The 57,671-nt window shown below is 56.9% G+C and carries 44 protein-coding genes; 26 read left to right on the forward strand and 18 right to left on the reverse strand.

Annotated features, from left to right (window positions below):
• Nucleotides 1-221: 221 nt before the first annotated feature.
• The 7 genes from lepA to pdxJ are packed head-to-tail and all read left to right on the forward strand — an operon-like array spanning nucleotide 222 to nucleotide 6,262.
• The gene (gene lepA / locus A3OW_RS0119190; RefSeq protein WP_020565082.1) at nucleotides 222-2,021 is read left to right on the forward strand and encodes a translation elongation factor 4; all 1,800 of its coding nucleotides are present in this window, start codon (nucleotides 222-224) and stop codon (nucleotides 2,019-2,021) included.
• Between the two features lie 44 nt (nucleotides 2,022-2,065).
• The gene (gene lepB / locus A3OW_RS0119195) at nucleotides 2,066-2,842 is read left to right on the forward strand and encodes a signal peptidase I (RefSeq protein ID WP_020565083.1); all 777 of its coding nucleotides are present in this window, start codon (nucleotides 2,066-2,068) and stop codon (nucleotides 2,840-2,842) included.
• 44 nt (nucleotides 2,843-2,886) lie between these two features.
• The gene (locus A3OW_RS0119200; protein ID WP_020565084.1) at nucleotides 2,887-3,264 is read left to right on the forward strand and encodes a DUF4845 domain-containing protein; all 378 of its coding nucleotides are present in this window, start codon (nucleotides 2,887-2,889) and stop codon (nucleotides 3,262-3,264) included.
• Nucleotides 3,261-3,941: a ribonuclease III gene (rnc, locus tag A3OW_RS0119205; RefSeq protein WP_020565085.1), complete on the forward strand. Its 681-nt coding sequence runs from the start codon at nucleotides 3,261-3,263 to the stop codon at nucleotides 3,939-3,941. Before A3OW_RS0119200 ends, rnc begins: the two co-directional genes overlap by 4 nt.
• Entirely contained in the window at nucleotides 3,942-4,823 is an 882-nt protein-coding gene (gene era / locus A3OW_RS0119210; protein ID WP_020565086.1) for a GTPase Era, read from the forward strand.
• A complete protein-coding gene (recO, locus tag A3OW_RS0119215) occupies nucleotides 4,816-5,532 on the forward strand; it encodes a DNA repair protein RecO (RefSeq protein WP_020565087.1) in 717 nt (238 codons plus the stop codon). The genes era and recO overlap by 8 nt, the downstream gene beginning before the upstream one ends.
• Nucleotides 5,525-6,262: a pyridoxine 5'-phosphate synthase gene (gene pdxJ, locus A3OW_RS0119220; RefSeq protein ID WP_020565088.1), complete on the forward strand. Its 738-nt coding sequence runs from the start codon at nucleotides 5,525-5,527 to the stop codon at nucleotides 6,260-6,262. Before recO ends, pdxJ begins: the two co-directional genes overlap by 8 nt.
• Before the next feature lie 167 nt (nucleotides 6,263-6,429).
• Here the strand turns inward: pdxJ and A3OW_RS0119225 are convergent, their stop codons facing one another.
• The 3 genes from A3OW_RS0119225 to pyrF form a co-directional block, all read right to left on the reverse strand.
• On the reverse strand, nucleotides 6,430-7,386 hold the full coding sequence (locus tag A3OW_RS0119225) for a sigma-54 interaction domain-containing protein (protein WP_020565089.1): 957 nt from the start codon (nucleotides 7,384-7,386) through the stop codon (nucleotides 6,430-6,432).
• Entirely contained in the window at nucleotides 7,383-8,126 is a 744-nt protein-coding gene (locus A3OW_RS0119230; RefSeq protein ID WP_020565090.1) for a sulfite exporter TauE/SafE family protein, read from the reverse strand. The genes A3OW_RS0119225 and A3OW_RS0119230 overlap by 4 nt, the downstream gene beginning before the upstream one ends.
• Before the next feature lie 81 nt (nucleotides 8,127-8,207).
• On the reverse strand, nucleotides 8,208-8,939 hold the full coding sequence (gene pyrF / locus A3OW_RS0119235) for an orotidine-5'-phosphate decarboxylase (protein ID WP_020565091.1): 732 nt from the start codon (nucleotides 8,937-8,939) through the stop codon (nucleotides 8,208-8,210).
• 358 nt (nucleotides 8,940-9,297) lie between these two features.
• Here pyrF and secA point away from each other — a divergent pair, with 358 nt between their 5' ends.
• On the forward strand, nucleotides 9,298-12,018 hold the full coding sequence (secA, locus tag A3OW_RS0119245; RefSeq protein ID WP_026223741.1) for a preprotein translocase subunit SecA: 2,721 nt from the start codon (nucleotides 9,298-9,300) through the stop codon (nucleotides 12,016-12,018).
• 219 nt (nucleotides 12,019-12,237) lie between these two features.
• Here the strand turns inward: secA and A3OW_RS0119255 are convergent, their stop codons facing one another.
• Both A3OW_RS0119255 and A3OW_RS0119260 read right to left on the reverse strand, forming a co-directional pair.
• Complete coding sequence (locus A3OW_RS0119255) at nucleotides 12,238-13,845, reverse strand: DHA2 family efflux MFS transporter permease subunit (protein WP_020565095.1); 1,608 nt, start codon at nucleotides 13,843-13,845, stop codon at nucleotides 12,238-12,240.
• 6 nt (nucleotides 13,846-13,851) lie between these two features.
• A complete protein-coding gene (locus tag A3OW_RS0119260; RefSeq protein WP_020565096.1) occupies nucleotides 13,852-14,877 on the reverse strand; it encodes an HlyD family secretion protein in 1,026 nt (341 codons plus the stop codon).
• A gap of 83 nt (nucleotides 14,878-14,960) precedes the next feature.
• On the opposite strand from A3OW_RS0119260, the gene A3OW_RS0119265 reads away from it, so the two are divergent.
• From A3OW_RS0119265 to A3OW_RS0119295, 7 genes are all read left to right on the forward strand, one after another.
• Nucleotides 14,961-15,569 carry a TetR/AcrR family transcriptional regulator gene (locus A3OW_RS0119265; protein WP_020565097.1) on the forward strand — a complete coding sequence of 203 codons (609 nt, stop codon included), beginning with the start codon at nucleotides 14,961-14,963 and terminating at the stop codon, nucleotides 15,567-15,569.
• Nucleotides 15,559-17,001, forward strand: a complete 1,443-nt coding sequence (locus tag A3OW_RS0119270) for an efflux transporter outer membrane subunit (RefSeq protein ID WP_033411801.1) — start codon at nucleotides 15,559-15,561, stop codon at nucleotides 16,999-17,001. Before A3OW_RS0119265 ends, A3OW_RS0119270 begins: the two co-directional genes overlap by 11 nt.
• A 23-nt stretch (nucleotides 17,002-17,024) precedes the next feature.
• Nucleotides 17,025-18,092, forward strand: a complete 1,068-nt coding sequence (locus tag A3OW_RS0119275) for an HlyD family secretion protein (protein WP_020565099.1) — start codon at nucleotides 17,025-17,027, stop codon at nucleotides 18,090-18,092.
• The gene (gene rbbA / locus A3OW_RS0119280) at nucleotides 18,089-20,848 is read left to right on the forward strand and encodes a ribosome-associated ATPase/putative transporter RbbA (RefSeq protein WP_020565100.1); all 2,760 of its coding nucleotides are present in this window, start codon (nucleotides 18,089-18,091) and stop codon (nucleotides 20,846-20,848) included. The genes A3OW_RS0119275 and rbbA overlap by 4 nt, the downstream gene beginning before the upstream one ends.
• 2 nt (nucleotides 20,849-20,850) lie before the next feature.
• A complete protein-coding gene (locus A3OW_RS0119285) occupies nucleotides 20,851-21,975 on the forward strand; it encodes an ABC transporter permease (protein WP_020565101.1) in 1,125 nt (374 codons plus the stop codon).
• A gap of 40 nt (nucleotides 21,976-22,015) precedes the next feature.
• Nucleotides 22,016-22,525: an SRPBCC family protein gene (locus A3OW_RS25445; RefSeq protein WP_020565102.1), complete on the forward strand. Its 510-nt coding sequence runs from the start codon at nucleotides 22,016-22,018 to the stop codon at nucleotides 22,523-22,525.
• Between the two features lie 327 nt (nucleotides 22,526-22,852).
• Nucleotides 22,853-25,597, forward strand: coding sequence for a cation-transporting P-type ATPase (locus A3OW_RS0119295; RefSeq protein WP_020565103.1), 2,745 nt, complete (start codon nucleotides 22,853-22,855; stop codon nucleotides 25,595-25,597).
• Nucleotides 25,598-25,645: 48 nt separating this feature from the next.
• Here A3OW_RS0119295 and ald read toward each other — a convergent pair whose 3' ends face one another.
• Nucleotides 25,646-26,758: an alanine dehydrogenase gene (gene ald, locus A3OW_RS0119300; protein ID WP_020565104.1), complete on the reverse strand. Its 1,113-nt coding sequence runs from the start codon at nucleotides 26,756-26,758 to the stop codon at nucleotides 25,646-25,648.
• Between the two features lie 409 nt (nucleotides 26,759-27,167).
• Between ald and A3OW_RS0119310 the strand changes: the two genes are divergently transcribed.
• The gene (locus tag A3OW_RS0119310) at nucleotides 27,168-29,075 is read left to right on the forward strand and encodes a multicopper oxidase family protein (RefSeq protein WP_020565105.1); all 1,908 of its coding nucleotides are present in this window, start codon (nucleotides 27,168-27,170) and stop codon (nucleotides 29,073-29,075) included.
• A 330-nt stretch (nucleotides 29,076-29,405) separates the two neighbouring features.
• Here the strand turns inward: A3OW_RS0119310 and A3OW_RS0119315 are convergent, their stop codons facing one another.
• Together A3OW_RS0119315 and gshA are read right to left on the reverse strand one after the other, a co-directional pair.
• Complete coding sequence (locus tag A3OW_RS0119315) at nucleotides 29,406-30,137, reverse strand: phosphoadenylyl-sulfate reductase (protein WP_020565106.1); 732 nt, start codon at nucleotides 30,135-30,137, stop codon at nucleotides 29,406-29,408.
• A 2-nt stretch (nucleotides 30,138-30,139) separates the two neighbouring features.
• The gene (gshA, locus tag A3OW_RS0119320) at nucleotides 30,140-31,726 is read right to left on the reverse strand and encodes a glutamate--cysteine ligase (RefSeq protein WP_020565107.1); all 1,587 of its coding nucleotides are present in this window, start codon (nucleotides 31,724-31,726) and stop codon (nucleotides 30,140-30,142) included.
• Between the two features lie 67 nt (nucleotides 31,727-31,793).
• On the opposite strand from gshA, the gene recQ reads away from it, so the two are divergent.
• The 3 genes from recQ (at nucleotide 31,794) to A3OW_RS0119335 (ending at nucleotide 38,765) form a co-directional block, all read left to right on the forward strand.
• Nucleotides 31,794-33,956, forward strand: a complete 2,163-nt coding sequence (recQ, locus tag A3OW_RS0119325; protein ID WP_020565108.1) for a DNA helicase RecQ — start codon at nucleotides 31,794-31,796, stop codon at nucleotides 33,954-33,956.
• Between the two features lie 194 nt (nucleotides 33,957-34,150).
• Nucleotides 34,151-37,360, forward strand: a complete 3,210-nt coding sequence (locus A3OW_RS0119330) for a BTAD domain-containing putative transcriptional regulator (protein ID WP_020565109.1) — start codon at nucleotides 34,151-34,153, stop codon at nucleotides 37,358-37,360.
• Between the two features lie 268 nt (nucleotides 37,361-37,628).
• Entirely contained in the window at nucleotides 37,629-38,765 is a 1,137-nt protein-coding gene (locus A3OW_RS0119335; protein ID WP_020565110.1) for a hypothetical protein, read from the forward strand.
• 412 nt (nucleotides 38,766-39,177) lie between these two features.
• Here A3OW_RS0119335 and A3OW_RS0119345 read toward each other — a convergent pair whose 3' ends face one another.
• The gene (locus A3OW_RS0119345; protein WP_020565112.1) at nucleotides 39,178-40,353 is read right to left on the reverse strand and encodes an NnrS family protein; all 1,176 of its coding nucleotides are present in this window, start codon (nucleotides 40,351-40,353) and stop codon (nucleotides 39,178-39,180) included.
• Entirely contained in the window at nucleotides 40,350-41,153 is an 804-nt protein-coding gene (locus A3OW_RS0119350; RefSeq protein WP_020565113.1) for a ferritin-like domain-containing protein, read from the reverse strand. Before A3OW_RS0119350 ends, A3OW_RS0119345 begins: the two co-directional genes overlap by 4 nt.
• A gap of 510 nt (nucleotides 41,154-41,663) precedes the next feature.
• On the opposite strand from A3OW_RS0119350, the gene A3OW_RS0119355 reads away from it, so the two are divergent.
• Nucleotides 41,664-42,770 carry a Do family serine endopeptidase gene (locus tag A3OW_RS0119355; protein WP_020565114.1) on the forward strand — a complete coding sequence of 369 codons (1,107 nt, stop codon included), beginning with the start codon at nucleotides 41,664-41,666 and terminating at the stop codon, nucleotides 42,768-42,770.
• 22 nt (nucleotides 42,771-42,792) lie between these two features.
• Here the strand turns inward: A3OW_RS0119355 and A3OW_RS0119360 are convergent, their stop codons facing one another.
• Entirely contained in the window at nucleotides 42,793-44,298 is a 1,506-nt protein-coding gene (locus A3OW_RS0119360) for a sensor domain-containing diguanylate cyclase (RefSeq protein ID WP_020565115.1), read from the reverse strand.
• A 451-nt stretch (nucleotides 44,299-44,749) separates the two neighbouring features.
• Here A3OW_RS0119360 and A3OW_RS0119370 point away from each other — a divergent pair, with 451 nt between their 5' ends.
• Nucleotides 44,750-45,349 (forward strand): GNAT family N-acetyltransferase, encoded by a 600-nt coding sequence (locus tag A3OW_RS0119370; protein WP_026223743.1) that lies wholly within the window; start codon nucleotides 44,750-44,752, stop codon nucleotides 45,347-45,349.
• On the forward strand, nucleotides 45,339-46,205 hold the full coding sequence (locus A3OW_RS0119375; protein ID WP_020565118.1) for a carbon-nitrogen hydrolase family protein: 867 nt from the start codon (nucleotides 45,339-45,341) through the stop codon (nucleotides 46,203-46,205). Before A3OW_RS0119370 ends, A3OW_RS0119375 begins: the two co-directional genes overlap by 11 nt.
• On the opposite strand, the gene rpoS is transcribed toward A3OW_RS0119375, so the two are convergent.
• From rpoS to A3OW_RS0119390, 3 genes are read right to left on the reverse strand one after another with little or no spacing between them, the layout of a single operon-like run.
• The gene (gene rpoS, locus A3OW_RS0119380; protein WP_020565119.1) at nucleotides 46,198-47,181 is read right to left on the reverse strand and encodes an RNA polymerase sigma factor RpoS; all 984 of its coding nucleotides are present in this window, start codon (nucleotides 47,179-47,181) and stop codon (nucleotides 46,198-46,200) included. The two genes, A3OW_RS0119375 and rpoS, sit on opposite strands and share 8 nt — an antisense overlap.
• 40 nt (nucleotides 47,182-47,221) lie before the next feature.
• A complete protein-coding gene (locus A3OW_RS28725; protein ID WP_020565120.1) occupies nucleotides 47,222-48,220 on the reverse strand; it encodes a peptidoglycan DD-metalloendopeptidase family protein in 999 nt (332 codons plus the stop codon).
• A gap of 6 nt (nucleotides 48,221-48,226) precedes the next feature.
• The gene (locus A3OW_RS0119390) at nucleotides 48,227-48,721 is read right to left on the reverse strand and encodes a DnaJ domain-containing protein (protein ID WP_020565121.1); all 495 of its coding nucleotides are present in this window, start codon (nucleotides 48,719-48,721) and stop codon (nucleotides 48,227-48,229) included.
• A gap of 108 nt (nucleotides 48,722-48,829) precedes the next feature.
• Between A3OW_RS0119390 and mobB the strand changes: the two genes are divergently transcribed.
• The 3 genes from mobB to A3OW_RS0119405 all read left to right on the forward strand — a co-directional run bounded on the left by mobB (nucleotide 48,830) and on the right by A3OW_RS0119405 (nucleotide 51,446).
• A complete protein-coding gene (gene mobB, locus A3OW_RS0119395) occupies nucleotides 48,830-49,354 on the forward strand; it encodes a molybdopterin-guanine dinucleotide biosynthesis protein B (protein ID WP_020565122.1) in 525 nt (174 codons plus the stop codon).
• Nucleotides 49,351-50,595 carry a molybdopterin molybdotransferase MoeA gene (gene moeA / locus A3OW_RS0119400; protein WP_020565123.1) on the forward strand — a complete coding sequence of 415 codons (1,245 nt, stop codon included), beginning with the start codon at nucleotides 49,351-49,353 and terminating at the stop codon, nucleotides 50,593-50,595. The genes mobB and moeA overlap by 4 nt, the downstream gene beginning before the upstream one ends.
• Before the next feature lie 350 nt (nucleotides 50,596-50,945).
• Nucleotides 50,946-51,446 carry a hypothetical protein gene (locus A3OW_RS0119405; protein WP_020565124.1) on the forward strand — a complete coding sequence of 167 codons (501 nt, stop codon included), beginning with the start codon at nucleotides 50,946-50,948 and terminating at the stop codon, nucleotides 51,444-51,446.
• A gap of 133 nt (nucleotides 51,447-51,579) precedes the next feature.
• On the opposite strand, the gene A3OW_RS25460 is transcribed toward A3OW_RS0119405, so the two are convergent.
• The 4 genes from A3OW_RS25460 to A3OW_RS25470 all read right to left on the reverse strand — a co-directional run bounded on the left by A3OW_RS25460 (nucleotide 51,580) and on the right by A3OW_RS25470 (nucleotide 57,211).
• The gene (locus A3OW_RS25460; RefSeq protein WP_020565125.1) at nucleotides 51,580-52,845 is read right to left on the reverse strand and encodes a D-alanyl-D-alanine carboxypeptidase family protein; all 1,266 of its coding nucleotides are present in this window, start codon (nucleotides 52,843-52,845) and stop codon (nucleotides 51,580-51,582) included.
• Nucleotides 52,846-53,174: 329 nt separating this feature from the next.
• A complete protein-coding gene (locus A3OW_RS0119415) occupies nucleotides 53,175-54,206 on the reverse strand; it encodes a glycoside hydrolase family 17 protein (protein WP_020565126.1) in 1,032 nt (343 codons plus the stop codon).
• A gap of 177 nt (nucleotides 54,207-54,383) precedes the next feature.
• Nucleotides 54,384-56,054, reverse strand: a complete 1,671-nt coding sequence (locus tag A3OW_RS26620; RefSeq protein ID WP_020565127.1) for an FAD-binding oxidoreductase — start codon at nucleotides 56,052-56,054, stop codon at nucleotides 54,384-54,386.
• 119 nt (nucleotides 56,055-56,173) lie between these two features.
• Nucleotides 56,174-57,211, reverse strand: a complete 1,038-nt coding sequence (locus tag A3OW_RS25470; protein ID WP_198291338.1) for a globin domain-containing protein — start codon at nucleotides 57,209-57,211, stop codon at nucleotides 56,174-56,176.
• Between the two features lie 43 nt (nucleotides 57,212-57,254).
• Between A3OW_RS25470 and A3OW_RS28355 the strand changes: the two genes are divergently transcribed.
• Nucleotides 57,255-57,470, forward strand: coding sequence for a hypothetical protein (locus A3OW_RS28355; RefSeq protein ID WP_198291339.1), 216 nt, complete (start codon nucleotides 57,255-57,257; stop codon nucleotides 57,468-57,470).
• Nucleotides 57,471-57,671: the final 201 nt, after the last annotated feature.

The raw sequence follows: 57,671 nt of genomic DNA on the forward strand, positions 1-57,671 counted from the left end.
GTCGGGCGCGAACCGGAAAATTTCCTTGAATTATTCCGGACGCGCCCTCTCAGCCGCCCGGATCGGCTGAAAGTAAAGGCCGAGACGAACAAAACCTGTTACAATATCGAATTTTATACGGGCATGACCTGGCGTGTCCGTTTATCCCGGCTTTTACTCCTAAGGCCCAATGCTTCGGGTCGTCTCGTAACCGAAGCTCATTGACACAACTTGAAGACACTGTGGATTTAAAACATATCAGAAATTTCTCCATCATCGCGCATATCGATCACGGCAAATCGACGCTGGCGGACCGTTTCATTCAAATCTGCGGCGGCCTGAGCGACCGCGAGATGTCCGCACAGGTGCTGGACTCGATGGACATCGAGAGGGAACGCGGCATTACCATCAAGGCCCAGAGCGTGACGCTGGATTACCAGGCGAAGGACGGCGAAGTCTATCAGCTCAATTTTATCGATACGCCCGGCCACGTCGATTTTTCCTACGAGGTGTCGAGGTCGCTGGCGGCCTGCGAGGGCGCGCTGCTAGTGGTCGATGCGGCCCAGGGCGTCGAGGCGCAAAGCGTCGCCAACTGCTATACCGCGATCGAGCAGGGTCTGGAAGTGGTGCCGGTGCTCAACAAGATCGATCTGCCGTCGGCGGAGCCCGAGCGGGTGCAGGACGAAATCGAGGACGTGATCGGCATTCCGGCGGACGATGCGCTCAGAATCAGCGCGAAAACCGGCTTGGGCGTCGCCGACGTGCTGGAGCAACTGGTGACCAAGGTGCCGCCGCCCGAAGGCAACGTCGACGGGCCTTTGCAGGCCTTGATCATCGACTCCTGGTTCGACAGCTATCTCGGCGTGGTGTCGCTGGTCCGGATCGTGCACGGCAGCATCCGCAGAAAACAGAAGATCACGATCATGTCCACCGGCAAGTCGTTCCTGGTCGAAAAAGTCGGCGTGTTCACGCCCAAGCGTCTCGACAAAGAAATATTGAATACCGGCGAAGTGGGTTACGTGGTCGCCGGCATCAAGGATATTTTCGGCGCGCCGGTCGGCGACACCATTACGGCGACCGACAAGCCCGCCGCCGAACAACTGGCCGGTTTCCAACGGGTGCAGCCGCGCGTATTCGCCGGCCTGTACCCGGTCAGTTCCGACAATTACGAGGAACTGCGCGATGCCCTGAACAAGCTGAACCTGAACGACGCCGCCCTGCAGTTCGAGCCGGAAACGTCCCAGGCCCTGGGTTTTGGTTTCCGCTGCGGCTTTCTCGGCATGCTGCACATGGAAATCGTGCAGGAACGTCTGGAGCGGGAATACAATGTCGACCTGATCACCACCGCGCCGACGGTGGTTTACGAGGTAGTGACCCACAACGGCCAGATCGTCATGGTCGATAATCCGGCGAAGCTGCCCGACGTCGGCACCATCGAGGAAATCCGGGAGCCTATTATCCGGGCCAACATTCTGGTGCCGCAGGATTACCTCGGCGCGGTCATCACCCTGTGCATCGAGAAGCGGGGCGTGCAGAAGGACATGCAGTACGCCGGCCGCCAGGTGTCGATCCATTACGAAATGCCTTTGAGCGAAGTGGTGCTGGATTTCTTCGATCGGCTGAAATCGGTGAGCCGCGGTTTCGCGTCGTTCGATTACGAATTCCTGCGCTTTCAGGAAGCCTCCCTGGTCAAACTCGACGTCCTGATCAACGGCGACAAGGTCGACGCCCTGTCGGTGATCGTGCACAAGGATCAGAGCCAGTCGCGCGGCCGCGATCTGGTCGAAAAAATGAAGGACCTGATTCCGAAGCAAATGTACGAAGTGGCGATCCAGGCGGCCATCGGCTCCAAAATCATCGCCCGGTCGACCGTCAAAGCCTTGAGAAAGAACGTGACCGCGAAATGTTACGGCGGCGATATTACCCGCAAGAAAAAATTACTGGAAAAACAAAAAGCCGGCAAGAAGCGGATGAAGCAGGTCGGCAACATCGAGATTCCGCAGGAAGCCTTTTTGGCCGTGCTGCAACTCAATAAAGAATAACCGGCCCGAATTTTCGAAATTTTACTTAATCAATCACTTCTCCCATGGACTTTGACTTTTCCTTTTTTCTTTTCGCCGCGTCGGTGGTGACCGGCATGATCTGGGGCGGATACGTTCTTTGGCTCCGAGTTAAAAAAATTCCGTACGAGGCCGCCAAGGAGCCTTTGCTGGTCGAGTATGCGCACTCCTTTTTTCCGATTGTGCTTCTTGTGTTCATTTTGCGCTCGTTTATCGCGGAGCCTTTCCGGATTCCTTCGGCTTCGATGATGCCGACCTTATTGATCGGCGATTTCATTCTGGTCAATAAATTCACTTACGGCATCCGGCTGCCGGTGATCAATAAAAAAGTGATCGAGCTGAACGAACCCAAGCGCGGCGATATCGTGGTTTTCCGGTTTCCGAAGGAACCGTCGGTCGATTACATCAAGCGGGTGATCGGTCTGCCCGGAGATAAAATCGCTTATTACGACAAAAAACTCTACGTCAACGATACGCCGGTCAATCAGGTGTCCCTGGGCAGTTACATCGGCCGGGGACAGGGGAACGACATGACCGGTGCGGAGCAGTTGGAAGAGAATCTGTTCGGCGTCGAGCACAGCATTCTGATCCGGAACGGAGCGCCTTCCGTGGAAGGAACCTATATCGTGCCGCCGGAGACTTATTTCGTGATGGGCGACAACCGGGACAACAGCAACGACAGCCGCTATTGGGGCACGGTGCCGGAAGAAAATCTGGTGGGCAAGGCGTTTTTTATCTGGATGAACTGGGACTGGCAGTACAAAGGGGTGGGATTCGACCGTATTGGTACCTCTTTAAAATAAACTAAACTTAAGCGGCTAATCACTTATTTTCACCGGAGAAAATCATGAATTCGTCGCTTAAATCCCAGCAGGGCCTGACCTTGCTGTCCATTGCTTTCATACTTGCGCTTATTGGATTTTTCGTGCTGCTGGCCTTGAATATCGTGCCGATTTACCTGGATCACAGCAAAGTCAAAAATGCGCTGAATGCGCTGAAGGAGGATCCGGGCTTTGCGGACATGTCCGAATTCGAGATCAGGCGAAGTCTGGATAAACGTTTTAATTTGAATTATGTCTACGATGTAACGCAGGACGACATCAAAGTGCTCAAGACCGGCAGTTACACAAAGGTGGACATTGAATATGAAACCGTCAAGAAACTGGCTTTCAATCTCAGTGTGCTGGCCGAATTTCATGACGTGATCGAGGCTGGGGTGGAGTGACGAAACAACTCGACGTATTGTGCAGAAAATTGGGATTATCGTTCAATGATCCGGAATTGCTTGGGGTGGCCCTGACGCATCGCAGCGCGGGCGCCAGAAACAACGAGCGCCTGGAATTTTTGGGGGATGCCATCCTGGGTTTCGTCATCGCGCAACGACTGTTCGAGTTGTTTCCCGAAGCCAGCGAAGGCGTGTTGAGCCGGCTCCGGGCGAGTCTGGTCAATCAAGGCTCGTTGGCCGAATTGGCCCGCCATCTTCAACTGGGCGATTATCTGCATCTGGGCTCGGGCGAGCTCAAAAGCGGCGGATTTCGCCGAGACTCCATCCTGTCGGACGCTCTGGAAGCCATTATCGGAGCCTTGTTTCAGGACCAGGGCATCGACGCTTGCCAGCGCTGGATACTGCAACTGTTCGCCGAAAAACTGCAAAGCGTTTCGCTGGACAACTGGAGAAAGGATCCGAAGACGCAATTGCAGGAACTGATGCAATCGAAAAAGATCGAACTGCCGGAATACACTCTCATTACCATGTCGGGACTTCCTCACGAACAAACGTTCAAAGTCAAATGCACCATTCCGCTATTGAAGGATGCCTGCATCGGCGTCGGGGCGACCCGAAAAAGAGCGGAACAGGCCGCAGCCGAGCAGATGCTTAATTTGCTGAATAAGGAACAATAGATGAAGTGCGGTTTCGTTGCCCTGATCGGGCGTCCCAACGTCGGCAAGTCGACTCTGATGAACCACATGCTGAAGCAGAAAATCAGCATTACTTCCAGAAAGCCGCAAACGACTCGGCATCGAATTTTAGGCATCAACACGACCGAGGCCGGGCAGGTGATCTATATGGATACGCCCGGCATGCACAGCAGCGAGAAGCGGGCGCTGAACCGCTATTTGAACAGGACGGCGGACACTTCCCTGCTCGGCGTCGATGTGGTCGTCTGGCTGATCGACGGGCTATCCTGGCACGAGTACGACGAAGTCATCTTCAAAAAGCTGGAACAGGCCGGCTTGCCGGTCATCCTGGCGGTCAACAAGGTCGACAAGGTGAAAGAGAAGGACGAGATCCTGGCTTTCTTTGCCGAAGCGCAGCACCGGTTTCCGTTTCAGCACATGGTGCCGATTTCGGCCCTGAAAGGCATCAATCTGGAGCAACTGGAGCGGTGCATCATGGAGCTTTTGCCGGAAGGCGGCCTGATCTACCCGGAAGATCAAATCACCGACCGCCCCGAACGGTTTTTATGCGCCGAGATTATCCGGGAAAAACTGACCCGGCGATTGGGCGATGAGCTGCCGTACGCGTTGACGGTGGAAGTGGAGCGGTACGAAGAACATCCGGAAATCAGCAAGATTTACGCCATCATCTGGGTGGAACGCCTGACCCAGAAAAGCATCGTCATCGGCCGGCAGGGCGAATTATTGAAAAAAATCGGCATCGACGCCCGTCACGACATTGAAAATTTGATCGGCCAGAAAGTGTATCTACAGCTCTGGGTAAAGGTCAAAAAGGGTTGGTCGGACAATGAACGCGCTTTGCAGAACCTGGGCTTTCATGAGTGAAACCGCGGTTTATCTGCAACCGGCCTTTATTCTGCAAGAGCGGAAATATCGGGAAACCAGCTTAATTCTTGAGGTATTGACCCGGGATTTCGGCAGGCTGTCTTTGCTGGCCAAAGGCATTCGCAAAGCGAAATCCCGGTTTCTCGGCTTATTGCGGCCCTTCGTTCCCTTGAACGTGTCCTTTACCGGCAAGTCGGAATTAAAACTTCTGACCGACGTCGAAATGGCGCGCCCGTATCTTGAATTAACGGGACTTGCGCTTTATTCCGGCTTTTACGTGAATGAACTGGTGATGCATTTTCTGCACAAGCACGATCCCCATCCGGACGTTTTCGGCCATTACCGCGACTGTCTGTTTCGTCTGTCGGCAGGCGCGGGACTGGAAGCCGCTCTGCGCGATTTCGAGTTCCGTTTGCTGGAATGCGCCGGCTACGGCTTTCAACTGGACAAGGATTATCTCGACGACCGGCCGATCGATCCGGCGAAACGGTACCGGATCGATGCCGAGCTGGGGCCCACGGAAGCGGTCGACGGGCCGTATTCCGGAAAAACCTTGCGCGCGGTTCCGGCCGGAGACTTCGGCGATCCTGAGGTCCTGGCCGAAGCCAAAAACCTGATGCGCGCGCTGATCGATGCCCATTCACAGGGCAAACCGCTGAAAAGCCGCACCATTATCAACACGCTGATCAAACAAACCAAAAATGAGTAAATCCCCGATTTTGTTAGGAGTGAATATCGACCACGTCGCGACCTTGCGCCAGGCCCGAGGCACGCGCTATCCGGAGCCGGTCCAGGCGGCGCTGGCGGCGGAGCAGGCGGGCGCCGACGGCATTACCGCCCACCTGCGGGAAGACCGGCGGCACATCCAGGACCGGGATCTGTATCTGCTGAAAGACATGATCCACACGAAACTCAATATGGAAATGGCCGTGACCGAGGAAATGGTCGGCATCGCCGAAAAACTGAAGCCCCAGGCCTGCTGCCTAGTGCCGGAAAAACGCGAAGAGTTGACCACCGAGGGCGGGCTCGACGTCGCCGGCAATCTGCCCCGCCTGCAATGGGCTTGCGAAAGGCTCGGCGCGGCCGGCGTCGAGGTATCGCTGTTCATCGATCCGGATGAGGAACAGATCGAAGCGTCGGTCAAGGCCGGCGCCCCGGTGGTCGAGCTGCATACCGGGCGCTATGCGGACGCGGGCTCTGCGCTCGAACAGGCGGAAGAGCTGGGCCGCATCCGGCACGCCGCGCAGATCGCCAGGGCCGCCGGATTGCAGGTGAATGCCGGCCACGGTTTAAATTATCATAATGTGGAAGCGATTTCGGCGATTCCCGAACTGGTCGAGCTCAATATCGGCCATGCCATCGTGGCTCGGGCCTTGTTTTCCGGCTTGGCGCAAGCGGTAGCCGACCTCAAGCGGATCATGACGGCGGCCCGATTGTAAAAGCGCATCCACCACCCGGTGCCGGATGCGCTTTGCTTATCCGGCCTACCAAGTCCCGTCCTCCCTGGCATCCGGGCTCAGGCAACCCCTGCCGGAACGACGGATTGGAAAAACTGACAGGCGTTAAGCAAGAACAGACTTTCGAGACGTTTCCTGGGCGTGGGGAGTTAATGAGTTGAAAAACCGTGCTTTTGCATGCGGTAGAGCAGGGTGTCCCTGGACAGCCCCAACAGCCGCGCCGATTTGCTGCGATTGCCGTTGGTGCGGTTCAGCGCCTGATGGATCAAATCGGCTTCGAGCGAATCCAGTTGCAAACCGGTTTCCGGCAACGTGAATCCGGTAGGTTTCTGGCTGCTGCGGATCTGGCTGATTTCCAGCGGCAGATTTTCCGGCTCGATGGTCCTGCCGGCCAGCAAAATGCAGAGTCTTTCGCACAGATTCCTGAGTTCCCGCACATTGCCGGGCCAGTGGTAGGCTTTCAGGGCTCTGATGGCGAGCTTGCTGAACTGGGGCGGTGTAATGTCGTAGGTCTTTTCGAACAGACCCAAGAAATGTTTGATCAGATGCTCGATGTCTTCGGTTCGTTGCGACAGAGGCGGCAACTCCAACGGCACGACGTTCAAACGGAAGTAAAGGTCCTGTCTGAAACCGCCGGCGGCAATCTGTTCGGTCAGATCGGCGTTGGTGGCCGCAATAATCCGGACGTTGACTTTATAAGGCTTGGTGTCGCCTACGGCAAGGCATTCTCCGGAGTCCAGAAAGCGCAGCAATTTCGCCTGAATGGACACCGGCAGGGAGTTGATTTCGTCCAGAAACAGAGTGCCGCCGTCGGCTGCCTGAAGAAGCCCCTGGGCATTGGCGCTGGCGCCGGTAAACGCGCCTTTCCTATGCCCGAATAATTCAGATTCGATCAGGCTTTCGGGCAGGGCGGCGCAATTCAGGGTAATGTAGGGTTGAGACGCCCTCGGGCTGGCTTGCTGAATGGCGGAAGCAAGAACTTCCTTTCCGGTTCCGGTTTCGCCTTTCAGTAATATTGTCACATCCGTAGCCGCTGCAATTTTGGCGCTACGAATTAAGGAATCCAATGCAGGAGATTGACCGATGATCGAATTGAAATGATTCATAGTGTGCTCTCTTTATGAATTGCTGTGTGATTAGTGAAAGCCAACGGGTTAAGCCACGGCAACGCGGAAAACAGCGCAAGTACGATCATGAACAAACCGATGGCTTGTTTGAACCGTTGCAGCCGCGATAACCTGGTCAATATTCCGGTCATTATACCTACGCCCATGACCGCCGGTAAAGTTCCCAGCCCAAAAAAAAGCATCGTGGAAGCGCTCCGGGCAGGGTTTCCGGTGACGGCGGCTAGCGCCAAGGCTGCGTAGACCAGGCCGCACGGCAGCCAGCCCCAAACCATGCCGAACAGAAAGGCCTGGGTCCGGCTTTGTACCGGAATAAGCTTGCGGCCGTACGGCTCCAGCAATTTCCAGAAATGCCTGCCGGCTTTTTCGATGTAGGCAAAACGTGGAAACCAGCCGGCGATATAGAGGCCGGCGCCCGCCATAATGGCCGAGGACAGGATTTGCAGCACCCGGTAGCCGTCGATTTTTCCCATCGGCATCGAGACCAGGGAACCGACGAGTCCGGCCAGCGCGCCGGCCAGGGTATAACTGACGATGCGCCCGAAATTGTAATTGAATACGTAAGACAACAAACGACATTTGCTGCCGCGTATCTCCGGGCTTAGGCTTAGCGTCAGCGTGCCGATGATAGAGCCGCACATGCCGATGCAGTGAACGCTGCTGAACAGCCCCATCAGAAAGGAAACCAGATAAGAAGTGGTAAATGCGGGATCAAATGCCATAGCCGGCCAACATTAACACAGTGAAGGATGATGGCCCACCGGTTGAAGGCAGCGTTCGGCTTGCCGTTTCTGTCGAGCGGATCATCGGGATGGAAATTGAGCCTGGATTTGCTCCTGCATGATTTCGGCCATCCGTTTGGGATCGGCGGCGTCGCGTATCGGCCGTCCGACTACGATGTAATCGGCGCCGTTTTGAAAGGCCGTTTCCACGGTGGCGACCCGTTTTTGGTCGTCCTCTTCCCGGTTGTCGACCGGCCGGATGCCGGGAGTAATGATCAGCAGGCGCTGTCCGAGTTCGGCGCGTATCATCGGCGCTTCCAGTCCCGACGAGACGATCCCGTCGCAGCCGATCTGCAGGGCCCGCCGGGCCCGGGACAAAACCAGATCCCGGACGTCGCACTGAAAACCCAGATCGTTGAGGTCGCCCCGGTCCAGGCTGGTCAGCGCGGTGACCGCCAGGACTTTCAGCGATCCTTTGCTGGCCGCGGCCGCTTCCATAATGGCGTCGTTGCCGTGAATGGTGGCGAAATCCACCCCTTTGTTGCTCAAGGCCTTGATCGCGCGCCCGACGGTGGCGGGCACGTCGAAAAACTTGAGGTCGACGAAGACTTTTTTACGGCGCTCCTTGAGCCATTCGATAAAGCCGAAATAATCGCCGGACATGAACAGCTCCATGCCTACTTTATAAAACGTCACCGAGTCGTCCAGCTCCCGGACCAGATCCTGCGCCTCGGCAATGCTCGGCAGATCCAGCGCCATGATGAGCCGTTCGCGAACGGGGATGGGTTTGTCGGATAGCAGTGAGGTCGGCATGTCGATGCAGTGTGGGTTGAAGTTAATGAAACAGGTCCGGCATTAAATTTTGTAACTATTCAGCGGTATTCGTAGGAGCGACGCCAGTCGCGATTTGGGCGGTGATTATCGCGACTGGCGTCGCTCCTACAGTTGGTTTTCCTTACTTTGAAACCACTTATAAACAAGCCAGTGATTTCCGCTGAATAGTTACTAAATTTTTTAAACAGGCATGATAGCCACCTCCCCGCCGATTGTCCAATCCTGCATCAGGAAAAGAGCGGCACGGGCGGACAGCCTATGCCGTTTTATCTGTAACAAAAAATTTAGAAAGTATATAATTGCAATTTTTGTCACTTTTTATTACCGGAAGAAACGAATGCTGGGTAAGCTGGTTAGATTTGTTGTAGGGAGTCGGAACGACAGACTCATAAAGAAGAAAAGGAAGGTGGTCAAAAAGATCAACGCCTTGGCTTCTCAATATGAAAAATTATCGGATGACGCCTTAAAAGCAAAAACTCGGGAGTTTCGCGAGCGTCTGGCGCAGGGTGAAAAACTCGACAACCTTCTGCCGGAAGCTTTCGCAACGGTCCGGGAAGCCTCGACCCGAGTTTTCGGCATGCGCCATTTCGACGTCCAGTTGATCGGCGGCATGATCCTGCACGAAGGCAAGATCGCCGAAATGAAAACCGGCGAAGGCAAAACCCTGATGGCGACCCTGGCGGCCTATCTGAACGCCCTGCCGGGCCGCGGCGTGCACGTGGTGACGGTCAACGATTATCTGGCCAAACGCGATTCCGAATGGATGGGCCGATTGTATTCCTTTCTGGGCATGACCACCGGCGTCATTATCAGCCAGTTGGACCAGGAGGCGAGGCGTGAGGCTTATGCGGCGGACATCACCTACGGCACCAACAACGAGTTCGGTTTCGACTACCTGCGCGACAACATGGCGTTCAGCCTCGATCAGAAAGTCCAGCGAGAGCTGAGCTTCGCCATCGTCGACGAGGTGGACTCGATCCTGATCGACGAAGCGAGAACGCCGCTGATCATTTCGGGGCCGACCGAAGAAAATTCCGAAATCTACGTCAAGGCCAACGCGATCATTCCTTTCCTGACCCGGCAGGAAAAAGAGGAAGAGCCCGGCGACTACACGGTCGATGAAAAAACCCGCCAGGTCTATCTGACCGAGGAAGGCCATGAACGGGTTGAGCGGCTGATGGTCGAGCACGGGCTGATGGTCGAAGGCACCAGCCTTTACGATGCTTCCAATATCCGGCTGATGCACTACCTGAGCGCATCCCTCAGAGCGCACGCCCTGTTCAAGCGCGACGTCGATTATATCGTCGCCAACAATCAGGTCGTCATCGTCGACGAGTTCACCGGACGCGTGATGCCCGGCCGCCGCTGGTCCGAAGGCTTGCATCAGGCGATCGAAGCGAAAGAGCGCGTTACCATTCAGAACGAAAACCAGACCCTGGCGTCGATTACCTTTCAGAATTATTTCCGCCTGTACCACAAGCTGTCCGGCATGACCGGCACGGCCGACACCGAAGCGTTCGAGTTGAACAAAATCTACGGCCTCGAAGTCGTCGTGATTCCGACCCATCGGCCGATGATCCGGAAAGATCTGGGCGATGTGGTGTTTCTGACGACGGACGAGAAATACAATGCCGTCGCCAACGACATCAAGGAGTGCGTCCAGAGAAATCAGCCGGTCCTGGTGGGAACGACGTCGATCGAAAATTCGGAGCGGCTCTCCGCCCTGCTGAAAAAACTGGGCATCCGGCACGAAGTGCTGAACGCCAAGCAGCACGAGCGCGAAGCCCACATCGTCGAGCAGGCCGGCCAGCCCGGCGCGGTCACGATCGCGACGAACATGGCCGGCCGGGGGACCGACATCGTTCTCGGGGGAAACCTGGAAGCCGAACTGAAGGCGTTGGGGCCCGACGCCACCGACGAGGAAAAAGAAAAAGTGCGCGGCGCCTGGCTGGACCGGCACAACCAGGTCATCGCCAGCGGCGGTTTGCATGTGATCGGCTCGGAGCGGCACGAATCCCGCCGTATCGACAACCAGCTCAGAGGCCGCTCCGGCCGTCAGGGCGATCCGGGCTCTTCCCGCTTTTATCTGTCGCTGCAGGACGATCTGATGCGGATTTTCGCATCGGACCGCGTCGCCGGCCTGATGCAGAAGCTGGGCATGGGCAACGGCGAAGCGATCGAACATCCCTGGGTGACGCGCGCCATCGAAAACGCCCAGCGCAAGGTCGAGGCCCGCAACTTCGATATCCGTAAAGAAATCCTCGCGTACGACGACGTCGCCAACGATCAGCGCAAGGTGATCTATGCCCAGCGCAACGAACTGATGGCGGCGAGGGAAATTTCCGACATCATCACCGCGATACGCAAGGACGTGGTCAACAACGTCATTACCCAGTACATTCCGCCCAAAACGATGGAGGAGCAGTGGGATATCAAAGGGCTTGAAGAGCATATTCAGCAGGAATTCAATGTCGAAATCCCTATCCGGAAAATGCTCGACGAAGACCATGCCCTGCAGGAAGAGGCGCTGCGCCAGCGTATAGTCGATATTCTGGAACAAAACCACAAGGACAAGGAAAAACAGATTACCAAGGAAGTCCTGCAACACTTCGAGAAATCGGTCATGCTGCAGGTGCTCGACAACAGTTGGAAAGAGCATCTGGCGGCGATGGATTATCTGCGCCAGGGCATCCACTTCAGAGGCTACGCGCAAAAGGATCCGAAGCAGGAATACAAGCGCGAATCCTTCGAAATGTTTACCCAGTTGCTCGAGCACATCAAATACGAAGTCGTCGGCATCCTGTTCAAGGTTCAGGTCCGGCAGGAGGAGGATGTGCAGGCGATCGATGCGCAAAGACAGGCGCAGGCGCCCAAGGAACTGCATTTCGAACACGCCGAGGCGCCGGGGTTGGAAGAAGAACCGATGCCGCCGGGACCTGCCCGGGAAGAGCCGGCAGCGCAGCCTTTTGTCCGCTACGGCAATAAAATCGGCCGCAACGATCCCTGCCCGTGCGGCTCGGGAAAGAAATACAAACAGTGCCACGGCAAATTGAGTTAAGGCCGGCACGGCGGCCGGGGTCTGGATGTCGGGGTTCGACATCGGGCCGGTCAAGGCCAAGGCTGCCGATACCCGGGCAATCGCAGGTAGGGGCGAATTTATTCGCCCGGATCATGCACCGGAGGTGCATCGGGCTTCCATGCACTCGCCGATTGAGAGCGTTCCGGCAAGTGTACTGCCGTCAGCGATTCCGGAATAGCCCGCTCTGCCGCCTCGATCTCAATGCCCGCCGCCCGGATCCTCTCCGGCCGATACTTTTCTTACCCACGGCATCAGCAGCAGGGCGGCGAAAAACACCAGGCCGAGAATATGAAACAGCGTATTGAGCGTTAGGACTTCGGCTTCGCGCATGGCCAGTCCGTAAAGCTGCTTCAGCGCCGCCAGCTCAGGGTCCGGGGACGACGACGCGATCAGGTGCTGTTTCATGCCCGACAGAAAAGCCTGGGCTTCGGCCGATCCTCCCGTCACTTTCTCGCGCAGTACCGCGTAATTGCCTTTGTTGAGTTGTATCATCAGGGTATTGGCGACCGCCAGGCCGATCGCGCCGCCCAGATTACGCATCAGATTGTAGAGCCCGCTGGCGTTTTTGACTTCCTCCGCAGGCAAAGTGCCTAGCGCCAGCGAATTGATCGGCAGGAAGCAGAACATCAGGGCAAACCCGCGCACCGCCTGCGGCCAGAAAAACTCCCAGTAGCCGGCTTCGTAAGTCAAGTTGCCGTTCATCCAGGTGCCCAGGCCGTAGAGCAGTAAACCCAGGGCCAGCATCCAGCGGGAGTCCAGGATTTTGGCCATGGGGCCCGCGACAAAGGCCGAGACGAATTGGAACAGTCCGGTCACCATCACGTACTGCCCGATTTGCAGGCTGCTCAGGCCCTTGACGTTGGCCAGGTACACCGGCATCAGATAAATGATGGTGTAAAGCCCAATGCCCAGAATGAAGCTGAAGATACAGCCTACGGCAAAATTCCGGTTCCGGAACGCCCACAGATCGACGATGGGATGCTCGATGGTCAGTTCGCGGTAGAGCATCGCCGTTCCCGAGACCACGGCGATCAAGGCGAAGAAGCCGATCTCGCGGCTTTCGAACCATTGCTCCTTGACGCCTTCCTCCAGCACGAACTGCATGCTGCCCAGAAAAAGCACGATGTACAGGATGCCCCGGAAATCGATTTTGTCCAGGAGATCCCACTCCGGCTCGTCGACCCGGACGAACAGCCAGGTCGACAGGGACACCAGAAGCCCCGGCGCCAGATTGACCAGAAACAGCGCCTTCCAGGAGACCGCGTCGGTCAGATAGCCGCCCAGCACCGGTCCTGCGGTCGGCGCGACCGTGACCACGAGGCCCACGACGATGACCATGGCCGGTTGAAGCCGCGGCGGAAACAGCGTGTAGATCACCGCGAACACCGTCGGAATCATCGCGCCGCCGAACAGCCCCTGCAAAGCCCGGAAAATCACCATCGACGGCAGATTCCAGGCCAGCGCGCAGAACAGGCTCATCAACGTGAATCCGCCGCAGGCCAGAGCAAACAGGTAGCGGGTCGAAAGTGCCCGGGCCAGCCAGCCGGACAGCGGAATAATCACGACTTCCGCGACCAGATAGGCGGTTTGCACCCAGGTGATTTCTTCCCGGGTCGCCGACAGGCCGGCCTGTATCTGTTCCAGCGAGCTGGCCACGATCTGGATGTCCAGAACCGCCATGAAGATGCCGAACACCATGCCGATGAAGCCGATCCATTGCGGAAGACCGAGATGGGAGCCGTTATTTTTCTCAAGGGCAGGCGTTTCCAGAATCAGGTTCGGGGAAGAGGTCTCAAGGGTCTTCATAAAAATTTACCGCACTTTGACCCTGACCGTGGTGGACAGGCCCGGGCGCAGACGGCTTAAGCTGGTGCCGGCCCGGAAGCGAATCTTTACCGGCACGCGCCGAACAATCTTGGTGAAATTGCCGGTCGCGTTTTCCGGCGGCAACAGGCTGAATTCTGAGCCTGAAGCCGGGGCGAAGCTGTCGACCATGCCCGTGAATTGCTGGTCCGGAAGCGCATCGACGCCGATTTCGACGGTCTGCCCCGGTTGCATCCGGGCAATCTGGGTTTCCTTGAAATTAGCTTCGACAAAAATGCCGTCGCTCGGAATCAGATAGGCGAGCACGGTGCCCGGTTGCACCAGTTGCCCGACCTGGACGCTGCGATTGCCGATGACGCCCTCGAACGGCGCGAAAATGCGGGTATTGGCCAGATCGATCCGGGCCAGTTCCAGAGCGGCCAGCGCCGCCTTCAGCCGGGCTTGGGTCTCGGTGATTCTGGCATCCAGCGACGACAGCCGGCTTATTGCTTCCTGTGTTGTGGAAAGATATTTGTCCCGCTCGGCCTTGGCCTGTTTGTAGGCCGATTCCGCCGTGTCCCGGGTTTGAGCCGAGATGGCGCCCTCGGCGGCCAGGTTGCGAAAACGCTGCAAGTCCTTGCCGGATTTTTCGACATTGGCTTCCGAAGCCGCCATATTGGCCTGCTCCTGGCGGATCATCGCACTTTGTGCCTGCTTGTCGGTTTCCAGAGTCGCCATGGTGGCTTTTTCCAGCATGACTTGCGCTTCGGCCTGGGCCACCTTCGCTTGATAATCGTGGTCGTCGATGACCACCAGCAGATCGCCCGGCATGACCTTCCGGTTGTCTTCGAACAGGACTTCCCTGACGTAACCCGATTCCTTGGGGCTGATCAGACTGATGTGAGCCTTCAGGTAGGCATTGTCGGTCGTCTCGAACGGACGGATGGTTTTGAACCAGTACAACAGGCCGCCTGCCGAGGCGGCCAAGACCAGCGCGATAATAAAAAAAGGGCTTTTGAAAAACGGAGAGTGCATGAAAAGAGGTTGCCTTACTAAACGGTGTGGTTTATTCTAATCAGTAACCCACTCTAAAAGCAACGAATTTTCCTGACTCTGTCATGACCCGATCTCCCAAATCCAAACAGCAGGCCATTCTCGAGGCGGCCAAACGAGCCTTCCTCGCGCACGGTTACAGCGGCGCCAGCATGGAATCCATCGCCGAAGCCGCGCCGGTATCGAAACCGACCCTTTACAGCCATTTCAAGGGCAAACAGGAGCTGTTTTCCGCGGTGATTGCCGGCGAATGCGAGACTTTATTGAATACGCTTGCCCGTTCCCAGGCGGAAATCAGGAACCCTGCCGCCGCGCTCAAGACCATCGCCCACGCCTTCGTCGATCTGATTTATGCCGAAGACGCCCTGAATCTGTACCGGTTGATTATTTCCGAACAGCAAAATTTTCCCGAGCTGGGGACGCAAGTCTACCGGACCGGCCCTGAGCCGATACTGAAGCAATTGTCGGCTTATCTGGCCGAACTGTCCGCGTCGGGAGCCTTGACGATGCCGGACGTGGCGACCTCCAGCCGGTTGTTTCTGAGCATGTTGAAGGGCGACGAACACTTGCGCTGCCTGCTCGGCATGCAGTCCGGATTGAACGAGGCGGAAAAGGAAGCGCTGATCGATGCCGCCGTTTCACTGTTTCTGAAAGGGCATGGCCATGACGCATAAGATAGCGTTTCTGCTGTTGAGCGCCGGTCTGGCAGGGTGTGCCGTAGGCCCCGATTACAAGGAAACGACACCCGGCGTTCCGGACCGATGGCAGGCGGGAAAACTGCTCGGGGAACGGAGCGGCGCCGAGGTTGGGCGTGCGCAAGCGGTGTTGAAACCCGTGGATAAAAACGCATTGGCGCGATGGTGGCAAAGTTTCGGCGACATTCAACTGGACCTCTTGATGAAACAGGCGCTTGCCGGCAACCTGGACGTCAGGATCGCATTGACCCGGATCGATCAGGCCCGAGCTGAACGCAAAAGCACCCGCGCGGAACTGTTGCCCACGGTCAATATCGCCGCCGGCGCCCAGCGCAATGAGAATCCGTTTCCCGGTTTCGCCCCCGGCATCAAGTACAATCTGTTCGAGCTGGGTTTCGATGCGCTGTGGGAAGTGGATCTGTTCGGGCGTCAGCGAAGACGCCTTGAGGCCGCTTCCGCCGATCTCGAAGGAGCCGGGGAACTGTATCGCCAGTCTTTGGTGACGTTGACCTCCGAACTGGCGCGAACCTACGTCGACTATCGAAATCTTCAGAACCAGCTCAGAATAACCCGTACGAATCTCGAATCGCAGCGGCATACGCTGAAGCTGACCGAACGGCTCGACGCCGAAGGCGTCGGCACCCGGCACGACGTGGTGCGCGCCAGGGCTCAGGTGTCCGCAACCGAATCCCGGATCCCGGCGCTGGAAGCCCGGCTGGTTTCCGCGTTGCGCCGGCTGGAAGTATTGTCGGGACGCCAGCCGGGTTCACTGGACGGGCGATTGAATTCGGAAGAAGCGGTGCCGGCGGCGCCGGCCATCGGCATTCTCGCTTCGCCGGCGGAAACGATCCGGCACCGCCCCGATCTCCGCGCCGCCGAACGGAGGCTGGCGGCGGCCACGGCGATGCAGGGCGCGGCGATCGCGGAACTGTTTCCGAAAATCTCGTTGTCGGCCTTCGTCGGTCTGCGCAATACCGATCTTGAGCAATTGTTCAAATCGGCCGCCTTTTCCTACGGCACCGCCGCCAATCTGTTGCAGCCTCTGCTCAATTTCGGCCGCATCCGCGCCGGCATCGATCTGGCCGATGCAAAACAGAAGGAAGCCTATCTCGCCTATGAAAAGGCCGTGCTCGAGGCGCTCCAGGAAACTGAAACGTCGATGACGCGCTATCTGAAAGAAGAAATCCGCCGGCAGACGCTGGCCCGTTCGGTGGCGGACTTGAAAGAATCGGTGCGGTTATCGAATTTGCGCTATCAGGAAGGCGTCATCTCTTTTCTCGACGTGCTCGATGCGCAGCGGGCTCTTTATGTCGCCGAAATCGATCTGGCCGGTTCCGAAGCGGAGACTGCGACCAGCCTGATTGCCTTGTTCAAGGCGCTGGGCGGCGGCGCGAACGCTCAATGGTCATGACTGAATGCTTGTCGGAGTAATTGATGAGAGCATCGCTGAAAAAAACGCTGACTCTGATTCTGACCGGAGCGGCCATTGCCGCGGCCGCGGCCTGGTGGAGCTTGCGCCCGGACGGGCTGCCTCCAGGGATCGTGTCCGGCAACGGCCGCATCGAAGCGACCGAAATCGACGTTGCCACCAAGTCTGCCGGCCGGGTCGTCGAAATTGGACCGCACGAGGGCGATTTTGTGCAGGCCGGCGCTCTGCTGGCGCGCATGGATACGGACGTGCTGCTGGCCCAGAAGGCCGAGGCCGAGGCGCAAGTTCGCCAGGCCGAAAACGCTCATTTGACCGCAAAATCGATCGTTGCCCAACGCGAGAGCGAACGCCGTGCTGCAGAGGCGGTGGTAGCGCAGCGCCGGGCCGAGCTGGACGTGGCCCGAAAGCGGCTGAAACGGTCGCAGCGGCTGGTTGGCGAAGGCGCCACGCCGCAGCAGGAAGTCGACGACAACCATGCTCGAGTGTTGGGCGCGGAGGCAACCGTTAAAGCAGCGGAAGCGGAAGTCGCGGCCGCGCGCGCCGGCATCGAGGCGGCGAAATCGCAGGTGGTGGAGTCGCAGTCGTTGATCGAAGCCGCCAAAGCGACCGTGGCGCGGCTGAAGGTGGACATCGACGACCGCGAATTGAAGGCACCCCGCGACGGCCGCGTTCAATATCGGATTGCCGAGCCCGGTGAAGTGCTCGAGGCCGGTGGCCGCGTGCTGAACATGGTGGATCTGACCGACGTGTACATGACCTTCTTTCTGCCGACCGAAGCGGCCGGCAAGGTGGCGCTCGGCAGCGACGTCCGACTCGTGTTCGATGCCGCGCCCGAACTGGTGATTCCGGCCAGGGCCAGCTTCGTCGCCAGCGTCGCCCAGTTCACGCCGAAGACGGTCGAGACCGAGAGCGAGCGCCTCAAATTGATGTTTCGGGTGCGCGCGAGAATCGCTCCCGAGCTTCTGAAACAGCATCTCGAACAGGTCAAGACCGGTATTCCCGGCATGGCCTATGTCAAAATTGACTCGACCGTGGATTGGCCTCCCGAATTGGCGGTTAAATTGACCAAATGAACAGTCCCGGTTTTACGGATCCCGTCGCTCGCGTACAGGCCGTCAGCCTGCGTTACGGCAGGCTCCCGGCCCTCGACGAGCTGAGCCTGGAGATTCCGGGCGGATGCATGGCGGGGCTCATCGGCCCCGACGGCGTCGGCAAGTCCAGCCTGATGTCGCTGCTGACCGGAGCCCGAAAAATGCAGCAAGGCCGAATCGAAGTGTTGGGCGGCGACATCGCCGATGCGACGCACCGGCGGTCGATTTGTCCACGAATCGCCTATATGCCGCAAGGATTGGGCAAAAATCTTTACCTGACGCTCTCTGTATTCGAAAACATCGATTTTTTCGGCCGGCTGTTCGGTCAAGGGATGGCTGAACGCCGTCAGCGCATCGGCGAACTGCTCGACAGCACAGGATTGAGCTCCTTTCGGGACCGTCCGGCCGGCAAACTGTCGGGGGGAATGAAGCAAAAGCTCGGACTTTGCTGCGCCTTGATCCACGAGCCCGACCTCCTGGTGCTGGACGAACCGACCACCGGAGTCGATCCTTTGTCGCGCGTCCAGTTCTGGGAACTGATCGGGCGCCTGAGGGCACGTCATCCGGGCATGAGCGTACTCGTCTCGACCGCCTATATGGACGAGGCCGAAAGATTCGACTGGCTGGCGGCGATGGATGCAGGCCGGGTTCTGGCAACCGGCACGGCCGCTCAATTGCGGTCGGAAGCCGGCGCCGACTCGCTGGAAGCGGCCTTTATCCGGTTGCTGCCGGAAGAAAAGCGCCAGGGCCACAAAGAAATAACGATTCCTCCAAGAACTATCCGGGAAGAGCGCGAAATTGCAATCGAGGCGCGCGGCCTGACCATGCGCTTCGGCGATTTCGTCGCGGTCGACCGGGTCAGCCTTCGCATCGAACGTGGCGAGATCTTCGGATTTCTCGGCTCCAACGGTTGCGGCAAATCGACCACGATGAAAATGCTTACCGGCTTGCTGCAACCTTCGGAGGGCGAAGCGCTGTTGTTCGGGCGCGTGGTCGACGCCGGCAATCTCGACACGCGCAAGCGCGTCGGCTATATGTCCCAGGCGTTCTCGCTGTATTCCGAGCTGACCGTACGGCAAAACCTGGAGCTGCACGCACGATTGTTCCATTTGCCCGAAGCCGGCATACCCGCCCGCGTCAGCGAGATAGCCGATCGCTTCCTGCTCGGATCGGTCATGGACGTCCTGCCCGATTCTTTGCCTCTGGGCATACGGCAGCGCCTGTCCCTGGCCGTGGCCGTGATTCACAAGCCCGACCTGCTGATTCTCGACGAGCCGACTTCCGGCGTCGATCCGGTCGCGCGGGACAGCTTTTGGGAACTGATGATCGATCTTTCGCGCCGGGATCGCGTCACCATTTTCATTTCGACCCATTTCATGAACGAAGCCGAGCGCTGCGACCGCATCTCGCTGATGCACGCCGGCAAGGTGCTGGTCAGCGACAGTCCGGCTGCCCTGGTCGAGCGCACCGGCCATGCCGGGCTCGAAGCGGCATTCATCGATTACCTGAAAGAGGCAAGCGGACTTGGCGCTGAGCCGGCGTCGGCAAATCCCGTTCTGGACGCCAGCCGTCCTGGCCTGAGCGCTGCCTCGGCGAACGGCCGTATCGCCGATTTCAGCCTGCTGCGCCTGTTCAGCTACACTCTTCGCGAAACGGTGGAGCTGCGGCGCGATCCCGTTCGTTGGCTGATCGCCTTGTTCGGCACGTTATTGCTGATGGCCACGTTCGGTTACGGCATCAGCATGGACGTGGAGAATCTGCGTTTTGCGGTGCTCGACCGCGATCAGACGCAGCTTAGCCGAAACTATGCGCTGGATCTCGGCGGCTCCCGCTATTTCGTCGCACAGCCGCCCCTTGCCGACTACGACGAGCTCGACCGGCGCATGCGCAGCGGCGAGCTGAGCCTGGCGATCGAGATTCCGCCGCATTTTGCACGCGATCTGGAACGCGGCGACAACGTGAAAATAGGCGCCTGGATCGACGGGGCGATGCCGTCTCGCGCCGAGAACGTGCTGGGCTACGTGCAGGCCATGCATCAGGTCTGGTTGCTCGAACAGATGCGGCACCATGCGGCGGGACGAGGCCCGGCCGAGCTGATTTCGGTCGAGACGCGTTTTCGTTACAACCCCGACGTCAGGAGTTTGCCGGCCATTGTGCCGGCGGTGATCCCGATGCTGCTGATGCTGGTTCTGGCCATGCTCAGCGCGCTCAGCGTGGTGCGGGAAAAAGAGCTGGGCTCGATCCTGAATCTGTACGTCACGCCGGTGACCAGACTGGAGTTTTTGCTGGGCAAACAGTTGCCTTACATCGTCCTCGGGATGATCAACTTTTTTCTCGTGTGCGGATTGGCCGTGTTTGTCTTCGGCGTGCCTCTCAAAGGCGACTTCCTGCTGCTGAGCGTGGCCGCACTGCTCTACGTGACCACCGCCACCGGCCTGGGTCTTCTGATCTCGGCCTTTACCCGCAGCCAGATCGCCGCCATTTTCGCCACGTCGATTGCCACCGTCATTCCGACCCGGCAATTTTCGGGCATGCTCGATCCCGTATCGTCGCTGGAAGGTGGGGCACGCTTTGTCGGCGAGATATTCCCGGCGACGCATTTCGTGACCATTTGCCGGGGCGTCTTTTCTAAAGGGCTGGGTTTCGCCGAACTGAGCCCCTTGTTGTTGCCGATCGCTCTCGCGATTCCGGTGATCCTGATCTTAAGCGTCGCGCTGCTGCAGAAACAGGAGCGTTAGCCGTGCGCATTCTACGCAACGTCTTTCATCTCGGGGGCAAGGAATTGCGCAGCCTCGGGCGCGACAAACTGATGCTGATACTGATCGGGTTTTCTTTTACCGCGCAAGTCTACCTGACCGCGACCGGCCTGCCCGAATCGCTGCACAAAGCGCCGATCGCGATCGTCGACGAAGACCGTTCGCCTTTGTCGTCGCGCATCGTCCATGCCTTCTATCCGCCGCATTTTCTGACGCCGGAACTGATCGATCAATACGCCACCGATCCCGGCATGGACGTGGGCCTGTACACTTTCGTGCTCGACATTCCGCCCGATTTTCAGCGCGACGTGCTGGCCGGTCGCCGGCCGACCATCCAGCTCAACGTCGACGCCACCCGCATGTCGCAATCCTTCATCGGCAATAATTACATTCAGAACATCATCACCGGCGAGGTGAATGCCTTCGTACAAGGCCATCGCACCGTTCCTGTCCTGCCTGCCGATCTCGAGGTGCGGGCCCGGTTCAATTACAACCTGAGTTCGGTCTGGTTCGGCTCGGTGATGGAACTAATCAACAGCATCACCATGCTGTCCATCATTCTCACCAGCGCGGCGCTGATTCGCGAGCGTGAACACGGCACCATCGAACATTTGCTGGCGATGCCGCTGACGCCGTTCGAGATCATGACGGCGAAGGTATGGGCCATGGGCCTGGTGGTGGCCGTGGTGGCGACGGCCTCGCTTGTCTTCGTCGTCCAGGGGCTGCTCGGCGTGCCGATCGAAGGTTCGGTCGGCTTGTTCGTCCTGGGCATGGCTCTGCATCTTTTCGCCACGACCTCGATGGGCATTTTTCTCGGTACGGTCGCGCGCTCGATGCCGCAGATGGGCTTGTTGATGATCGTGGTGCTGTTGCCGCTGCAGATGTTGTCCGGCGGCTACACGCCGCGCGAAAGCATGCCCGAACCGGTGCAGAATCTCATGTTGGTTGCGCCGACCACGCATTTCGTTTCGTTGGCCCAGGCCATTCTGTACCGGGGAGCGGGTTTGAGCATCGTCTGGCCGCAGTTCCTCGCGTTGGTCGGCATCGGCGGCGTTTTCTTCGTCCTGGCGCTGATCCGTTTCCGCAGAACCATCGGTGCGATGGCCTGAGCACTCGATCATTGCACCAATTGAAGGATAACGAGAGCACATGCAAATTCATCAGCTTTACCGCCGGCAGGAATTGAACATGGCTTTGGAAGAAGCCTGGGATTTTTTTTCCTCCCCATATCATCTCAACGACATCACGCCGGCTTTTTTTCATGTCGAAATTACGTCCGGGGTTCCTCCGAAAATTTATGCCGGACTGATGATCAGCTACCGGATGAAAGCCGTGTTCGGGATTCCGATGGTCTGGCTGTCCGAAATCAGCCACTGCGACGAACCGAAACGCTTCGTCTATCAACAGCGCATCGGCCCGTTCAAATTCTGGAGCCACGAGGTCTGCCTGACCGAAACCGGATACGGCGTTCAACTGGAAGACGTCGTGTTCTATGCGATGCCGTTCGGCTGGCTCGGCGATCTTTTCAACCGCTGGCTGATCGCGGACAGACTGGAGCGCATCTTTGATACTCGGCGCGATTGCCTGAAGCGTCAATGGCCCATGGCGGAGGGGCTCAGCGGGCTCGAGAACGCTAGGGAAAACGGCGAGCGGAATTGATATTGCCCGACAACAGAAAGCTTGCGCAAGCAAGGGCGTTTGCCTTCAAGCCGGGACGCTGGCTCGTCCGATCGTCAGGCGCATTTTTTGATCTGAAAGATTGATGAAAGGTTGGTTTGATACGATGAATTTTTGGCCCGCTCCCGCCGTCCGGAAGGCAAGATAGGCTTCATGCAGGCGCGGGCATTCAATCTATTTCCTATGTTGATTCGAATTTTGTAAAAGAGATCGACGCACTGTCTGCAAAGACTCATTGAAACCGATCCATTCCTTGTAAAGCTTGTTCGATCGGTCGACAAGAATGAAACCGAACCCATTGGAGAGCCGATGATCAAGAACAGCGCAATCGATAAGCCAAGCGTCCATTGGCATAGCCTTGATGCCGACGAGGCGATCCTGCGGCTTCAATCGGACCGGCATCTGGGCCTGTCTTCCGAGGAGGCGCACGGCCGGGTCGGTCGTTTCGGCCTCAATCGGCTGCCGCCGCCACGGAAGCGCTCCCCCTGGACGCGCTTTCTGTTGCAGTTCCACAATGTTTTGATTTACGTGATGCTGATCGCCGCCGGAACGACCGCGATGCTGAGCGATTGGGTGGATACCGCCGTGCTCGTGACGGCGGTCTTCGTCAATGCCGTCATCGGTTTTATCCAGGAGGGCAAGGCCGAGGAAGCGATGGATGCCATACGCGGCATGCTCTCGCTGCACACGACGGTAATCCGCGACGGCAAGCGCAGCGAAATCGAAGCCGAACGGCTCGTGCCGGGCGACGTCGTCGTGCTGGCGTCCGGAGATAAAGTGCCGGCCGATCTTCGGCTTGTTTCGGGCAAGGGTTTGCGGGCGAACGAGGCCCTTCTGACCGGGGAATCCGAAGCCGTGGAAAAAATGCCCAATGCCGTCCGGGACGATGCTCCGCTCGGCGAGCGCAGCGGCATGCTTTACTCCGGAACTCTGATCGCCTCGGGCCAAGGCACGGGCATTGTCGTTGAAACCGGCGTGCACACGGAGCTGGGCCGCATCAGTTCAATGCTCGACCGGGTTCCCGGCGCCGCCACGCCTTTAATGCGCCAGATCGCCGGATTCGGCCACTGGCTGGCCTTGGCGATTGTGCTGATGTCGCTGGCGACTTTTGCTATCGGAGTGCTCTGGCATGGCCATCCGCCCACCGAAATGTTCATGATGGCCGTGGCGCTGGCGGCTTCGGCGATACCGGAAGGATTGCCGGCCATCATGACCATCACGCTGGCTCTCGGCATGCGGCGCATGGCCAGAAGGAAAGCCATCATCCGGCATCTGCCGGCGGTGGAAACGCTGGGAGCGGTCACGGTCATCTGTTCCGACAAGACCGGTACCCTGACCCGCAACGAAATGACGGTGCAGAAGATAGTCACCGCCGATCATCTATTTGACGTCAGCGGCGTGGGCTACGCCCCGGACGGAGCCATTTCCCTGGAAGGAACGCTCGTAGCTCCGGAAGAGTATCCCGAGCTGGCGGAAATCGCACGCGCCGCCGTGCTCTGCAACGATGCGCAACACCATCGGCTGCCGGATGGCTTCTGGCAAGTAGCCGGGGATCCGACCGAGGGCGCCTTGCTCGCGTTTGCCGCTAAAGTAGGAACGGATCCCGTGTGGGAAAGAGAAACGGCGCCTCGCACCGACGCCATTCCGTTCGAGTCCGAGCACCGGCTCATGGCGACGCTTCACCACGATCATCAAGGCAACGGATTCATTTATGTCAAAGGCGCGCCTGAGCGAATTCTGGACATGTGCGACCGTCAGGAAGGCCACCGTTCGATTCGAAGCGAGCTGGATGGAGAGTACTGGCGTCTTTGCGGCAAGGATCTGGCTTCGGGAGGACTCCGGATTCTGGCGATCGCCGCCAAACGGACCGAAATATCGAAAAGCGAGATAAATTTCACCGATCTGGAAGGAGGATTTGTCTTGCTTGCCCTGGTGGGCCTCATCGATCCGCCTCGGGAAGAAGCGATCGCCGCGGTGAGAACCTGCCACAGCGCGGGCATCCGGGTCAAAATGATTACCGGCGATCATGTCGATACCGCGCAGGCCATCGGTTCACGGCTCGGAATAGGCGTAGGTCGGCCGGCCTTGACCGGCGCCGAAATCGAAGCGGCCGACGACGAACAATTGCGCGGCATGGCGTTGGCCGTGGACGTCTTCGCACGCGCCAGTCCGGAACACAAACTGCGCCTGGTACAAGCGCTGCAGGCTTCGGATCAGATTGTCGCGATGACCGGGGACGGCGTCAACGATGCGCCGGCATTGAAGCGGGCCGACGTCGGCGTGGCGATGGGGCTGAAAGGAACCGAGGCGGCCAAGGAAGCGTCGGACATGGTGCTGGCCGACGACAATTTCGCCACGATCGGCAACGCGGTCTACGTGGGCAGGGGCATTTACGACAACATCAGGAAATTCATTCTGTTCATGTTGCCGACGAACGGCGGCGAGGCTTTGGTCGTGCTGGCCGCGATTCTGTTCGAGCTGGCTCTTCCGTTGACGCCCGCTCAGGTGCTCTGGATCAATATGGCCACTTCCAGCACCCTGGGGCTGGCCCTTGCGTTCGAACGCCCGGAACAGGACGTCATGCACAGAAAGCCGCGCGATCCTCGAAAGTCCCTGCTTTCCTGGTTTTTTGCCTGGCGGGTGCTGATGGTTTCGGTATTGTTCATGACCGGCGCGCTGGGTCTGTTCCTTTGGGAACTGGAACGAGGGGCGAGCCTTGCCACCGCACGCACCATGGCCGTAAGCGCCGTGGTCGGCGCCGAAATGTTTTATCTGATCAATAGCCGTTATATCTACAAGTCCGTTCTATCGTTTGAAGGATTGTTCGGCAGTCCTTACGTCCTGGCGGCCATTGCGGTCTGCGCCGGCTTGCAGATTTTATATACCCATGCAGAACCCATGCAGGCCCTGTTCGGTTCGACCGATCTTTCCCCGGATGAATGGCTGAAGGTCACGCTTGCCGGATTATTCGTATTTACTGTTGCGGAGCTGGAGAAAGCGGTGATTCGTCTTCTCGGATATTTTAAGCGGGTCCGTCACCGCACCGTCCGATAGCTGCGTATCGTCTTTTCCGGTGAGAAAATGCGTTTCTTTCAGCGCAAGTTAACTTGCCAGCGCTTGCAGAGTTTCAGTGTATGGCAAATCCAGGGACTTAGCGAGCGCCGGATGGGTGACCCGGCCCTTGTGGATGTTGAGGCCGAGCCGCAGCGCGGGATCGTTGCGGAGAGCGTCGAGGCCGCCGTTGGCCAGTTTGACGACGTAGGCGATGGTCTGGTTGCTCAAGGCGTAAGTGCTGGTGCGGGGCACGGCGCCGGGCATGTTGGCGACGCAGTAGTGCACGACGCCGTCGATTTCATAGGTCGGGTCGCTGTGCGTGGTCGGCCGGGTGGTTTCCACGCAGCCGCCCTGATCGACCGCGACGTCGACGATCACCGAGCCTTTGCGCATGCCGAGCAGCATCGAGGCCTCGATCAGCCAGGGCGCCCGGCCGCCCGGAATCAGCACGGCGCCGATGACCATGTCCGCGCTGTAGACGACTTCCTCGATCGTATAGTGATCGCTGAGACGGGTCTGCAATTGGCCGCGGTACAGATCGTCCAGGGATTTCAGGCGATCGTGACTGACGTCCAGTACGGTGACCTGCGCGCCGTAACCGACCGCGACTCTGGCCGCGTTGCTGCCGACGATGCCGGCGCCGAGAATGACCACGTGGGCCGGCGCCACGCCCGGAACGCCGGACATTAACACGCCGCGTCCGCCGTGGGTTTTTTGCAAATAGGTGGCGCCCACCTGAGGCGCCATTCGTCCCGCCACTTCACTCATCGGCGTCAGCAGCGGCAAATGGCCGTTTTCGGTTTGCACGGTTTCGTAAGCGATGCCGGTGGTTCCGCTCTTGAGCAGGGCGTCGGTCAGCGTTCTGTTCGACGCCAGATGCAGATAGGTAAACAGCAGCAAATCCGGCCTTAGAAACCGGTATTCCGGTTCGATCGGTTCCTTGACCTTGACGACGAGTTCCGCCGACCAGGCCGCTTCGCCGCCCGAGACGATTTCAGCGCCGGCCGATCGATATTCGAGGTCGGTAAACGAACTTCCGGTACCGGCGCCGCTCTCGACGAGAACCCGGTGGCCTTGCTGAATCACTGCTCTGACGGCTGCGGGCGTCATCCCGACGCGGTATTCGTTGTCCTTGATTTCTTTGGGTAATCCGATGAGCATGGGCGGTAAAATAAATGAGTTGGAAACGAAGCCGCTGAAACCACGGTCTATAAACCGAATGGGTTTAGAGCATTTCCATATTGCGGTAGAGGCGGCCATCGCCCAAACAATCTGAAAATGCTCTAACGGTACTGCACAGGCATTAGACGGGAATACGGCAAGAAAGTTTGTGTTTCCAGTATACCATGGTTATTTGCAGCCCAAAGACCGCGCTCTGTTACGTTCGACGAAACGGTGTCGATTGTAAAAACAGGTCGGGCTCCTGCCTTTCTCGGGCAGTTCAAAAAAGCACGTTTGAATTAAGGAAATAAGGCTTGAGTATAATAAAACTCTAATATAAACTCATGGACACGGTTTTCCGGTTTTGAAAGACTGCCTTCACTAACGACCCACACTCGAAGGAGATTTTATGTCCAAATTCAATTATTCACGCCGCCGATTCCTGGCTCATTCCGGATTGGGGCTGTTGGCCTTCACCGGCATGCCGGGCTTGTTGCGGGCGATGGAAGGAATGGGCGCAATGCCCCGAATGACGCCAAGATCGGCCTCGCCCAATTTCAAGCCGGACGTCGAACTCGAATTGTATTGCCGTTCAAATTCGGTATCGATTCTTCCGGGAAAACAAACGCTGGTGCAACAATATTTCGGTAAATTGCTCAAAGGGCCCGAAAATACGCTGACCGATATTCCGGGTTCTTACCTGGGACCGATCATGCGGCTGCAGAAGGGCCAGAAAGTCCGCATTCATCTGATCAACAAACTGCCTGAAGTTACCATTACCCATTGGCATGGGCTTCACGTCCCGGCCGAGATCGACGGCCATCCGGTTTACGCGATCGATCCCGGCCAAACCTATGTTTACGAATTCGAGGTGCTGAACCGCGCCGGCATGAACATCTACCACCCTCACCCCCATGAAATCACGGCGAAGCAGGTCTACCACGGGCTGGCCGGCGCGCTGTTCGTCAACGACGAAGAAGAGGCGGCCCTGGAGTTGCCTTCGGGCGAGTACGAAATCCCGATCGTTATCCAGGATCGGTTGTTCGACGATCAGAATCAGTTGATTTACGCCCGGACCATGCATGACCGCATGCTGGGTTTTTACGGCGACCGCATTCTGGTCAACGGCAAGCCCGATTTTCATCTCGACGTTGAAAGCCGCGCCTACCGGTTGCGTTTTTTGAACGGTTCGACCGCGCGCATTTACAAACTGGCCTGGGACGACGGCATGCCGATGACCGTTCTCGGCGTCGACGGCGGCTTACTGGAAAAGCCCGACAGCCGGCCCTACGTTATGCTGGCGCCCGGCGAGCGGCTGGACGTCTGGGCGGACTTCAGCGGACGCAACGAAGGTTCTCAATTGGTCATGCGCAGCCTGCCGTTTTCCGGCGTGTTGCCGAAAATGGCCGAACGCATGATGGGCGGTCGTGGCGGCAGAGGAGGCATGGGCATGATGGGCGGTATGGGCATGATGGGAACGGCTGCGCTTCCGGTGGGCAGCGACTATCCCGTTTTCACGGTCCGCGTCGCCAGAAAAGTCAGCGACAGTCCCGCGCTTCCGAATCAGTTGTCTACGATCAAACGGTACAAGATCTCCGATACGGCCAATCCCGGCAAGCCCGTGCCGATCGCGATCTCGGAAGGTCCCATGGCGATGCTGCTGAACGGCAGGCCCTATGCCTATAACGACGTGCAGCCGGGAGAGCGGATTCGGCTCAACAGCATTCAATTGATGGAAATTTTCCATGCCCACGGCGAGGGCGGAGGACATGGCCAGCGCTCTTCCGGCACGGGTTCGGAGCATGATGCGGCGCAAAAAAGTGAAGAAAGCATGGAACACGGCCAGGGCGGCATGGGCATGATGGGCGGCATGAGGATGGGCATGCACGGCCGGGGCGGCATGGGGATGATGGGCGGCGGCATGGGCATGGGTATGCACGGCGGCGATCAGGAAGAAGGCACGAGCGGCGAAGGCGGCCAGCATGGCGGCATGGGCATGATGGGCGGAGGCATGATGGGCGGAGGCATGATGGGTGGCGGCATGGGCATGATGATGAGCATGGCGCATCCGATCCATCTTCATGGGCAGTCTTTCCAAATCGTCAGCCGGAATATGAGTGCTGAAGGGCAGGCCGACTATGAAACCGTTCGGGAAGGCTTCATTACCAGCGGCTGGAAAGATACCGTGCTGGTGATGCCGGGCGAATCGGTGCGCATCATCAAGCCTTTTCAGGATTTCAAAGGATTGTTCATGTACCACTGCCATAACCTGGAACATGAAGACATGGGCATGATGCGCGATTTTCTGGTCGAATGACGCCTTGGAGATGCGTTCGGAAAAATTGCCGAATGGCGGTCTTTTTCAATGTGGGCGGGTAGGGAAAGAAGCTCTTTCCGGCTTCTTTAAGAGCATTTTCAGTTTGTCTGTACGGATTTTACCTGGGTGGGGACTCATCAAGCGATAAAAACTCTCTGGAATCGCCCAATTCAGAGGCTGTCGTAAAAGTCAAAACAGAACCCTCTCCCCTCGGGGAGAGGGCAGGGAGAGGGGCTATCAATCAATGTCTTACTTTATTGATTCCCCTCACCCCAACCCTCTCCCCCGAGGGGGAGGGAGCTTTGACGACACCCACATTCAAATAAAGATTTACTGCTTGTCCGGCTTGAGGTTGTCGGCATGCAGGCCGCATTCTTTCTTCGTCTCGGCTTCCCACCACCAGCGTCCGGTCCGTTCGTGCTGGTTCGGCAGGATCGGGCGGGTGCACGGTTCGCAGCCGATGCTGATAAAGCCCTTCTGATGTAATTCGTTGTAGGGCACCTGGTAGGCTTCGATATAATCCCAGACTTGCGCCGAACTCCAGTTGAGCAGCGGGTTGAACTTGATCAGTCGGTGCTGTTCGGTGGAAAAGGCGCTGTCGATCTGCACTTCGGGCAGATCCTGGCGGGTCTCGAGGCTTTGGTCCCTGCGCTGGCCGGTGATCCAGGCGTCGAGATGGGCCAGTTTCCGCTTGAGCGGCTCGACTTTTCGAATGCCGCAGCATTCCTGATGCCCGTCTTCATAAAAGCTGAACAGGCCCTTGCGTTTGACGAAAGCGTCCAGCACCTGCCGGTCGGGCGTCAACACATCGACGTCGATCTGATAATGTTTTCTGACCTTTTCGATAAAACGGTAGGTTTCCGGATGCAGACGGCCGGTATCCAGCGAAAAGACCGGAATATCCTTCCGGATCCGGACCGCCATGTCGATCAGCACCACGTCTTCGGCGCCGCTGAAGGAAATGGCGATGTTGTCGAACAGCTCCAGCGCCTTTTTTAAAATAACACGGGGATTTTTGGCGGCCAGTTCCGATTGGAGCTGTTGGATGTCGAACGAATTCATGGTTAACGTTGGGCAAAATACTGTTGTAAAAATTCATCGAAGGTCAAGCGATCCTTGCTTTCGATGTCTTTCTGTTTGTCAATGGATTGGGCAGCAAGTTCCTGGAACTGACGGGTCCGGGTTTCATCGAGTTTGTTGAGCCTGAAATAGCGGTCGTGTTCGAGCGACATGTCGATGGCGAGGCGCGCAAACGGCAGCTTCCGGAGCGACATCGTTTCCAGCAGCCGGGCCGAAGGCGTCCGGTCGGGATTTTGCACTGGAATTCCTTGACCGGCCAAGGCAGAACTGTACGGTTTGTCTTTGCTCTCCCGATCGAGTACGGCGCAGACCGGCTGCATGGCGTCGAGAATTTCTTCGGCCCAGTCCCTCAGCAGTATTTTTTTGCCGTTGCGCATCAATTCCAGGCCCGGTTTCCTGCCGAAATTGGCGACCGCCAGTTGGTTGGCATTATTGATCGCAAAATCCTCTTCGGTGTTGAACGGGCTGTCCGTTACCAGGCAGGTTAAGAGCAGTGCTTCAATGAAGCGCGCTTTATCGACGTCAATGCCGACCGGATCGAACAAGTCCAGATCCAGAGAACGCATTTCGACGTAGCGGACGCCCCGGCGCTTGAGCGCGAGCGTCGGTTTTTCTCCCGACATGGCGATCTGCTTGGGCCGCATCGTGCTGTAAAACTCGTTTTCGATCTGCAGGATGTTGCTGTTGAGCTGCCGGTATTCGCCGTCGATCTTGACCCCGATTGTTTCGTATTCGGGATACGGCGTGGTGATTGCCCGGCTCAGGCTGGCGACGTAGCGGTCCAGGGAATTGTAATCGACGTGCAAGGACGCCTGGTTCCTGCTTTTATAGCCGATGTCGCTCATGCGCAAGGACGTCGCATACGGATGGTAAAGCGTGCCGCGGTCGAACTCTTCGAATTGCGCCATCAGGCCGGGGCGGCTTTTGAAAAAGCTTTTGCAGATGGCGGGGGACTCGCCGAACAAATACAGGATGATCCAGCCGATGCGCTGAAAATTCCGGATCAGGCCGAAATAGCCGTCGGCGGTGAACTGTTCGAGGCTGTGTTCGCTGTTTTCCAGTTGCTGCAATACCGGCCATAACGCCGTCGGCACCGAATAATTGAAATGAATGCCGGCGATGGCCTGCATGGTTCGGCCGTAGCGGTGCCACAAGCCGTGCCGGTAGACGTGCTTCATCCGGCCCACGTTCGACGAGCCGTAGCGCGCGATGGGAATGCTGTCGTCGCCGTCGATTCCGCAGGGCATGCTGGCGCCCAGCAGCATTTCACGATCCAGGTTCTCGTAGACGAACTGATGCAGATGATGCAGATAGTCGAGGGTTTCCCGGACGTCGGCAAACGGAGGCGTAATCAGTTCGATCAGGGCTTCGGAGTAATCCGTGGTGATGTACGGATGGGTCAGCGCCGAGCCGAGTTCTTTCGGGTGGGGAGTTTGGGCGATAAAACCGTCATGGGTTACGCGCAGGCTTTCTTTTTCAATGCCTTTGAGTCCGTCACACAGCAGTTGTTGCCGATCGCCGGACAGTAACCGGTCCAGCCGTGCCGGAAGCCTATTATTCGTATGCGTCATGGAGTGGGCGTCGCTACTCTTGAGTCCTGTATTATAATGGGACGCTATTATAAGGGGGTTTGACAGATTGAAGAAACTTTATCATCATCCGGAAAACGCGGAGCAGGGCGGCCGGCCGATCGAAATACTGAAATCCGTGTTCGGTTACGACGGTTTCCGGGACCCCCAGGAAGACGTCGTCAAGCATCTGTTGGACGGCCGGGACGCGCTGGTGCTGATGCCGACCGGCGGCGGCAAATCGTTGTGCTATCAGATTCCCGCCCTGATCCGGCCCGGCGTTGGCATCGTCGTTTCGCCGCTGATTGCCCTGATGCAGGATCAGGTCAATGCGCTGCTGCAACTGGGAGTCAAAGCCGCCTATCTCAATTCGACCCTGTCGCTGGAGCAGATTCGCGATGTCGAACGGCAACTGTTGGACGGCGATCTGGATCTTCTGTATATCGCGCCGGAAAGGCTGACCGCCGAGCGCACCCTGGCCCTGTTCGAACGCCTCCGGATTGCCCTGTTCGCGATCGACGAGGCGCACTGCGTATCGCAGTGGGGACACGATTTTCGCGCCGATTATCTCCAGCTTTCGCTATTGCACGAGCGCTTTCCTGCCGTTCCGAGGATTGCCCTGACCGCCACGGCGGACGCCCGGACCCGCCGGGAAATCGTGCAGCGCCTGGGGCTGGAACAGGCCCGGCTGTTTCTGCGGGGCTTCGACCGGCCCAACATCCGCTACCGGATCGTGCAAAAACAGCAGGCGCGTCAGCAGTTGATCGAATTTATCCGTACCGAACATGCCGGCGATTCCGGCATCGTCTACTGCCTGTCCCGGAAAAAAGTCGAAGAAACCGCCGAATGGCTCAAAACTCAGGGAGTCAGGGCCTTGCCGTATCATGCCGGGATGACGGCCGAAGCAAGGCAGCGCCATCAGCACCGGTTTTTGATGGAAGACGGTCTGGTCGTCGTCGCCACCATCGCGTTCGGCATGGGCATCGACAAACCGAACGTGCGTTTCGTCGCGCATCTGGATCTGCCGAAAAGCATCGAGGCCTATTATCAGGAAACCGGCCGCGCGGGGCGCGATGGCCTGCCGGCCGACGCCTGGATGGCTTACGGCCTGCAGGACGTCATCACGCTCAAGCGCATGCTCGGAGAGTCCACCGCTGACGACTCGCACAAACGTCTGGAACTGCACAAGCTGGATGCGATGCTGGCTTTTTGCGAACAGGTGCATTGCCGCCGGCAAGCCTTGCTGGGTTATTTCGGGGACAGCCTCGAACAGCCGTGCGGCAACTGCGACACCTGTCTGGAGCCGGTGCAGACCTGGGACGGCACGAAGGCGGCGCAGCAGGCGCTGTCCTGCATTTACCGCACGGGGCAGCGTTTCGGCGTCGCTTATCTGATCGACGTGCTGCGGGGCTTGACCGGCGACAGAATCCGTCGTTTCGGCCATGATCGCTTGTCGACCTTCGGCATCGGCAAGGAATTGAACGAGCAGCAATGGCATTCGGTTTTCCGGCAACTGGCCGCGCGCGGCCTGGTCGCGGTCGATTTCGAGGGGCACGGTTCGTTAAAACTGACCGAAGCCTGCCGCCCGGTTTTGCGCGGCGAACAGCCGCTGATGTTGCGCCTGGACATCCGGTCGAAGCCGGCCAGAAGCGGAAGGGAGGCCCGGAAGCCGTCCGTCTCGGGGCAGGATCAATCCCTGTGGGAGGCGCTGCGCGCCAAACGCCGTGAAATTGCCGATGCGCAGGACGTGCCGCCCTACATTATTTTCCATGACGCCACCTTGACGGCCATGCTCGAAGCCAGACCCGCCACGTTGCGGCAGATGGCGGTCTTGCCGGGCGTCGGCGAACGCAAACTGGAACAATACGGCGAGGAATTCCTGGCGGTCATTAGAGAATACGCCGGGCCCGGCGCCATAATAACCGAAACGATCGACACGACTCTGGAACTGTTTCAGTTGGGCTACAGCATTGAGCAGATTGCCCGGAAAAGAATGTTGAAAGAAACGACGATCTACAGCCATCTGGCCCAAGGCATAGAACAAGGCCGCGTGGCCATGCGCAGCGTAATCGAATTGCCCGACTCCGAAATCAGGCAAATCGAAGACGCTCTGCTCGATTTGCCTGAGGATCGAAAGAATTCGCTGAAACTGGTTTACGAGCGGTTCGACGGCGTTTACAGCTATGACGTATTACGCTGCATCAGAGCGGCTTTGCAGAATCGAACCGCCTGAAATTACGGGCTGCTCGTTTTTTGATTGAGTTATTGACTCCTCGGCAAGCCGGAAGGATAGCCCTTCGACAAGCTCGGGACAAGCCTGTCCGGCCTACGGAACTTCTTTTATTATTCTCCTAGGAAAAAGTGTTAGGGTAAAAGAAGCTAAGCCTCTAAAATTCGAAAGGTAGCTATAGAGGACGGAGAATCCAATTGACCCGATTAATAAAGCTCCCGCCGAACCGGGCCCCTTTCTCAGCCAAGCTGGTTTCGCCTCGGCTCCACAATCCGGTTTTGCGCCCGCGCCTGTTCCAACGGCTTGACCGACTTCGAGAGAGCGCCATCCTTTGGCTGGTCGGACCGCCGGGAGCCGGCAAGACGACGCTGGCCAGCACGTATCTGTCCGAAAAATCGCTGACTCATCTCTGGTACCAGATCGATGCCGGCGATGCGGACGCGGCAAGCTTTTTTCTCCATTTGAAGCAGGCCATTCAGCAGGCGGCGCCCCGCAGCCGCCAGAGCCTGCCCTTGCTGACGCCGGAATACGTGCCGGGATTAACTGCCTTTGTCCGCCTGTACGCCGAAGCCCTGGCCAAGTGCCTGAAAAAGCCGGCCCTGATCGTCCTGGACAACTACGAGCAGGTTCCTCCCGACGCCGCTTTGCACGAGATTGTCCGGGAATTGACCGGTTCTCTGCCGCCCGACGTCGGCCTGATGATTCTGAGCCGAACACAGCCGCCGCCGGCTTTCACGAGGCTGCGCCTGCACGGCGATCTCGCCGTCGTGCACGGAGAGGAGCTGAATCTGACGGCCGAGGAAGCCCAAACTTTTGCCGAATCCGGGCAGAGAAACCCAAAAGCGATCGACGCCGAACGGGTAGATCGGATATTGAAGCAATCCCAGGGCTGGATCGCCGGTTTCGTGTTTTTGCTCGGAACCCATCAGGCAGCCGGCCACGGCGCTTCTGAAACGGAGGAAGCGGGAGGCAATCCGCAATTGATCTTCGATTACTTCACTACGGAAGTTTTCGGGCACTTTTCGCCCACGGTCCGGTGTGGGCTCGTCTGTTCGGCGTTGCTGCCGGCGATGACGATCTCTCATTTGGCACGGATTACCGGCGATTCCGAGGTTGCTGCGGTGTTGGCCGAGTTGCAGCGGCGAAACTGTTTCGTGGTCCAGCGAGGGCAGGGCGAACCGGTCTATGAATATCACGCCCTGTTTCGGGCGTTTTTGCTCGACCAGGCCCGGAGCGTATTCGCAGCGAGTGAATGGCGGCGTCTTCAAAAATGCGCCGGGGATTTGCTGGCCGAAGCGGGGCAGGCCGATCGCGCGGCCCACCTCTATAAGGAGGCGGAAGAATGGCCGGCGCTGGCCGGATTGATCCTCCGGGAAGCGCCTTCGCTGCTCGCCGCGGGCCGGCATCGAACGCTGGATCAGTGGATCGATACGCTTCCGTCGACAGTTCGAGCCGAGCCCTGGCTGCTGTTCTGGCAGGGCATGGCCAAATCGCCGCTGCGTCCGGCCGAGGCGCGGGATCTGTTCGAACGGGCTTATTGGGTTTTTGATCGTCAGAACGACACGGCCGGACTGTATTCGTCCTGGTCCGGCCTCATGGAAACGTATATGAACGAGTTCGACGATTTCCATCTGGTCGATCCCTGGATCGAGGAGTTCAAACGGTTGCGGCTGCGGCATCCGGAATACCCTTCCCCCGACGTCGAGTTGCGCACCGCTTGCGCCATTGCTACCGTGATGTTTCGAAGACCCCAGGACGATCTCGTGCAAGCCTGGTCGGAGCGGGCTCCGGGTTTGCTCGACCCGGTCAATCACCTGGAGCTGTCGATCCTGCTGGGCAGCTTTGTGACCAACTATGTGGGATGGCAAGGGGATCCGCACAAGATCCGCCTGATCATCGAACGGCTGGACTCTTATACTCATTCGGAAACGATATCGCCTCTCGCCTATATTCTCTGGCGCGCGGTAGGAGGGCGCGGGGCGTTCCACGCTGTCTTCGGCGATACGGACGGCTATCGGCAATGCGCCTCGGAAGCCCTGGCCATGGCGGAGCGTACCGGTCTGCATCTGTGGGATGTTATTTTGTATACGATGCAGGGAAACTGTCTTCTGATTAACGGCGATATGGCCGGAGTCGAAGCCATCATAGAGATGATCAAGAACCATCCGTACAAGAATCACTATAAGGACCTCTCGTTTTATCATCATTTGCGCTCGAATGCGGCAGGGCAGCGCGGCAATTGGGTCGAGGCCGCGGAAGAAGCCCGCACGGCCGCGGCGATGGCCATAGCCGCCGGCAAGCCCTTTCCGGAAGCCAATTGCCGCATCGACCTGGCGCGGGCGTTGTTCCGCCTGGAGCAAACGGCTGAAGCCCGGGAGCACTTGAATCAAGCCAGGGAGATCGCTCGAGCGATGAACAGCAAGCTGCTCGAGCATCTTTGTCTGGTGACGGAAGCGACGACGGCCTTTCAAGCCCATCAGGAACCGCTCGGGCTTGACCGGCTTGTCGAGGCTCTCAGGTTGAGCCGGATCATGGGCGGTCCCTTGTTCGACCTGGGCGGCCCTCCGCTGATGATCCCCTTGTACAATCGCGCTCTCGAAGCCGGCATCGAGGTGGAGCACGTGCAGGCCATGATTCGCCGTTATCAATGGGTTCCGCCCGATCCCGCCCTGGCGTCGGACCGCTGGCCGTGGCTGGTGCGGATTTACACGCTGGGCCGCTTCGACCTCCTGTGCGACGGCCAGCCGCTCCGTGCGTCCCGCAAGGCTCAAAACAAACTGCTGGAACTGATCAAGCTGCTCTGCGCTCTGGGAGGATCCGCCGTTCATCCGTCCCGCGTGACCGACATCCTATGGCCCGAGGCGATAGGCGATGCGGCCGACCAAGCATTGAGTACCACGCTGCACCGCCTCCGGCATCTGATGAAACACGACCACGCGATTCGGCTGGAGGACCGCTATTTGTCGCTCGATCCTCATTTAGTCTGGGTCGACGCGCTGGCGTTCGACCGCATCGCCCACCACCCGGAGCGCATCGACAAGAAGACGCTGCAAGCCGCTCTGAACCGCTACCGGGGGCCTTTTCTGGAAGGGGAGCCCGCCGCCTGGGCCTTGACCTTTCGGGAGCGCCTGCGCAGCCACTTTCTGAAACTGTCGGAGCATCTCGGCGCTTCGCTGGAACAGGAAGAAGACTGGCCGGCCGCTCTCGATTGCTACCACCGGGTTGTCGAAGTCGAACCGGCGGCGGAAAGCTTTTACCGCCGGCTGATGATCTGCCAGGCTCAACTGGGCCGGCGCGCCGAAGCGCTGGCCGTCTATCAGCGCTGCCGCCAGGCGCTGCTGACCCATCTCGGCATCAGCCCGACCGCCGAAACGCAGGATCTTTACCGTAAACTGAGCGACGGCTGAGTAGGGTACGCACCGCGTACCTTCTCAAAACGGGCAGAGTGATCGAGTTCCTGGTACGCGGTGCGTACCCTACCTTTGCCGTGAATGCCGCCGGTCTGTGTCCGGCCGGCATTAAAAGAAAAACTTTCCAATCTGTACCCTATCTGTAAGTCGACTTCGTGTACTCTACTTTCGTAGCCATTCTCCGCAGGAGAAGAAAATTGTCGAAAGTCCTATAACCGGGCAACCGCCAGACAACCGGATTAAACCCAAAAAGATAGGTAATGCTATGAAAACCGAATTCAAGAAAAGCCGCTTATCACTGGTCATAAGCAATAAAGAAATTGATTCAAGAAACGATGTCGGAAATTTTCATGAGTTGAGGGCCTACCTGTGTCCTCCGCCAGGCCGTTTCAGTTGGGTCCTTATGCTGATTCTGGGATTGTGGGCCCTGTCCGCCCTGGCGGAGGAAGATTTTCGCTATCGTTATGTTTCGCTCGAGGATGCCGTGCTACCGCCGGGATTTCTTTTTTTCGATCCGATCGCGATCAACGACAGTGGCCGGGTGTATGGGACGCTGTATGACGAGACGGACATCATTTATGTAGCCGTCTATGAAGACGGGGTGGTAACCATCATAAACCCCGGCTTTACCGTTGCCGCCAACGAAAGCGGCACGGTGGGAGGAGCGGTAGTGAATGACCCGGATAACTTCCTTACCCAGGCCGCCCTGTTCCGGGGAAGCCAGGTGGAACTCATTCCGGCCAATACCGAATTTGACTATGTAATTGATCTGAATGATTCCGGCACGGCGATCGTGGCGTCATCGGAGTATTTCCTATACAAGAACGGCAAGACCACCGCGCTCGATTTCGGGCCGAACGCATTGCCTTATTTATTTCTCCACGTCAACAACGAAGGGACCGTATCCGGTACGAACTCCATCTCGTCGGGACACAACCGCGGCATTTTACTCGATACAAAAGCCGGCAAAACGACGCAATTGGATCCTTTGCCGACGGAATCGGACAGTTGGGCCGTGGACATCAACAACAGCGGGAAAGTGCTCGGCTACTCGTTCGTCAGCGGCGGTACGGAACGCATCGGGCTATGGGACAAAAAAGGAAAATTCAAGACCTATTTCGTCGAAGGGACGCCGGAATTTCCGACCATCAGCAATTTCCTGGCGTTCAATGACAACAATCTGATCGTCATTACCTCGACGTCGGACGGCAAAAGCTATCTGGTGACCAAGCCCGGCGGCGTGCGGTTAAACGTGGCCGACAGCGTGGAGAACATGCCGGCGGATCAAAAGCTATCCAAGATATTGGACATCAATAATAAAGGGGACATGATCGGTTACAGTTTGTCTTCATATTTTGTTACCGACACTTACTTACTGCAACGCATCGATGACGACGATTGACGGGGCCGCGTTTTCCGGGGCGACGGGTGCCGGGCTGGCTTCTTGATGGATAAAAGCTTATGAACCCGACGGTCTGATTATAAAAACTTAACATCGGCCTGTTGGCGCTGCTGAGTTTCACGGCCGTCAGCCAGGCGGTAGACTGAGCATAGGAACGAGTTTACCCGGAGTCCCCCCGCAACGGACGCTTGTTGAAGGCAGGGCCATTCCTGGCCCCGCCTTCTTTTTTCGTGGCACAAGAACCACGGCTTCAAACTTGCCGTATGAAAATGCTCTAAACATTTAACCTTCCTTTCATCGTTCCCACGCTCTGCGTGGGAATGCAGACTGAACCGCTCCAGCGGTTCGGGACGCAGAGCGTCCTTGCGGGGGATTCCCACGCAGAGCGTGGGAACCATAAGTGGAAGTTATCCTAACCTTCCTTGCCGTCGATCCTTGGACTGGTCAGTATCGGGCCGTAGACGAAAATGAACAGCGAAAAGGCGGCCAGCCAGGCCAGCGTCGAGCCGTAAATAAAGATTTCATAGCCGTTGGGCCAGGCGATCGGCAGCAGAACCCGGAAGAAAGCCGCGACATTGATCAGCACGAAGCCGATCGCGATCGCGTTGGAAGCCCGAAGCGCCCGTCCGGTGTGGCCCAGCGCCACTCTCGCCATCATCCCCAGCGTCAAAACGCCGATGCCGCCCAGGGTAAACGCATGCATCGCCAGCGAAGGCTGAATCAGCGAATACGCCGACAATGCCGTTAACGCGAAGCCCAGGATGATCCAGCCGTAGCCTATGTACAGCACCCAAAGCAGCGGCACGTACCAGATTCTTTGCACGTACCAGCCCGCCACCCGGGCGATGTTGATAACGGTCGCGAGCAGGGCGGGCAGGGCCAGCCAGATTCCGGAAACATCGAACAACAGCAGGCCGAACACCAGCACCGCGGAGACGACGGATCCCTGGTCGAATTGCGGATTCCGGATGGCCAGCGTGCCCGGCAATCCCCGCTCGGTAAAAAAAGGAAAGACCCGGCCGGCAACCACCAGGATCAGGATGACGATGGTGCCCACCACCAGTTGCAAGCCCACCATGGCCGTATGCGCCTTGAGTCCCAGCATTTCGCTGTGGATCAGGCCGTTGCCGTAAGCCAGAAACAAAAGCAGGGCGGTAAAAATCAGATTCCGGTATTGCTGGGCGGCCAGGATCGGTTTGGTGACGTGGTAGGCTAAAAGAGGCAGGAACGCCAGATCGATCAGGGCGATCAGGCCATCCGGCAGCAGGTTGGCGTAAAACGGCGCAATGCGCCCGTAAAGCCATAAAATGCAAAGCCCTGCCAATTGATCGCCGGTCAGGGTCGGCCGGCCGGTCCAATTTTTCACCGCGGTTAGCAGAAATCCCGAAATTACGGCGACCGAATAGCCCAGCAGCATTTCATGCGCATGCCAGTACGTGGGGGTGAAGTAGTTTTCGGCCGCCCAGGTGCCTTTGAAAATCGCATTCCACAACAGGATCAGAATCAGCGCGGAGAATCCGGCCAGAGCAAAAAAAGGCCTGAATCCCAAGGCGAACAAAGGATAATCGAATATGTTTTTTGTCTTCATTGCGGTTGTTGCTCCAGCCAGTCCAGTTCAGCATTCGAGAAACCTGCAATTATACGCAATTCTTTGTTGAATGGGCCTTTTGGTTTGCCGCCCTTGTAGTAGATTTCGATGAGCTGCCGGTATTGCGCCACGGGTTCGAGGCCCTGGGCGACGCAGGCGTATTTGAACCAGATCGAGCCCAGTTCCACGTGCCCGACTTCATCGGTCAGAATGCGCGTCAGAATGGCGGCGCTTCGCTGATCGCCGAGCTGGAGGAATTTTTCGATCAGCGCCGGCGTGACGTCCAGACCGCGCGCTTCCATGCAGCGGGGCACCATCGCCAGCCGCGCCAGAAGGTGATCCGCGGTATCGGTCGCGTGTTCCCAGAGACCGCCGTGCGCCGGCAAGTCGCCGTAATCGAGGCCCATCGTCCGCAAATGATCGCGGATCAGTGCAAAATGCTGCGCTTCCTCGTCGGCCACCCTCAGCCAGTCCCGATAAAAGGATTCGGGCAAGCCGCGGAACCGGTAAAGCAGGTCCCAGGCCAGATAAATCGCGATGAATTCGACGTGGGCGATGGCATGAAAAAACGCCGCGACGCCTTCGGACGTCGTGAGTTTTCTCTTCGGCATTTGCTGCGGCGGCAACAGCCTGGGCCGCATCGGAAACCGGACTTCGGCGATAGGCCGGATCGGAGCGGAGGGGTCGAGACTCAGCCGACCTTCGCTTACCAACTGCGTCGCTTCGTGAGTCAGGGCCAGTTTTTCGTCGATGTCGTCCCGGTGCAGGCAGGCTTCGGCGTAGTCGAATAAAGTATTCATTGAAAATCCAAGGTCACGGAGCACCCTTTATGGGCTGAAAGAAACGTAGGCTGGGTTTACCCTAAAGGGCATAAAAGGCGCTGGCCGTAACCCAACGCATTGTTGTGACGGATCAGGCTTCGATTGTTGGGTTACGCTCTATCGAGCTAACCCAACCTAAGCAATGGATTCGTAGCGCCCGGCATCGCTGAATAATTGTCGGGAAACGTATTATAGAAGGCAATGCCCCGAGTCGGATAGGGGAAATGACACCGTTTGTTGCAAGCGATGCCCGACGATTCGTGATTGCTTCGAGGCGGCCTTATATTGCAGGCAGGGAGAGTTAATCTGACAACGAGGCGAAATTTTCGAACGGAAGCCTCCCGTCGGAAAGCGTTTTCGTTTTCCTCGAGCTGAAGTTGAAGCTCTCCGTCTGAATCTATTTTCATAAATTGAGTCTACACGTTGTCTCGGCCGGATTTTATTCATCCGGCCCCCGGATTAGGCTTGATAATTGATTAAGGAGTCAACATGAAAAAAAGACTGTCCTTCCATCTCCGAGCGTTCGTGCTCTCGATGCTGCTGGCCGCAGGGTTGGAGCCGATCCCCGTCATGGCGGAAATGATGCCGTTGGTCAATAATCCCTTGCCCGCGATGCTGAAAAAAGTGGTGCCGGGAGTGGTCAACATTTCCACGACGACCCGGATTCGCATGGATGAAAATCCTCTCTTTCGGGATCCTTTTTTCCGCCAGTTTTTCGACATTCCCAACATGCCGATAGAACGGGAACAGCAAAGCCTCGGATCGGGCGTGATCATCGATGCCGCCAAAGGGTACGTCATCACCAACAATCACGTGATCGACAAGGCCGACAAGATTACCGTGACCCTGCAGGACGGCCATAATCTGGACGCGACGCTGATCGGCAGCGACCCGACCACGGACATCGCCTTGATCCGGATCAAAGGCGATAATCTGGTCCAGTTGCCCAAGGGCAATTCGGATTTATTGCAGGTAGGCGATTTCGTCGTGGCGATCGGCAGCCCTTTCGGTCTGGGGCAGACCGTCACCTCGGGAATCGTCAGCGCCCTGGGGCGCACCAGTCTCGGCATCGAAGGCTATGAAGATTTCATTCAAACCGATGCTTCGATCAATCCCGGAAACTCGGGCGGGGCCTTGGTCAATCTTCAGGGAGAACTGATCGGCATCAACACGGCCATCGTGGGACCGGCGGGCGGCAATGTCGGCATCGGTTTCGCCATTCCGATCAATCTGGCCGATTTGATCGTGAATCAGATCATCCGCTTCGGCAAGATTCAAAGAGGGCAGTTGGGCATTCAGATCCAGGATCTGACGCCCGCTTTAGCCAGCGCGTTTAATATCGATCGGCAGCAGGGCGCGGTGATCGCCGGTGTGATTCCGGGGTCGGCCGCGGAACAGGCGGGCATCCAGAGAGGGGACGTGGTTGTTGCCGTCAATGGCCAGTCGGTAGACTCCGCGACCAAACTGTATCGTCATATTGCCTTGATGCAGGTCGGCGATATGGTCAGTCTGGACATCCTGCGAGGCGGCAAGGAACGAACCATTAAGGCACGTATTTCCAAACCCATCGCAGTCAGGCGGGTTCAGCCTTATTAAGAAAAACGGAGCCCCGGTGGACTCAGGTTCCTGCATGCACCCGGTTGCGGCCGGCGCGCTTGGCGCTGTACAGGCGCTCGTCGGCCAGATTGATGAAGTCTTCGCGGCTCTGAAAGTGCGGCTCGAACATCGCTACGCCGAAACTCATGGTGACCTGAATCGTCCGTCCGTCGTTCAGGCGGATGGGCGTCTGCTCAAGCCGGCTCCGGATACGTTCCGCGATGAGAGCCCCCGCCTGGGCATTGGCCACCTGGCAAACGACGATGAATTCTTCTCCTCCGGTGCGCGCCAGAATGTCGCCGGTGCGCAGGCAGTCGGACATCAGCAGCGCCGTCTTTTTCAGCACCGTATCGCCGATGCCGTGGCCGTAGGTGTCGTTGACCCGTTTAAAATGATCGATGTCGCCGGCTATGATCGACAGAGGACGTTGATTGCGCCTGGCGTCGGCCATTCTCTTGTCCACCATTTCGTAAAGGAAACGCCGGTTATACACGCCTGTTAGAGGGTCCTTGAGCGCAATTTCCAGCAGCTTGCGATTGGCTTCTTCCAGTTTCGTCGCCAAGCGGTCCGTTTTTTCTTTTTCTTCCTTCAGATGGCGCAGCAATTCTTCGTAGCTCAGGTTTATCGAGACCAATTTTTCATTGACTTTTTGCAGGATATCGAAATAGGAAGGAAAATTATCGGGATGGAAACCGAAAAGCTCGGCGACTTCCTTCACTTTACTGCTGATGCTGACGAAGATGTGATCGATGTCTTTGGGAGGCAGTTCCAGGATTTCTTCGAGTTCCTGCTTCAGCGTGCAGCCGGTTTTGGTGTCCTGATAAAACAAAGCGGTGATGCCGGCGGCCGCATAAACGACTTGGCACATCAGCAAGGTGCTTGGCTCGTAAGCCTTGGTCGGAATATGTTGGGTATGATGATATTCGACCGGTTTGATCAACAGTGGCGGTATCCTGGCTTGGCGCAGCAGCAAAGCCGAGATTTCGGCATGGGTCAAGCCGAAGTACTCCATCTCCAGGCTCAAGCGATCGGTCTCGCTGATTCCGGGCTGCATGAGTGCGTTGTATTCCTCCGGGAAATGCCGGTAAAGAAACATGTAGCTGATGTCGGTCAGCAAGCCTGAAACAAAACATTCTTCCTGCTCGGGGACGCCTCTTTTTTCGGCGAGCAGTCGGGCGGCCACGGCAGTAAAGAACGAACGTTCCCAGCGTTGATAGAGTTCCTGGCTGCCTTTGGATTTACTGATCTCGCTGAGCAGCGAAATGGACAAAGCAAGGGTGGCCACCGCTTTGAGTCCTAGTACGGCGACGGCCCGGTCTACGCTCGATACTTGCCCGTTGATGGAAAAGTAGCTTGAATTGGCTACCTGCAAAATTTTTGTCGTCAGTGACGGAGAAACTTTGATGACCTCGGCCAGATCGTTCAGCGTGGCGCTTTCCTGATTGATGATCTCGAGTACTTTCAACGTGATCGTCGGCAGTTCGGCAATCAGTCCTTTTTCGGCAATGTAGCGTTGAATGTCAATCATGATAATTTCCGTTTGCCCGCACCATCAGTAAGTTTTTGGTCATAATCGCCTTAATCGGGAAGTAGATCGGGATGCCGATGAGTTAAAAAAATTATTGATCTATCGGTAAAGTAGGTATTAGAGCAGGTGTTAGATTTTTGGAATATGTCGGATCATATTGAAATTTCTATATATTTTTGAAGATTTGTGTTGGAGTTAATCATAGAAGATTCCTTCTTTTCTGGCAAATCCGTAGAGAAGAAAATGGCGCTGCGCCGCTCCGTCCGCAGGCCGGCTCTCACGCTGCCGGTCCATTCGGGAGAGAAGGCCGCAAGGATGGAAGGTAGAATGCCGCCGGAACGGCGGATTTGTATGGCCGGCGTAAGCGGCCTGGAGCAAGCACGCCGGACTACGCAAGACAGGCAAAATTTTGGTAAAATATCAATCTTTTACATATCGATCGATTAACTCCATGTCCAAGACAATTCGCATTGAAAGATTTAGCGGCAAGGCAATAGAGCGATACATTCCGGAACTTGCGCGGCTTAGAATCCAGGTGTTCCGTGAGTTTCCGTATCTGTACGACGGCACCTACGAATATGAAGAAAAATATCTGCAAACGTATTTGAACTGCCCGCAAAGCGTGATTGTGATCGCATTCGACGGCGATAAAATCGTCGGCGCCTCGACTGCGATTCCGATGAAATTCGAGACCGAAGAACTGCAGAAACCGTTTATCGAACACGGCTACGATCTGAACGAAGTGTTTTATTGCAGCGAATCGGTGCTGGACAAAAATTACCGTGGATTGGGTATCGGCGTGCGTTTTTTCGAAGAAAGAGAGGCGCATGCACAGGAGCTGGGCGGCTTCAAGCACGTCACCTTCTGCTGCGTCGAACGGCCTGTGGATCATCCGCGCCGCCCGGCCGATTATGTGCCGCTCGACAAATTCTGGAACAAGCGCGGCTACGTCAAGCACCCCGAGCTTAAAACCACGTATCTCTGGAAAGACCTCGACGACGAAACGGAAACCCCGAAACCCATGACCTTCTGGCTGAAACATGAAAGTTAAGATAGCAGCGGCTCAATACGATATCGGCTTTTTCGACAACTGGCAGCGCTATCGGCAAAAGATCGAACGCTGGGTGGCCGATGCCGCCCGTTCGGAGGCGAGAATTCTGCTGTTTCCTGAATACGCCAGCATGGAGCTGGCCTCGCTGTTCGGACGGGATGTGTATTCGTCGCTGAGCCGGCAACTGACGGCGCTGCAGTCGGTGCTGGACGACTATCTCGCTTTGTTTCAGGGATTGGCCAGGCAGCACGGCTGCTACATCCAATCCGGCACGTTTCCGGTCAAAATGAAGGACGGCACCTACCGCAACCGGGCTTTTCTATTCATGCCCGGCGGTCAGGTCGATTATCAGGACAAATTGATGATGACCCGGTTTGAAAACGAACAATGGCTCATTCATCGCGGAGAGGAAATCAAGTGCTTCGATACGGACTTCGGAAAAATCGCCATCAATATCTGTTACGACAGCGAATTTCCTTTTTTGGCCCGGCAACAGGTCGAAGCGGGGGCCAACCTGATTCTGGTGCCCAGTTGCACCGACACGCTGGCGGGTTATCATCGGGTCCGGATCGGCTGCCAGGCCAGAGCGCTGGAGAATCAATGTTTTGTCGTGCAGTCGCCGACGGTGGGTTCGGCGCCCTGGTCGGAGGCCGTCGACGTCAACATCGGTGCGGCCGCCATTTATACGCCGGTGGATTATGGATTTCCGGACAATGGCGTGCTTGCCGTCGGCGAACTCAATGCGACGCAGTGGGTGATGGCGGAAATCTCGCTGGATGAAATCGAGACGGTGCGTGAACAGGGACAGGTCTTCAATTATCGGGACTGGCCGATGCAGTTTTTGTCGGTTAATTGAATATTGTTTCGAACGAGTAGCCGTTGAAGTGGAGAATCTCTTTCAGGCGTTTTAAACCGTCCATCTGAATCTGCCGGACGCGCTCGCGGGTCACGTTCAACTCCTGAGCCACTTCTTCGAGGGTTTCGCATTCGTACCCGCACAGTCCGTAGCGCCGGCAGATAACTTCCCGCTGCTTTTCGGGCAACTGGAAAACCCAACTGGAAATGCTTTCCCGAATGCCGTTTTCCTGTATCTGCTCGTCGGCGGACAGGCTGTCCTCGTCCGAAATCGATTCGACCAGCGGCTTGTCCATGTCCTTGCCGGTGGGCACGTCGACCGAAGTGACGCGCTCGTTGAGTTTGAGCATTTTTTCGACTTTGCTGACCGGCTTGTTCAGATGCTGAGCGATTTCCTCGGGAGTCGGCTCGTGATCGAGCACTTGCGCCAGATGGCGTTGCGCCTTCAGGTAGATGTTCATTTCCTTGACGATATGAATCGGCAGCCGGATCGTCCGGGTCTGATTCATGATGGCCCGCTCGATCGTCTGCCGGATCCACCAGGTGGCATAGGTCGAAAAGCGGAATCCCCGATCAGGATCGAATTTTTCCACCGCCCGGATCAATCCCAGATTGCCTTCTTCGATCAGATCGAGCAGCGGCAGTCCGCGGTTGAGGTAGCGTCTGGAAATTTTCACGACTAGGCGCAAATTGCTTTCGATCATGACCTTACGGGCATCGGGATCGCCCCGCAAGGCTTTCGCGCCGTAGTGCTTTTCCTGGTCGGCCGTCAACAATTTCGACCGGCCCAGCTCGTTCAGATAAACCCGGGTCGCATCCAGATGATCGTCCCGCGATTTGACCGACGGCATATCGTCCAGATCCAGCATGTCGTTCAAGTCGGCTTTTGCGTCAAAGTCGTCTTCTTCAAAAAACAGGTCATCCTCAAAAGGGAGATTAATATCATCTTCAGAGGGATCTATTAATTCTTCTTTCATATTAACTCCCCGGTTTTCAGGCTATCTATATTGATGCGATTCATTTGTCTGGCAACAAGGAAAGCGGGTTGACCGACTTTCCGTTTTTTCTAATTTCAAAATGCAGCACGGGCTTTTTCGATACCGCCGCGCCGAGTCTGGCGATATCCTGGCCTCTTCGTACTTTCTGTCCTTCTTTGACCATCAGGCTGCTGTTGTTGGCGTAGGCGCTCAAATAGTCGTTATTGTGTTTGATGATCAGTAAATTACCGAATCCAATGAGGCCTTGTCCGCTGTAAACGACTTTTCCGGCTTCCGAAGCCTTTACCGTCTGTCCGCGAGTGCCGAGGATGTCGATGCCTTTACTATCGGTTTGGGAAAAATTTTTTTTAATTTTTCCTTTTAGCGGCCATTGAAAGCTTAACATTAGCATATTTTTACTATCAATTGAAATGGCTGAATTTTTTTTCAATTTGATGCGTTTTTCCGACGAGACGGCCTTTTCCTCGGTAGGGGATCGCCGGACGGTTTTTTTGCTTCTGCGGGTGGAATTGGTCGAGATCGCAGCCGCCGGCTTTGTCTTGCCGTTTCGTGTTCCGGAGGGATCGTCCGTCAGGGGACGGCTGGGCCTGTTGCCGTGCTTTCCATCCGGCGGCTGAGGCGGCGGTGCCGGATGACGGTTCGCGATCGGCACGTCCGGCCGATCGCCTGGAAGTTCAACGGCATGGGGCAGGGCGCCGGGTGATTCGACCGTCTGAAGTTTCGTCCCGGACGGTATCGGTGCGGCTCCGGAATGATTCGATTTTCGGCTCTTTTCTTCCGGCCGGCCGCTATTATCAACCTTATTTTTAGCGCCGTCGACCTGATTTTGTTCGGTGGCCGCAGTCGTTTCACGACCCGGCAAGCCATTCCGGTATGGGCTTTCCGTTTCCTGGGTGAAGCTGCTGAAACGCTGATTGTGCACGACGACCGGAGCGAGATCCGCGCGAGGCGTACAGCCGGACGTCAGCAACAGAAACGACGCCGAAATCAATCGGAAAAAGCAGGGGTTTAAATCCATGGCGCGTTATTTTTTTAACAAAATCTTTTTGGCCAAATTGATTTTGGCCGCCAGATAATCCGATCCGCCTCGGTCGGGATGTATTTTTTGCATCAATCTTCGGTGAGCGGCAAGGATTTCCTGCTCGGAGGCGCCGGCTTTGAGCCCCAGGACTTCATAGGCCTCGGCAATCGTCATGCCGTCCTTTACGCCGGGAGGGCGCTGATAGCCCCGTTTGCGCTGATTGGCGGCCGTCCACTCCAGCCACAACCGGTGCAATTGGGGGGCGTATTGGAGAAGAACCGGGAGCAGCCTGAACAGGGTGGCCATGACGACCCCTGCGAGAGCAGCGAGCCAGCCCAGCCATCCGGCGAAAGCGGAATACAGAAAGGCGAGCAATGCCATGATCAGCAGCAGGGATTTGAAGTGGCGAGCCAGAACCGCCGGCGACGTTTTCAAAAAGGTCCGCAAACCATAAAATGCGACGACGAGCAGAAAAAGAATCAAAACGATACGGATCAATGCTTACTCCGGTATTATACATGTCCAGAACGCTCTTCACATGGTACTAGGATAAATAATACCTTAGAATAGGGCGTCCTCCGCTAACCAACCCATGTTTTACTCGATATGAAAAATGTTCTCGTCCCTGTTTTGGGTTTTGCCGCCGCCAGCGGTACCGGGAAGACCACGTTGCTGGAGCAACTCATTCCCATGTTGAGACAACGGGGATTGAAGGTCGGTTTAATCAAACACAGCCATCACAGCTTTGACATCGACCATCCGGGAAAAGACAGCTTCCGCTTGCGTGCAGCCGGAGCGTCTCCGGTGATGCTGATATCGCGGAAGAGGCGCGCCATCATAACCGAATTTGCCGCTCAAGACGAACCCCGGCTGGACGACCAGCTCAAGGCGTTCGACCAGACCGGCCTGGACCTTATTCTGGTGGAAGGATTCAAGTCGGAACCGATTCCCAAAATCGAGCTGCACAGAGAAGCTCTGAATCGGCCGATGCTTTATCCCGAAGATCCCCATATCTTCGCGGTTGCCAGCGACAGTCCTTTAGCCTTGCCGGGCCGTCTGGTCCGGCTGGACATCAATCAGCCGAGGCTGATCGCCGAATTCGTTTTGAACTGGAGCGCGAGCCGTCAATGAAGGATCGTTGCAGCCTGGAACCGAACCCGCTTCTGTCCGTCGAGGAAGCGAGAGAGAACATAGTCGCCGCGGTCGAGTCCGTGGCGGGACGGGAAAAAACCTCTTTGAACGAGGCGCTCGGGCGCATCCTTTCGCAAACCGTTTATTCGCCGATCGACATTCCCTGCGACAGGAACTCGGCGATGGACGGCTATGCCTTCAGCAGCCGCGACATCATGCCGGGGCAGCCTTTCAGCTTGCGCCTGGCCGGCAGCTCGTGGGCGGGCCGGCCGTTCGACGGTCAATTGCAGGCAGGCGAATGCATCCGGATCTTTACCGGAGCCGTGGTGCCGCCGGCGGCCGATTCCGTCGTCATGCAGGAAGCGGTGGCCGCCGAAGACCAAAACATTCTTTTTCCGGCCGATACCGCAGCCCGTCAAAACATCCGGGAGGCGGGCGAGGACGTTGAGCAGGGCGGCCTGCTGGTGACCGAAGGCAAAAAACTGACGCCCATGGACATCGCTTTACTGGCGGCCGCCGGTATTGTCGAGGTTGACGTGAAGCGGCGCCTGCGCATCGCTTATTTTTCGACCGGGGACGAGTTGACCGCGCTCGGTCGTCCTCTGGAACCCGGCAAGATTTACGACAGCAACCGTTACGGACTGGGCGGATTATTGAAGGATCCTGCATACAGCATCGCCGATCTGGGCCGCATCCCCGACAACAGAGAGCGACTTGCCGCCTGCCTGCTTGAAGCGGCAAGAAATTTCGACGTCCTCATTACGACGGGCGGCGTTTCGGTGGGAGAAGCCGATTACATGAAGGAGTTGCTGGCCGAACTCGGCCGGGTCCATTTGTGGAAAGTCGCGATCAAGCCCGGAAAACCCCTGGCGTTCGGCATGATCGACCGATGCTGTTATTTCGGCTTGCCGGGCAACCCGGTTTCCGTATTCGTCACCTTCCATCAACTGGTCGAGCCGGCGTTGAGACGGCTTTCGGGTACGCATCCGGGCCAGCGTTTGCGGATCAAGGCGGTTTGCACTTCCAGGCTGAAAAAAGCGCCTGGCAGGCAGGAGTTCCAGCGCGGCATTCTTGCCCAGAATGCGGACGGCGATTATTTTGTGTCGGCGGCGGGCGGCCAGGGCTCTCACCGGTTGGAACCGATGAGCCGAAGCCAGTGTTACATCGTGCTGCCGGCCGATTGCCGGGGAGTGCAGCCCGGCGAAACGGTTCTGGTCGAGCCGTTCGGTCTGTTTCTGTAAGGCCGGCGGTTTTTGATCCGGCGACAGAAAAATTCGCCGATGGCTTTTAGAGAAATAAAGCCGTTTTTATCCCGGCAGCCTGTGTATAACTTTGTGGATAAGGTCTAGACAACTTGTTCAGAATCGGCCATTGGCTTCTTCTTCGGTCGATCGGTATAAAAAATCTTATATTATAATCAATGAGATAATTCTAATTGGCTGATGAATTCCACAGCGCATGGCGAATAAACAAGGCTTGGCCGCTTCAATTAATTCTGTGCATAATCATGTTGCGCTAAGCTTATGATTATGATGTCGATCACGCTGGGCCGAATCCCCGGTATTTATTTACATTATTTCCCGGACTCTTCATGTTGCTATTCATCGCTGCCAGTCTCGCTTTAAGTTTTATTGTGCAAACGGAGAGTCCTTTGCGGGACATTCTGGCTTCGCCCGTTTTTATTTATATCGGTTTGTCGGGAGCCGTGCTCGCGATTGTCGGCATGATGCTAAAAAGAGGAGCGCAGCGGCTCTGGTACGAATTCTTTTTCATCAGCAGTCTTATCACCTGGTACGCTTATTGGCAGCCCATTTTCGGGCGGGACTCTCCGATGTTCTTTTTCTTCCCGATTTTTTTTGCCGGCATGACCGTTTTCGTTTCGCTGGTTTTCATCAATCAACGCGACAAGCTCGATCAGGACACGTTGCATCGGATGCGCCTGTTATCCGGGCAGGCCGGATTGCAGCCCTGGATTCTGATGATTTGCGTTTTGGCCAGTCTGGAACTGCAGGACCATTATCTGGTTTATCCGATTCTGACGACGATATTGCTGCTGAGATTCAGTTTGTCGAGTTGCTGCGAGGCGCTTTAGCGGGACGGCAGGCCGGGCGTGAAGAGGGTATTGCCGTTAAGTCAAGGAGTTCCGCAGCCAGGACAAGTTTATCCCGGGCCTATCGAGGTGCGCAGCGCATCCGGCGGCAGCGTTCGTCGGGGATATCTTCGGCTTAGCCGGGGCGGTGATAATGCTTGCTCTTTCCCGTCCCGGTGCTGGCCAGTTTTTTACTTCCGGACTTGCCGGCGATTTTTTTAGCCTTCACCGTTTTCGATGACTTCCCGGCCGAGGCAAGACGGGTTTTGCCGGACTTGGCGAGTTTGGTTTTGGCGGCGCCGGACCGGGCTTTTTTGCTGCCGGCGGCCTTTATCCTGGTGCTTGCGTTTTTACTCCTGGCGGCTACCCATTTTTTACTGCCATATTTTCGTTTGCCGGCCAGTTGGGCTTTTTGAACCTTGCTGTAACGCTTGGTACTCTTGCCGGCCGATCTTGTCTTTAGATATCGTGGCTTGAGATCTTCGTTTTGGGCCAGGGACGACACCGGAGAGTTTCTGGCGCCTTTGCCGCAGTCGAGCTGATAAGGCGGTTCGCCGCCGTAGCCGGCCGGGATGGCATCGATGTTCCGCCCGGCATCGGCCGTATACCGGTTGCTGAAGCCGTTATCCATCATATTCATCATGAGTTGATAACGCTCGGCGCTGGTCATCCCCCCCAATACTACGCCGATCAGATGCTTGCCGTTTTGATGGGCGGCGCCGATCAGATTGAAACCGGAGCCGCAGGTAAAGCCTGTCTTCATTCCTTCCGCGCCGGGATAGCGGGCGGTAAACTTGTTGATTCCGCGCAACTCCCTACCTTTATAAAAAAAACTGTGGCTGGAAAAATAAGGATAGTATTCCGGGAAATGGCGTTGAATTTTCCACGCGAGGATGGCCATGTCGCGGGAGGTCGTCACTTGCTGTTCGTTGGGAAGACCGGTCGCATTCATGAAGCGGGAGCTGTGCATGCCCAGCAAGCGCGCCTTGGCGGTCATTTTGCGCGCGAAATTTTCCTCGGTGCCGCCCAGATGTTCGGCCAGGACGACCGCGGCATCGTTCGCGGAACGGGTGATCAATGCCAGAATGGCGTCTTCGACGGTCAGTGTTTCTCCTGCCCTCAAACCCAGCTTGCTGGTCGGCTGGCGGGAGGCATGGGCGGAGGCGGTCATGTTGTCGTACAACTGGATCTGTCCCGTATTGAGCGCTTCGAAAGTCATATAAAGCGTCATGACTTTGGTTAACGACGCCGGATACCAGGGCTGCGTCGCCTCCACCTCATGCAGGACGTTGCCGGTGTCCGCATCGATCATGATCGCGGCATAACGTCCATAACTGGCTCCCGACATGAACAACAGCCAGAGCGGCAGCAAAATAAAAAGAATCGATTTCGATTTAAGCATTAAACGGGCTTCTCAAAATTTATTATTAAAGTTATACGGTTGAAAACGAGCACAGCTTTCAGACTCTATGTGCATGAGCGCAGAGTTGAATTGAGCAATCGGCTGTGTTCAGAGAGTTTCGGTTTTTAATACGACGGCAAGACGTTCATAAAAACCGGGAATTTGCTTTAAACAATAGTGTAGACGTTTTTTAATCGATAATGAGTTTACCTCAAACGTCTGGCCGGACTTATTTGAGCAATTTATAAAGAGTCAACCTCAAAGTATTCTAATTATATAGTATTTTGCCTAAGCCATGATAGAAACAACTCGGCCGGGCCCCGGCCGGCTTATTTCTTCGGGGAGTGTTTTCCCGGAGCCGACAGGCCTGGCATGCAGGCATAAGGCGGCTGGCCTTCGCAGATTCCCCAGGCGCCTCCGAACGAGCCTTCACTGCCGGACTTCCAGTTTTCCGAAAATGCTTCGAAAACGGTCCCGGACCAGCCTTTTTCCGCCAGTTTCCGGAAGGTGGACCGGATCACCTGTTGCTGATTCTTGCGGCCGGCGATGCCGCACCGCTCTCCGGTATGGATATTGGTTTCCGTGCCTCCTTCGGGACTGTGAGGCCAGCCGAATTCGGTCAGAATGACTTCCTTGCCGGGATAGGTGCGTCTGATTTCCGAAAGCCGTTCGATATGAAACTCGGCCGCTTTTTCGGCCGGCGTACAGGAATGGACGCCGGCGTGCTTGTTTTCCCACCACGGAAAAACATTGACTCCCACCCAGTCCACGGAGCGCGCGAACACCGTTTGTTGGCAGGGAGATGAGCGGTTACACCATTCCCACCAGATGTCGATCGTGGTGACGGGCTGAGTGACCCGAGCTTCCCGGAGCGCATCGAGGCAGCGGCTGATTTCGCCGTCGTACCGGTTGCCGTGGCGTGTTCTGACTTCCGAACCGCAACTGAGCCGGACGATTGTTTCTGGAAAAGCCCTGGCGACTTCGATCCCTTTGGCGATCGATTGCGAATTGGTGGCAACGTCTTTGTCGATCCAGAGAATGGCGACGACTTTAAGATGCCTTGCTTTCGCTTCCGGAAAAATAACGTCCAGACCGTTTAAGACGCCGTAGGTCATGATGCAGCGGAACGGAGTTTCCCGGACGATGGTATCCAGCAGTTGCCGGATCAACTCCGGCGAGGGAGGAGGCCCGTAATCCGGAGTCAGGCCGCCGACATAAGGGCTGAAGGCGACGCACTGCAGCGCGGATTGGCTCGGAGCGGGTTTGTCGACCGGCGGGCGTTCCGGTTTAAGTTCGCGTGCGGACAGAGTCTGGCAGGCCAGAATGAATAGGGCGAGAATCGGCAGCAGACCTTGTTTCATAAATCCCCTGAGAACGGCTCGATGGCGGCAGTAAAAAGAATGACGACTTATGATAATGGATTCCGGCGGAGCCTGTGTATCCCGGACCGATGACTCGAAGGCTGCCGGCCGTTTTGCTTACGCCGAAACGAAAAGGAAAAGCCGGGTTGATACCAAGGAACTATGGCGTTTCCATGCTCAGATATCGAGCTCAAGATCGGAAGCGGCGGTGCTCGAGCAGGTATAAACAAAACCGGCTTTGCGGGTTTTTTCGTCGATTTCGCAATGAGGGCCGATGCTGACCTGGCCTCGGCATTTGACTTCGCATTCGCCGCAACTGCCGCTGCGGCAACTGTAATCGATCTCGATGCCGTGCGCTTCGGCCAGTTCCAGAAGCGTGGTGTGTTCATCGGTGTCGACCGTTATGCCGGACTTGACAAAACGGACTTTGTGCAGAGTGCCTCTGAGCTGCGCAATTCCGCCGGTCTTGGCGGCAGGCGGGGCGGAGCGTCCCGAGCCGAAACTTTCCGTGTGATACCGCGACATGTCATAGCCCATGTCCCGCAAAATGCCGCTGAGAGATTGCGCAAACGGATCGGGGCCGCACAGAAAGACGTCGCGTTCAATAAGATCGGGTACGAACAAGTTCAGCATGGGGGCATTAATACGCCCGGTAAACCCGGTCCAATGCTCGGTTCCCGACCAGCTCGAGGTCAGCGTAAACGCGACCTGAAAGCGGCCGGTGCGCGCCGACAGCATCTCCAGCTCTTTGCGGAAAATAATCTCCTGCGGCGATTTGAAGGACGCCAGCAATTTGACGTCGACTTCCGCAGCGGTGTCCGCGATCCAGCGCAACATCGAAAGAATGGGGACGATGCCGCTGCCGGCCCCGATAAACAGCAGTTTTCGGGACGAGGATGCGAAACAGGTGAAATGACCCAAAGGTCCGGTTACGGTCAGCTCGTCACCCGGTTTGATCTGATTGCAGAACCAGTTGGACACCAGCCCGTCCGGTACTCTCTTGACGGTGATTTCCAGTAAATGGGGGCGCGAGGGACTGGACGACAGGCTGTAGGAACGTCTGACTTCCCGGCCGTTGACGTTCAGTATGAAGGTGACGTACTGGCCCGGTTTGTAGCAAAACAGGAGCGGCTGCACCGGCATCAGGCGAAAGGTTTTGCAATCGTGGGTTTCGTCGAGGATATCGACGACCCGTAACCGGGTAAGGCCCGGATTCCATGTTTTCAAACGCTCCAGGTTTTCGATCAGATGGATCCGCAGGGGAGTGGGCGCCACCGGCGGTGAATAAAAAAAGTCGGGGACGGCGTCGGGTTCCGATAAAGGCTGATTCTCTTCGCCGACAGGCGGTGCGCCGGCCAGTGAAAACGCCAGTCGATAGCCCGGCAGGTCTATGAGAATTCCGTCGTATAACTGAATCCGTTTTTTTAGCGGCAGTTTTTTTCTGTTCAGGTAAAGGCCGTTTTCGGCATCCAGGCTTTCCAGATAGAACTTTCCGGAGTCGTGGAGGATGACGGCGTGATAGGGCGCCATTTTATTGGATTCGAGCCGTAAATCGGCGCTCCGGTGTCGGCCGATCAGCGTGACCGGCGCCAGTCCCCGCACAGGAATTTCCAGGACGATCCTGCCTTTTTTGAATACCCTCATCACGTCGCCGGGTTGCTGATTCGGACCGATGCCGGCAAACAGCCGATTCAGCCAGTATTCGCTGGAATCCGTAAGGCCGGGGTGTTCCTTCGGTGCGTCGTTTCGGGTCGGGTGTGAAGGGGGCGCGGCTAAATCCTTGCCGGCAAAGAAGGATTTTTGCCAGAATAATTTACCGATGGCTTCGGCTTCATTTTTTGTCTTCATGGTGTCCCCTTTTTTATAGTTGTCGTTATTAAACCGGGGTGATGGTAAAAAGCGATGCGTTCCATCCTGCGTTCGCTCAATTTGCCGTTGAGCCTGAACATTGCGGCGACGTTTTTCGGTTACCGGTTCAAAACCGACTCGCGCGTGCCTTCCAGAATCTTCATTATTTCTTCTACCTGATCGGGCGGAATATTCACTTCGGTCACCGTTTCCCGAAAGAGCTCACAGACCCGATCGAAATGCACGTCGGACAGTCCGTATTGATCCACCAGGCGTTTGTGACTTGTCCTGAGATCGGCGCCGGTGTACTGGTAAGGCCCGCCGAAGGCCATAGTCAGGAAGGATTTCTGTTTCAGGCGCTGTTTTTCCATATCGACGTCCTGAAAAAAACGCCCGACCAGTTTGTCATGCAATACTTTCCGGTAAAACAGATCGGTACAGATCTCCAAGGCCTTGTCGCCGCCGATCCGATCGTACAGCGGAAGCTGCATCAGTTGAAAATAATCGCCGCCCTTGGCGGCGACGTCGTCGGTGCCCCATTCGATTTTCTTGTCCAGTTTTTTCATCAGGGGGATGTGTTTCGAACATTGAATGTAGGCTTCTTCCACCTCCACCATGACCCAGCGTTCCGGGCATTTCTTTCCTTCCTGATGAATTTCCTCGATGACGTCCTCGCTCAGCTTGTCCCGGCACTCGAGCAGTTCTTCGTTGCTGACGATCCGGACCTTGCCGTTGACGTGAAGCCCTACCGTATCCTGAGTGAAATCGATCATCAGCAGGGCAATATGAGGATTTTCCATCATGTTGCCGGTATTGGCGAACACGCCGTTGCCCCGATATTCCGGATAGATCAAGTGTTTGTCGCTCAGTACCCGGATAAAGCCGGGCTTGCCGAATTTCGACGTGCAATCGCACTCGCCGTGGCGGTCCGCCGTGGCGACGAACAGGAATTCCTGGCGCTGGATGAATTCCTGCATTTTGGGAGCCAGAAAATCCAGCACCTGCTTATGGTAGAAATTACAGGCGCGGTCCTGGGTTTGCCATTGTTCCTGAAGCCGGTGCTCGGCAGCGCAGCCGGGCAGGAGAGGCGGTTTTTCTTGAGCGGGTGCGCCTTCCTGTTTTGTCTTTCTTTTAGGTTCAGTGGCATTTTCGGACAAAAAAAGATCGTTTCCGGGTGGGCGGGCCGTCCTGAACCGGTGTTTGAAAAAAGCAAATTTTTCGGGCGTTGTCCAGGAAGGGCCTTCCTTGACTCCGGATGCGGCTGCCGCCAGGTTGATTTCTTCGTATGAGGTTGAGGAGTCGGATGGCTGGGGCGGGAGCTCATGCGAGGCTGAAGCTTTTGCCGTTCTGTTTTTATTTGGTTTTTTGAAAATAAATCTGCCCATGATCTTCTCCTTAAAAATGACAACAGGATGAGGGCTCATTTTACGGACGGGGTACGTCCTGGGTTGCAAACCTCGGCGACAGGCAATCCCGGCCGGCTAGCCATTTTCATTATTTTTTGTATGACAATTGTAACAATAATTTTATTTAACAGCTAAGATCATTTACTTAAGCAACGAATTTGGCTTCAAAACTTGTATTGACAAGGCCGGGCACACAGGAAAGAACGGCATC

The organism is Methylosarcina fibrata AML-C10 (assembly GCF_000372865.1).
GTDB classification, from domain to species: Bacteria; Pseudomonadota; Gammaproteobacteria; order Methylococcales; family Methylomonadaceae; genus Methylosarcina; species Methylosarcina fibrata.

What these genes read in the sequence shown, in the direction of transcription:
- lepB (WP_020565083.1), top strand. Translation starts at nt 2,066, where the DNA reads ATGGACTTTGACTTTTCCTTTTTTCTTTTCGCCGCGTCGGTGGTGACC.
- A3OW_RS0119200 (WP_020565084.1), top strand. Translation starts at nt 2,887, where the DNA reads ATGAATTCGTCGCTTAAATCCCAGCAGGGCCTGACCTTGCTGTCCATT.
- era (WP_020565086.1), top strand. Translation starts at nt 3,942, where the DNA reads ATGAAGTGCGGTTTCGTTGCCCTGATCGGGCGTCCCAACGTCGGCAAG.
- recO (WP_020565087.1), top strand. Translation starts at nt 4,816, where the DNA reads ATGAGTGAAACCGCGGTTTATCTGCAACCGGCCTTTATTCTGCAAGAG.
- pdxJ (WP_020565088.1), top strand. Translation starts at nt 5,525, where the DNA reads ATGAGTAAATCCCCGATTTTGTTAGGAGTGAATATCGACCACGTCGCG.
- A3OW_RS0119225 (WP_020565089.1), bottom strand. Translation starts at nt 7,386, where the DNA reads ATGAATCATTTCAATTCGATCATCGGTCAATCTCCTGCATTGGATTCC.
- A3OW_RS0119230 (WP_020565090.1), bottom strand. Translation starts at nt 8,126, where the DNA reads ATGGCATTTGATCCCGCATTTACCACTTCTTATCTGGTTTCCTTTCTG.
- pyrF (WP_020565091.1), bottom strand. Translation starts at nt 8,939, where the DNA reads ATGCCGACCTCACTGCTATCCGACAAACCCATCCCCGTTCGCGAACGG.
- secA (WP_026223741.1), top strand. Translation starts at nt 9,298, where the DNA reads ATGCTGGGTAAGCTGGTTAGATTTGTTGTAGGGAGTCGGAACGACAGA.
- A3OW_RS0119255 (WP_020565095.1), bottom strand. Translation starts at nt 13,845, where the DNA reads ATGAAGACCCTTGAGACCTCTTCCCCGAACCTGATTCTGGAAACGCCT.
- A3OW_RS0119260 (WP_020565096.1), bottom strand. Translation starts at nt 14,877, where the DNA reads ATGCACTCTCCGTTTTTCAAAAGCCCTTTTTTTATTATCGCGCTGGTC.
- A3OW_RS0119265 (WP_020565097.1), top strand. Translation starts at nt 14,961, where the DNA reads ATGACCCGATCTCCCAAATCCAAACAGCAGGCCATTCTCGAGGCGGCC.
- A3OW_RS0119270 (WP_033411801.1), top strand. Translation starts at nt 15,559, where the DNA reads ATGACGCATAAGATAGCGTTTCTGCTGTTGAGCGCCGGTCTGGCAGGG.
- A3OW_RS0119275 (WP_020565099.1), top strand. Translation starts at nt 17,025, where the DNA reads ATGAGAGCATCGCTGAAAAAAACGCTGACTCTGATTCTGACCGGAGCG.
- rbbA (WP_020565100.1), top strand. Translation starts at nt 18,089, where the DNA reads ATGAACAGTCCCGGTTTTACGGATCCCGTCGCTCGCGTACAGGCCGTC.
- A3OW_RS25445 (WP_020565102.1), top strand. Translation starts at nt 22,016, where the DNA reads ATGCAAATTCATCAGCTTTACCGCCGGCAGGAATTGAACATGGCTTTG.
- A3OW_RS0119295 (WP_020565103.1), top strand. Translation starts at nt 22,853, where the DNA reads ATGATCAAGAACAGCGCAATCGATAAGCCAAGCGTCCATTGGCATAGC.
- ald (WP_020565104.1), bottom strand. Translation starts at nt 26,758, where the DNA reads ATGCTCATCGGATTACCCAAAGAAATCAAGGACAACGAATACCGCGTC.
- A3OW_RS0119310 (WP_020565105.1), top strand. Translation starts at nt 27,168, where the DNA reads ATGTCCAAATTCAATTATTCACGCCGCCGATTCCTGGCTCATTCCGGA.
- A3OW_RS0119315 (WP_020565106.1), bottom strand. Translation starts at nt 30,137, where the DNA reads ATGAATTCGTTCGACATCCAACAGCTCCAATCGGAACTGGCCGCCAAA.
- gshA (WP_020565107.1), bottom strand. Translation starts at nt 31,726, where the DNA reads ATGACGCATACGAATAATAGGCTTCCGGCACGGCTGGACCGGTTACTG.
- A3OW_RS0119335 (WP_020565110.1), top strand. Translation starts at nt 37,629, where the DNA reads ATGAAAACCGAATTCAAGAAAAGCCGCTTATCACTGGTCATAAGCAAT.
- A3OW_RS0119345 (WP_020565112.1), bottom strand. Translation starts at nt 40,353, where the DNA reads ATGAAGACAAAAAACATATTCGATTATCCTTTGTTCGCCTTGGGATTC.
- A3OW_RS0119350 (WP_020565113.1), bottom strand. Translation starts at nt 41,153, where the DNA reads ATGAATACTTTATTCGACTACGCCGAAGCCTGCCTGCACCGGGACGAC.
- A3OW_RS0119355 (WP_020565114.1), top strand. Translation starts at nt 41,664, where the DNA reads ATGAAAAAAAGACTGTCCTTCCATCTCCGAGCGTTCGTGCTCTCGATG.
- A3OW_RS0119360 (WP_020565115.1), bottom strand. Translation starts at nt 44,298, where the DNA reads ATGATTGACATTCAACGCTACATTGCCGAAAAAGGACTGATTGCCGAA.
- A3OW_RS0119370 (WP_026223743.1), top strand. Translation starts at nt 44,750, where the DNA reads ATGTCCAAGACAATTCGCATTGAAAGATTTAGCGGCAAGGCAATAGAG.
- A3OW_RS0119375 (WP_020565118.1), top strand. Translation starts at nt 45,339, where the DNA reads ATGAAAGTTAAGATAGCAGCGGCTCAATACGATATCGGCTTTTTCGAC.
- rpoS (WP_020565119.1), bottom strand. Translation starts at nt 47,181, where the DNA reads ATGAAAGAAGAATTAATAGATCCCTCTGAAGATGATATTAATCTCCCT.
- A3OW_RS28725 (WP_020565120.1), bottom strand. Translation starts at nt 48,220, where the DNA reads ATGGATTTAAACCCCTGCTTTTTCCGATTGATTTCGGCGTCGTTTCTG.
- mobB (WP_020565122.1), top strand. Translation starts at nt 48,830, where the DNA reads ATGAAAAATGTTCTCGTCCCTGTTTTGGGTTTTGCCGCCGCCAGCGGT.
- moeA (WP_020565123.1), top strand. Translation starts at nt 49,351, where the DNA reads ATGAAGGATCGTTGCAGCCTGGAACCGAACCCGCTTCTGTCCGTCGAG.
- A3OW_RS0119405 (WP_020565124.1), top strand. Translation starts at nt 50,946, where the DNA reads ATGTTGCTATTCATCGCTGCCAGTCTCGCTTTAAGTTTTATTGTGCAA.
- A3OW_RS25460 (WP_020565125.1), bottom strand. Translation starts at nt 52,845, where the DNA reads ATGCTTAAATCGAAATCGATTCTTTTTATTTTGCTGCCGCTCTGGCTG.
- A3OW_RS0119415 (WP_020565126.1), bottom strand. Translation starts at nt 54,206, where the DNA reads ATGAAACAAGGTCTGCTGCCGATTCTCGCCCTATTCATTCTGGCCTGC.
- A3OW_RS26620 (WP_020565127.1), bottom strand. Translation starts at nt 56,054, where the DNA reads ATGAAGACAAAAAATGAAGCCGAAGCCATCGGTAAATTATTCTGGCAA.